Raw genomic sequence first — 57,671 nt, 5'->3', positions numbered from 1 at the left:
ATCAGACCGGCCACCCGACCATTGAACTGCTCTTTGTAGGAGTTGAAGGCAATCAGCATACCGGCGCTGAACTGCCCTTCCAGAACCAGCGTGGCGCCCATCCAGATAACAATGATCGTGACCAGCCCGAACAGCACGCCGTTGAACGCACGATAGGCCAGTTGCAGTTTCTGCGGGTGCAGCCCGGCATTGATTTCTTCGACCAGCAAAGCGCTCCAGGCGCTGCAACGCTGCTCATGCCGGTTGAACAGCTTGATCGTGCGCACGCCCCGCGCGCTTTCCAGAAAGTGCGACTGCTGGCGTGCCGCGTGGACCAGCTGATTCTCGCTGGCACGACGCAGCGGCCCGAACCATATCCAGCGCGCCAGGCCGTAGATAATCATCGCCACCACTGCAACAAGCGCCAGCCTGGGGCTATAGGCAATCATCAGTCCCAGCGTGACAACCGTCATCAACCCATCCAGCAGGGCCTCGATGAACGATGTGGTAACGGTCTGCTGGATCGCCTTCAGAGAACCGAAACGCGAAACGATATCGCCCAGATGACGACGTTCGAAAAACGCCACCGGCAAGCGCAGCAGGTGGGTAAAGACATTGATCTGCCACTGCGAGCCGAGCATCGTCCCCAGGTACATCAACGCCCAGGCACGGGCCAGCGCAACGGTGTGTTGAATGATCAGCAATATGCCAAATCCGATCGCCAGCACCGTCAACAGGTCGGTATCCGCGCTGACCAGGACCTTGTCGATGACGGTCTGCATGAAAAACGGACTGAGAATGGTGCACAGCTCCAGCGCCAGAGCCAGAAGCAGCACGTGCGTCAATACCCGGCCAAAGCCCTGCACTCGCCCCAGCAGCTTGCGCAGCGGGATCGGCGGCTGTGCAGCGGCGGGCTGGAAATCACTTTCCGGCCACACCTCCAGTGCCACGCCGGTAAAGGCTGCGGACACCTCGTCGAAGGTCAGCTTGCACACCCCCCGCCCCGGATCATGCACCACTGCGCCGCGTGCATTGACCTCTTTGAGCACCACAAAATGGTTGAAATTCCAGTGCAGCACACAAGGCAACTGCAACTGCCCGAGCGCATCCAGTTCGACGCGCAACGCACGGCTGCCTAACCCGAGCCGCGCCGCCATGTGGGTCAGTTGCTTGAGGTTGACCCCTTTCATCGAGGGCGAGAGGCGTTGACGCAATGACAAAAGATCGCTGTGCTGGCCGTGATAGCTGGCGATCATGGCCATGCACGCCAGACCGCACTCGGTGGCCTCAGCCTGAAGCACAACCGGCAGCTTTCTCCCGATACCAAACGTGAAGGCATTTTTCAGGTTCAAAGCCGCTTTCCTATTCCGCGCAAGGGCTCCAGCATCCATTCATAGAGCGGCAGCCTTTCCTGCATGATGTCGGCGTCCAGTTGCATGCCGGAACGCAAGCGCTCGTGCATGCCCTGACCGTCGATGGTTTGAGCCGCCAGGGCAACCGTGACCCGATAGAAAGGCCCTTGCTCGCGCATCGGGTCAGAGACGTTGCCCAGGGTCATGACTTCATCGGCCGGCAACGCGGTACGCGAGATCGATGAAACCGTGCCCGGTTGCAATCCAAAGCGCTGATAGGGGTAGGCCTGGTAACGCAGCATGACCGTGTCACCCGTGCGTACGAACCCCACTGAGCGACTGGGCAGATAGAGTTCGGCGTGCAGTTGCGCGTCGGCAGGCACAATGCTCAGCAACGGTCGCGCACTGTCGACTCGCGAACCGTTGGAGACTGCAATCGCCGTGGCCTCGCCCAGCGTCGGAGCGGTGATGAGAATCTCTCGCTTGGTTTCACTTTCGATCAGACGATCCTGATTCTCGGCCAGTCGGCGTTGCAGATCGGCGAGCTGCTTGCTCTGGTTGAACGGCAACTCGACCAGTTCCGCCCGCAGCTTTGTGCTTTCGGCGCGAACCGTCAGCAGCGACCGATTCAGTTCCTCGCCACGCAGGCGCATGTCCAGAACGGCGTCTTCTTTTTCCTGAAGCTGATCGCGGGACACGTAGTCCTGGCGTTGCAGGTTGGCGTAGCGCTCGGCAAGGCCCTTGGTCAAGGCCAGCCGCTGACGCGTCAGATCGATTTGCGCGAGTATCTTCTGTTGCTCGGTTTCCAGCGCAGCGACCTGACGTTTCTTGCCGTCCAGCTCTTGACGATGCAGGGCAAGCGTCTCGTCGATTTCCTGGGTGAGGCTTTCCTGACGCCGTCTGATCGAGAGACTGATCGCCTGTTGCGCGCCACCCGCCTCACCGCTCTGTGTGTCGCTGGACAAGGTCATCAGCACGGCACCGGCATCCACGCGTTGCCCCTCGGCGATGTCCAGACGGGTGATCACTCCGGCCTGCGGCGAGTAGATCCTGATCAGGCCGGTTTCAGGCAACAGCACGCCGCTCGCGGCTGTGCGCTTGGTGTAGGTGGCGAAAGTCAGGAACAGGCCCATGCACATGCAGAACAGCAACGCCACTGCGGCGGCCAGTCTCATCGACAATGGGCTGACCAGCAAAACCGTCCCCAGCGTACTGCGCTTTTGCGCGTCAAGCGCCTCAGGCCGGAAGAGCATGAATGAACATCGCTTCGATCATCAGGAATGCACCCTAAAAACAGACAGGGGGTTCACCCGTGTTTTGAAAAGATCAAAACAGACGTGTCACCAGCCCATGTAACAGCTACCTGACTGCATCACTGAATCTGCAAGGGCACGCTGGCAATACTATCGAGACAACAGGACGACGCATTACAGCCCCTGATGCCGTGTAACCTCAATAGCACAGATGAACTAATGGCCAAGAGACACATGAATAACTAGTTCATCTGTACTATTGATGTGCCTGTCGGCGCTGACTTTAATGCTGTGGTCTGCTGTCACCTCTCGTGACCGCAAGACCCATTCAATGATCAGCTCAGAGGAAATAAAGCCATGACTCACACAGTGAACCCACACCAGGCGCATGATGCACTTTCTGCCGTGCCAGCCCTTCGTGTACTGGACGAGAGCGAGTTGGCTCAGGTCGGCGGTGGTATTGAATTCAGCGCGTTTGGTTATACCTTCGCAGGCGGAGAATCGTTTGCGCCGGGTTTCAACTATGCCTCCATCACCAACTCGCGCGGCGTTCCGGTTTATTACACCACCTGGCAAAACTGACCGCGCAGCAGACAGGCCGCTTGAAGAACCCGGACACTGTCCGGGTTTTGTGCTGCCGTGCTTTATTTCTGAAGTGTAAATTCGGCTTTATCAAACGATAGCCAGCAGGAATCATTATCGGTCCATTTCGACTCACTGGTGCCTAAAACCCCTTTCACAAGGATTCTGTCGCCCTTCTTGAAGTTGCTTATTTTTTTCTTGTTCACCAACAGATCATCGCGAGTCAAGCCCTGGCCCGTGCACTTCGGGTTGGACGGATCGCTGAAGATGACGGCAATCTGATTCTGACCGACGACTGTGTCTGTTTTGGTAATACGTTGCACCACGCCAGGAATAATCAGTGTACGGGCGTCCCATTTTTCTTTGGCGGTAACCTCATTGGTCTGCCAATCGGCCCATATTTCCGTCAACGTCGTTTGCTTGGCATCCGTCAGCCCTCTGAAATCTCCGCTCAGCACATCACCCGCCTGATCAATAACACCATTGGTCACTGACATGGCCTGATCAAGACCCGCGCATCCCGACAAAGCCAGGATCAATGGAAACAAGGCTACACTTTTCATTTACACACTCCAGTGACTGGCTAACCAAGTGCCTAACCCTGTCATTCATTATTTAAATAATTTGCGCCCGATAACGTCGCACGAGACGGTAGCTACTGCGTGACCTAACATCAATAGTACAGATGCACTAAGGCAGCGCCTTAGTCACCGAGCAGTCTTTATTAATTCAGCGGCGTTATTCAGCGGCCACCCGGCTCTGTAAGAACAGTCGGCGAGCGTAGCCACTTTATAGACAGGCCTAGTACATGCGTACTATTTCCATTACCCCCTCGCCTCCCAATACTCCCGTCGTTGGCAACCTGCCGAACGGAACCGCCCAAGCCCTCAGGGCTGGCAGCCACCCTTGTGGCCTTTATGGAGTATCTGGAGTCGCTATGAACCCCTTATTTAGAATATCCCCCCTTGCTTTTGCGATTACTCTTGCACTGCTCCCGGAGGCCCATGCAGTTGACTATGTGCTCACTAACGGTCAGGAGACCTTTAGCAGCGACCGCGTGATTGATGGCGCGATCGACGTCAATTCAACTGACGGCAACACCTCCACCCTCACGATCAACAGCGGCGCAACGGTGACCAGCGAAGGCGGCCGTATCGTGGGTCAAGCCAGCAGTACCGGCGTCAACATGGCTCAGGCCAACGTTGTGGTTGAAGGGGCGGGTTCGCGCTGGGTGGTGCCTCGTACCTCATTCGTGCTCGGTAATAGCATCGTTGTCGGTGGTGTCGGCCAGGGCGACCTGACGGTCCGTAACGGCGGGCAAGTGTCGGTGCGGGATCTGGATATGGGTGACGTTTTCGGGGCCCGTTCCAACGCATTTTCGAACGCGACGCTGTCGGTGAGTGGTCAGAACTCCCTGGTTGATGCGGTCAACATCCAGGCCGGCGGAGTGTTTGTCTATCGCTCGAGCATCACGGCCAATGACGGCGGCAAGATCAACAGCCAGCAGGTCGACATCGACTCGGTCGTCAGGCTTTCCGGTGCAGGAACGCGCTGGGACAACAGCGGCTCTTTCCTTAATAAAAACGATCTGACCCTCGAGAACGGCGCAGTACTGACGAGTAACACTCTGCGACTGGGTTCAGCCGTCAGCAGTCGAAGCAATCAGGTGAATATTACCGGCCAAGGCACACGTCTGGCAGCGCAAAACATAACGCTCGGTACCAACGAAACCCGCACCTACCTGACAGTGGCCGACGGCGCTGAGCTGAGCGCCACCAACGGTATCCTTATTAGTACTGTGAACGACATCAACAATGCGACACGAGGCACGCTTATTGTTGGCGGCCCGCTCGTGGTCGATCCCAACCGTACTGATATCGATTTCGTGAGTGCCGGAACACCTCAGGCGGCAGGCCGGCTAGACCCGCAAACCGCCATTACTTTCGGCACCGGAAACGGGCACCTTGCATTCAACCATACCGACACCGATCTGCAGTTCGCCAACACGCTGAACGGAACGGGTCGAGTGTATGCGTTCAACGGAAATACCACGTTGAGCGGCGACACTTCGGGGTTGGCCGGTAGCGTCGTGGTGCGCGGCGGTCGACTCGTGCTGTCGGGCAACGTCGACCAGGTCAATCAGCGCGGCAACACGGCCACCACCCAAAGCGTTTCGCGGTTTAACGTAGGCAACGGCACCCTGGTGGTCAACGGCATTGCGGGCCGCACCGAGTTCGGAACCTACACCAACAGCGCTCAGGTACTGGACGGAGGTATTCTGGCTGGCGTCGGTCAAGTGGGCACCACACAGGTCGCTGCCGGCGGTACGCTGTCGCCCGGCGAAAACGCCATCGGCGCACTGGCCATACAAGGCGACCTCGACATGGCCGCAGGCTCGCGTTATGCCGCGGACATCGCCGGCGACGGTAGAGCCGACAAGATCAACGTAAGCGGCACAGCGACCCTGCGCGGTACGCAGGTCAACGTGACCGCGCTGGATCCGGCGCAGAGCTATCAGAGCGGCAGAACCTACACCCTGCTCTCCGCCCAGGGCGGCGTGGTTGATGGTGCCGCCGCAGGCACAGCCTATGCCCAGGCGCTGACCAACTCGGCGTTCCTGAATGTCGGGCTGCAGCGTACTACCAACGACCTGAACCTGACCATCGAGCAAAAAAGCGTCGAGCCAACGCCAACGCCAGAACCGACTCCAACACCGACGCCAACCCCGGAACCCACTCCAACACCGACGCCAACGCCAACGCCAACCCCAGAACCTACACCTACGCCCACTCCGGAACCTGTACCGACACCCACACCAGAACCTGCGCCGACACCCACACCAGAACCTGCGCCGACACCCGCCCCTGAGCCTGCGCCTACTCCGGGTATCTTTCAGACAGTCATGCTGACCCAAAACCAGTTCAATACCGCTGGTGCGCTGAGCGTGCTGGAGCAAAGCGGCGAACCGCTGCGGCTCTACAACAACCTGCTGATTCTGGATGCACAAAGCGCTCGCGATGCGGCCGATCAACTGTCCGGCGACTATCACGGCAGCACCTCGACGGCCCTGATCGCCAATAGCCAAGTGGTGTCCGGCGTGCTGGGCACTCGCCTGCGCAATATTCTGGATACGGGAACGCTGCGCATGCCAGCCATGGCGCTCAATCTGATGCCAAGCGCGCCAACCACTCAAAACGGTGCCTGGGTGCAGCCCTTCGGTAACTGGACCAAGGTAGACGGCAACAACGGTGCGGGCGGTCTGCACCAAAGCACCGGCGGCCTGTTGTTCGGGGCGGATGGCAGTTTCACCCCTGACTGGCGCGGTGGCGTTTACGCCGGCTACAGCCGCTCGAAATTCGATGCCGATGACCGCGATGCCGACGGCCACAGCGACAACTACCATCTGGGTCTCTACACCGGTGGCCAAATCGACGCCCTGCGCCTCAGTGCTGACGTCGGTTACACCTGGCACAAGCTGGAAAGCGAGCGGAACGTGGCCTTTGCCGGATTCAGCGACCACCTGACCGGCAAACGCAACGCCAAGTCCCTGCAGGCCAGTGGTGAAGCGGCCTACCGCATCCCGGTTGGCCGTGTCGCTCTGGAGCCTTTCGCCGGCCTGTCTTATGTACGCTACGACGCCCAGGACCTGCACGAAAAAGGCGGACCAGCCGCCCTGGACGTGTCCAGCGACAAACAGGACACCGTCTTTTCGACACTGGGTCTGCGCGCGTCGTCGAACATCGATGTGGCGAACGTCAATACTCAGGTGTACGGCTCGCTGGGATGGAGACGCGCCTATGGCGACCTGGACCCGCGAAACATTCAGTCCTTTGCCGGCGGTCCAGACTTTGAGGTACAGGGTGTAGCTCAAACCCGCAACACCGCCTTGACTGAAGTGGGCGCGAAACTGCGCTTGAATCGGCAGACCGATCTGGACTTGTCCTACCAGGGGCAGTTCGGTACCGACACGCGCTTCCATTCGGTTAACGCAGGCGTGACGGTTCGCTTCTGACTGTAGTTGCAACGTCGGGCTGGATGGCCATTGGGGCAGTTTTGCTTCGAATGGTCACCAGCCCGAACTCATTGGAAAGCCTCTTGTCATCAACCATTGGTCATGGGAATCGGAACTGCATCACGCCCCCATCTACTGCTCTGAAAAAACGGGCACGCGTCTGCGCATCCGGCCCAAGCCTTGACAACAAGGCATCCCCCGTACCGGACAGAGTTATCTGAATTAAAAGACATCCCACCAACGTTGTGTATCAAGACGGTCTTTACGGCCCCGCGATTTCCTGTAGACATACAGCCCGATACGCCCGCTGATCAGCACAACGACGAAAAGCAGTCCCAGAACCCGCTCGACGCCTATGCGAGTCACCAACCATTGGTGGAAAACCGCAAGCAGCACGAAAATCGCCGCCACCAGAAAGAAAAAACGTGTACTAGACATATCAGCCTTTGATAGATGCAAAATCTGCGCTCTAGTATGGCAACCGTATGGACCCTGCGGGTTGGTTCAGCGAAAATTTATACGTTCAGGTATGAGGTAAACGCTATATCAACCGGCGACGGCGGATAACCGCGCTGATTACGTCGCTCCCCGAATCCTTACTTCTTCTTGAGGGCAATCATAAAGCGCAAGTTTTTTCAGGACGCGCGAAGTACAGGTAACGCCAGTAAAAATGGCGCTGCCGACCTTAGCCAGCAGCGCCAAACGAAAACCTTCAGGTCAGGCGGATGCCCGGCTCAAGCTTGCTCGTCTTCCTTGTCATCGTTTTCGTGTTTGAGTGCTGGCTTCAAACCTGGCTGAGGCGCGTGTTCGGCATTGGGGGCGATTTCTTCGCCATGGTTCTTCTTCTCTTGCTGAACTTTTTTGTCATGCGCAACGTTACGTGGATCGGTCATGGGAATTCCTTGATAGGCAGATGATTCGAATACCCATCGACGTGATGCATTGGTTTTTGAGCGCCGGGGCAAGATTTGGAGTCAGATAGAGATTGGGCGTTCAGTGTATTTCGAGCCCGCGAGCACAAGCCAATAGCCCTTTCAGACCACTGTGCAGCCGATGTGAATGTCGCGCGACACAAGGTTAGCCCACACTGCTGTGGCAGCTGCCTGCACAGGAGCCAATATCCGAAACTTCCGGGTATCCGTTGTGGATGATCGAACTCATACGTCGATGTTTGCAGCAACGCGCCATGATTCATTGCTTGACTGACCGCCCCTGCAAAAAAGCCATACGATTCGAAGAACAGAGGGTAAATCATACCCCTCCGAATCCAGGTCCTGGCCCACGACGAAATCGCCTTGGACCAAGTAGTTGCTAGATTATGAATCTGTTGGTCATTTCTTGTAGCCTGGCGCTGACCCTGGCCAATTCGACGCTCGATGTTGCTGTCTCTTCACTGGCAGCAGCCGTTTGGTCTGAAATGTCCCTGACATTTGTGACGCCTCTGCCTATTTCGTCACCGACGTTACTTTGCTGCTCGGTGGCAACAGCGATCTGTTCGTTCATGACCTCAATCTCATGAACAGATGCCGTGATACTTTGCAGCATCTCACTGGCCTGGGTAGACAGTTCAACACTGCTGTCTGTCAGTGCCAGATTCTGCTCCAACACTTGCCCCATATGGTGGGTACTGGTTTGCAGTTCGTTTATGAGCAACGCGATCTCATCTGTCGACGTGCGGGTGCGCACGGCCAAGCCCCTGACCTCATCCGCGACTACAGCAAACCCACGTCCAGCCTCCCCGGCACGCGCCGCTTCAATGGCCGCGTTCAACGCCAGCAGGTTAGTCTGATCAGCCACCGTTTTTATCACGTCCAGAACGCCACCAATGCTTTGAGTATTCCCTCTAAGCGCCGCCATTGCCGTTCTTGTCATGTTCATCTCTCGCGCCAGGGTCTCTATCTGGGAGCGAGTCCTGTCAACGACTTGCCCACCTTTCAGGGCCAACTGACTGGCGATTTGTGCTGTATTGACGGCTTGAGCTGCATTACGGGATACCTCATGAGTGGTGGCCGTCATCTGCTGCATCGCAGTGGCAATTTGCTCAGTCTCCAGCTTCTGCGCGTTCACGCCCGCACTGGTCTGCTCCGTTACCGCTGAAAGCTCCTCTGCTGCGCTTGCGACCTGCACAACCCCGTCTTTCATTTCGCTGATCAGGCTTCTAAGTCCGGCCGTCATACGCAGCATGCTGCCCTGCAATGTGCCAAGCTCATCGCTACGGGTAACGACTGTCTTGTACGTAAAGTCTCCTCCTGCAACGACCTCAACGATTTCAACAGTCTCTTTGAGCGGATGAACAATCGACCGTGTGATCAACCAGGCAGCAAGCACACTCAAGAGGGCAGACAGGGTCAGCCAGAGCAAAATCTTCTGCTGTGCTTTCTCTGCATCGGATGTACGAAGCTCATTTTGAATGGCGGTCATCTTGTCCGTGATACCCAGAATGGTAGCGATCGATGTCGTGATACCGCCTTGAGCCTCATCAACTTTAGTCTGAGCGACAACCAACGCTTCCAGCTGCCCACTGTAGACGGCCACGCTGGCGGCTAATCCTTGAACCTCGGCAGTGGGTAAGTTTGTATTTCTGAGAGCCTCTACACGTGCCCCCACCTGCCCTATAGCCTGACGAACTGTATCTTCCCCATTTTTACTTGGGGATGCCGTATACGAACGAAAGGCGGTACGCATCTTCTGGACAGAGATAAAAAGCTCGGGAAGTTTCTGACGTTCCGTTGCACTCCCATTCTCGCCATTGGCGGCTTCTGCGACCTTCGTCAAAAACCCGTTAATCGTTTCGCCCGATGCGCCAGCCTGTGTACGTAACTGCTCACGCTCTCGGGTAGCCTCGACTGATCGACCGTAGAACCCACGATAACGCTGCATCGTTGTCTGGGCCTCTTTCAGCAGTTCAATATTGTTGGGCGTTTTGAAACGCGGTGACATCGTTGCCAACTGACGCTCGGTCCGCTCTAATGCTTCCAACCACTTTGCAGCCTGTGCATCGTCTGCCTTTAAAAAATAAACCAAACGCTCGATGCGCATATCTCGAGCGGTGGAACTGAACTGAGCAATGTCTCCAGACCGTTCGGCACGGCGCTTCAACGAGTCAGTCGCTTCCTTTCCTGTATAGGCCATCAATAGCAGCATTAAAATCAACACCCCGAAGCCGAACATAAGCTTCGCCCGGACCGTCATATTACTTAACAAACCTGATGTTGCGCTGGACATATATAACCCATTAATTTTTTTGAAAAAAAAGTCCGCCGGAAAAACACCTAAGCATCAGGCTTGATAAAAATCCGGATAACCCACTCAATTCATTCTGCTCACCCCCTCACTGGGGGCAGGGCCGGATGATTGACTGGACGCACTGCTGCGTCATCCGCCCCCCCCGTCGAGCAGGCTGAGTAAATACTCGAAAAACATTCATTTTCGGGGCAACGGGGGGCCTAGGCAGGGAAAGCCTATTCATAGATCGAACATCTCTCAGTTAAGATAAAAAGCCGATCCATGACTAAGCGCTATTATGTCGTCACACTTTTTCTTTTCTGAAATTTTTTTGGGTGTGTATCGACGAACGGACGAAATAGAACTTTGACTCTAATAGGCACATACCTGTCCAAATCTCGAATTCGTAATAATGCGTTACCTGTAGGTGCGCCGAATACTCCATCCCCACACACAAACTGCCGGTATTGATTGCTATCTCCCGTTGCAATCAGTTTAAAAAATCGATATGAAATCCATTCTGGTGCCTGAGGAAATCTGTGTGTGTTGAGGATATGCGCTTCGACATGCGAAAGAAGATCAAGAAAAGGCGTGGAATCTGACCATTCCAATGTCTCGAACCCGCTGCCTCACCGATGCTTTGCTTCCCCCCGCTTACGTAGATACCGTAACAGTGCCGCAAAGGTCACTAGTGCTACCACCGTGAGAAAGATCGGCAGGCGATAGGGCTTAAGGTCGCCAAGAAAATGCTCCAGCGCCTCGCCGGCCCAATAGCCCGCACAGACGAACAGGGTTGCCCAGACTGCCGCGCCCAGCACATTGATCAAGGCGAAGCGCCAAGGCGATAAGCCACTTGCACCTATCACCATAGGCCCCACAAGACGCATTCCGTACAGAAAGCGAACAGCGAACACAGAAGTCGTGGGGTAGCGCTTGATAAGAACCTCGACCCGTTCGATGGCAGATTGGTGACGTTTGAGTCTGGGCAGCAGACGCTCACCGGAATAACGTCCGGTCCAGAATAACAACTGGTCGCCCAATATGCCGCCCAACGTAGCCCAGCCGATCACTTGCAGCATTTGCAGAGTGCCTTGGTGCGCAGCCATACCGCCGAGGATCAACACTGTTTCACCTTCCAGCAGACAGCCCACCAAGATTACCCAATAGCCGTAGGCGGCAATCATCGCGTTGAGGTCAAGATGTTCTAACATGGTCTACCCTACTGGCACAGCTGCAATGCGATGGCGTCGAAATCGCGGTCAACGCTCGCTTTTTCTGCAGCACTCAAAAAACCCTGCTGCTCGACAAGGTCGTCATTCTGTTGCCGGATCGCCTCACGCGTTTGAGCATGAACTCAGCGTGAGCCTGAGTGACCCTGCGAGCTCTGCGTGATGTATTGATATCTGCACTCAGAAAATCTGCTCCCCTGACAGGTGGGCTTGCCTGGTGTCACTGATCTCTCCACCGGTTTTTCCAGCCAAAGTACGCTGCCCCTCTACATCACAACTCGGCAAGTCAAATGTCTGTTCAGCGGCTGCAACGTTCTGATTCAAAGGCGCCGATATGGCCAAAAATGTGCGTTTCATTAGGTTGCCCCAAGCTTCGGTCTGGTTTGGAAAGCAAAGCGGATAAGGTGTTCAAACTATCTACGCCGCAGTGAAGCAGCACCTGAGGGATTGTTTTGGTGCATAGCCGCACCGCCAGCCATATTCGCAAGCCATAAAGCACTGGCGTGTTCATCAGGCTGTCACGGCGGTAGAGTGGATCGATGATGCTTATATGCGAGGCGACAACCGACATGTCGCATGACCTGTGCACGAAAATAAACCGGAGCCGAAAACAGCTCCGACTTACGTTGCGAGGTTGAATGACGGGCTACTTAACGAACCTTGAAGCGATCGATCATCGCCACCAGCCGTTCGTTGGAGGCAACCAGGGCATCAACGCTGGTATCAGTCTGCTGACCACAGCCGACCAGTTCACCAACCATGTGCCGAATAGCAATCATGTTTTGATTGATCTCCTCAGTCACCGCGCTCTGCTCCTCCGCCGCCGTGGCAATGTGAGCGCTCAAGTCATGGATGCGCAGCACCGACCCAGCCATGCCATCCAAGCCTTCATTGACGCGAGAAGTGCGGTCAGCGGTGGACTGGCAACTGACCTTGGTTTTTTCCATGGCATCGACGGCGGTGCTGACACCCTCCTCAAGACGCGCGAGCATCTCATTGATCTCCGAGGTGCTCTGCTGGGTACGACCTGCCAACGCTCTTACCTCATCAGCCACTACCGCAAAGCCGCGGCCCTGCTCACCCGCCCGCGCAGCCTCGATGGCTGCGTTCAGAGCCAACAGATTGGTCTGCTGGGCAATGCCGCCGATGACCCCGAGCACGTCCGTGATGCGCTTGGCGTCGACCTGCATTTCCTGCACGTATTGGGTCGCATGCTCAACCTCGGCCACCAGCGCCCGCACGCTGATAGACGCTTCGTCAACGACATCACGGGACCGCTGCGCAGCATCATTTGCCGACTGGGTAAAGCTTGCTGTTTGCGTAGCGCTCTCGGCGACGCTGTCGGCGGTGGTGCTCATCTCGTTGATCGCGGTCACCGCCTGATCGGTTTCCAACGCATGACGGTTGAGGATCTGGTTGATGTTACGCGACTGTTCCTGCAGCTGGACCAGCCCAGCGGATATCTGTTCGGTGCCACTGCGCACTTCAACGATCATGACCTGTTGGAAGGCGATGAACCTGTTTACCGACTGACCCACGTCGTCCAGTTCATCTTTGCCCTTTATCGGGATACGACGAGTCAGATCCGCCTCACCCGAAGACAGCGCATCAATATTGGTACGCAGCACCTTCAGGCGCGCAAACAACCGATGGAAAGCGAAACACAGCACGAGCAGCAAAAAAATGACCAGTGGGATCTGCAGCCAACCCAGGGCTTTTAATACTTCGGTGCTACTGGCGGTGAGCATGGCGGTCGGCAGCGATGTGGCGATGACCCACGGCGTGCCTGCCACAGGGCTTAGAAAGAAAGTCAGATCACCTAGCTGCGGATCGATGTATTCCTGGGAATACACAGCATCGCCGGAGATTTTGCCCAGGCCGACTTGAATGGCCTTCGCAAACATGGACTGACCACTGAAGTTTGAGATGTTCTTGAGGATGATTTCGCCGGGAATCCGGCTCTGGTTGGTGAGGATCTTGCCGTCCCGCTCGACGATCATAACCTGACCCTGAATGTCTTTCTCCTTCTCCTGAATCAGGCCGTTGAAGAAACCCAGGGTGACGTCAATAGTCGAGACGCCATAGAGCGCGCCATCTTTGTAAATGCCCATCGCGCAGTTGGTCCGCGGTTGCGGACTGGCTTCGTCCTGATAGGCCGCTGCCCAGGCACATTTGCCCTTGGGTGCGTTCTGTCCGGCACGGTGCCAAGGTTGTTCCCAATAGTTGGGCGCAAGGGCGGAGTTCCAGAAGTTGCTGACCACCAGTTGGCCACTGTCGTTGCGGTGGAAAAATGAACCGTACTTGTTGCGCCCTTGGGCACGCTTGTCCGGCATCGGCCAGACGCCACCACCGAAGACCTTCTGATCGCCATATTGATCGACCAGCCCCGGTAGCGCTTTGTCTATACCATCGCTGTCCAGCAGCGGCACCACTTGAGTGATCGCACGTGACTGGGCCTCGACGCGGGCCAGGTCCGACAGAATGCGCGTGCCGATCTGATCCACCTGACTCAACACCACTTTTTCCTGAGTCTCTCGAACCTTGGGCGTGACGAAATACACAATCCCCTGTTGAGTAATGACCGCAATCACTAGAATCAAGGCCACAAATATGGCCGTGTAGCGCGCCTGCACTGTATTGAACATCGTCGACCTCAAACCCTTAATTTTTAGTTTTTTGCACAATGCCGAATTAACTGTCGACCGAAAGCCGATAAGAACGGGGAGCTGCAACAGCCTTTCAGCAATGCCGGGAACAGGAGTTTCGGATTTTGGTCAGGCGGGCTCAACAGCTTCGCACCTCAAGCCCATCACCGCCGTGTCATGCTATCAACGCGCCAACGTTTTTTTTAAAGAAAAACGCAACTTTAAAAAAAAACGCAGATTAATCAAAAAGCGTTTGCGAAAATCTTGAGGACTGATGCACACCTCACTGTCAATAGGAGGTACGTTACTGCAAACGCAAAACGTAAGCAGGTACTGGCTGATGGGAACGCTGGAAAACGTCTACACATACTTAACGATCACGTGTAAAAAAAACACACAAAAGATAGCGTCCGACGTTGAGAACATCATGACGTCGATCCACTCAATAAAGGAGACTGTTACTCAACTAGAAACAGTTGTTGCAGCGGCAAAATATCGAACGGCAGGTGCACCATTGCTACCACAGCCTGTCTTTCTCCCGGCCCGACTACTAGAGCGCGATATAAAAGCACTGAACGTCGCAGTGGACGGCATGGCAACCGTCATCAAAAACAAGTTAACCTTCGCACTTGAGGAGTTAAGGACCACGTTGGCCAATGAATTAAATTCTGCCTTCGAAGCCACCCCCCTTAACGTGGAAAACTCCCAGAAGTATCAAGTGGTATTAATCGAGTCCATCGTTAACCTGGAGATGCTGCACGCAATGATTACAGAGGCAATCAGCCCGTAATTTAACAGACGGGAGCCCCCTTTCGAATCGAAAGAAGACGCTTGGTTTGACATCTTTTTCTGTGGGCTTCATGCTGATAAAGCAGCATCTCTTGTTGAGGTTATTCATATGGAACACCCCCCGTATGCTCAGTACTCTTTCAACCGCATAGAAAGTGCTGCACGCCATTATCAAGCCTATGGTGCCGACCTGGACATAATGGACTTTCCGGCTGGAAAGTTTCAGTATTGTAAAAGGGTATGCGTTTTCGGTAAGTCTTTCGTTTGTTCGTCGGCCAGCGTCACGGGTTGGGGGTATGAACTGAACACTGAAATTGACGGATTTCTATTCACCTTCCCGCACACCGGGAGTATGTCCTGGAAAACTCGCGGAGGTACGTTCAAGGCTAATGCTGGCGCGCTTGCAGTGGTCGACCAGCGAGAAGTTTTGATTTCAACGTACACACCCGGCATTCGATCAACAAGTATTTACATAGAAAACACCGAAATAGTAAAACACCTGACACTGCTACTGGGGTTCCAACCAAAATCAAGGACTTATTTTCACAGGTCCACTATTGAAAGCTGGGAGATCCGCTTCATTACAACTATCGCAAACACAATACTTGATTATGCCGAACACTCACAGGTGCCTTTCAAGGGCGTGTTGGACAGCCTGAAAGAGACCATGATTGGCTTCCTTGTCAATAATATCAGCAACACCCACAAGGACAGTTTGATTGACGTCGGAAACGTACCTGTTCCCACACCCTACGCTATAAAGTCTGCTGTTGAATTTATGACATTCAATACAGACCCCGAGCTGACAGTGGGTGACGTCGCGACGTTCACGGGCATCAGTGTACGGTCTCTTCAAGTAGGATTCAAACGTTACAAAGGAATGAGCCCCCTCCAGTTCTTAAGAAAAGAAAGGCTAATGAGAGCCAGGACTCTTCTGTTACAGCCCGGGTCGGCATGCAGCCCACAACGTGCGGCGCTTCAAGTGGGGTTCTTGAACTATCATGTTTTCTGCAAATATTATATTCAGCTCTTTGGAGAGCATCCTAAAGCCACGCATATTGCAACCAATAGATAAAACACGCACGAAATCATCCACCTCCCTGACGCTTGCTTGTTACTGCCGCTCGGTTTTGCAACACTAACAGGGAGCTAACGCTGCTCATTGCCAACAACGATTGCTGTTGGCAATGGTGACACTGAATGTGCTTACCCCCTCACTCCTTCCCGACCGTAGTCCCCGTCCACACAGGCACCGAATGTTATTTCCTTTGGGGGCGGATCCCGGGCCACGTTCGGCGTCGGAACGCAGTCTCGTACAGTACAGCTCAGATTCCGAATCTCATACAGTGCCTGTACGAATATATGAACCTGCCCCTGCCCTTCGGCGACACTTAAGCTGAAGGGGACATGACTGGCTCGAGCTAAAGATTCAGGTGCCCCAGGGAGTGGTGACAGGCCATCGCGATTACACAACGCTCTTTGCGAGATCCGATCCAGTTCATAGAGGCCGTGGCGACCGCTGGAAGAACATTTACTGGCGCGAGCGCGAACTGTCACAGGCATCGAGATGACAACGGTAGAACGGACAGAGGCACCGACCGCTTTTCCCGATGAAAAATCAGCCCGACTGTGATGGCCATTCGCCGGCGTCTGAGCTTGATCGCCATCGCGCATCAGGTAAAAGCAGATCCGCTTACCAGAGCCTAAACCGTTCGCATTAATAGGCGCTGCCAGGGTCAGATTCAACGGACCTGTGCAAGCCTTTTCCCAATCCGTCGGGTCCCATGCCAAAAGGACAATGTCATGGCGTCAATCAATAGCAAGGCCACCATCAATTACACCGTGCGAACCGGCCCGGGAACTGTACAGGTCGACCCGTCCACGGGACGCGATTCAAACTGGAGCATAATCCTCCAGCCTGACGGCAAGATCATCGTCGGCGGCGAAAGCTTCCAGTCCGCCATTGGTTACCCGGGCTCGCCGGGCGATGAAAGCTATGGTACGCGCGGCAGCTACACGGCGGTGCGCCTCAACAGTGATGGGAGCCTGGACAACAGCTTCAGCCAGGACGGGATTACCCTCGTGCCTGCCAATCTGGATCCGGAAGATTATGCTTACTACGTCATGGCAGTGCAGGCCGACGGCAAAGTACTGTCGGCACAGCCAGGGCTTGGGGGTTTGAAGGTAGAACGCTTCAACGTGGATGGCACCCTGGATACCACTTTCGGCAATGGCGGCGTTGCAGGCCTTGATGTACCGATCGGGGCTGATGGAATGGCTATTTATACAACAGCAGATGGCTCGGTGTACGTCAGCCTTCGCGGCACCTCTCAAGCAATGGTGTTCAAGCTGGACGACAGCGGTGCTCCGGCCGAGGATTTCGGTACCGGTGGTGCACTTGTCCTCAATCCTACCGGGTATTACGGCACCGGTAATATCGCCACCGTCGTGCAACCCGACGGCAGCGTATTGCTCGGCAGTTGGCTGTATGCAGACGGCGAGGGACCTGGCAGCCCGGGCGATCCAGTCTATGCCGTTCAGCGACTTACGGCGGATGGCAACGTGGATGCCAGGTTTGGTGCGGACGGCGTGGTGTACTTCGATGCCACGCTGGGACTGGACTACCGTTCTGCGATGACCGTGCAGGCCGATGGCAAGATCATCATTGCCGGCGAGAGTAACGACGATAGAGCCTTCAACGTACTGCGGCTGAATGCGGATGGTTCGTTCGACACCTCCTTCAGCGGCGATGGCAAGCTCACGATCCAGGTGCCCCAAGGTGCCTCCAGCTATGCCCATTCGGTCGTCGTCCAGCCCGATGGCAAAATTCTGATTGCCGGCGACGTAATCACCCGCTTGAATGCGGATGGCAGCCTGGACACCAGCTTTGGCAGTCAGGACGGAAACTACCACGTGGATGGTTCCAGCGATGCCAATCAATTGATTGGCAACGACACGGCCGAGATCATCCGCGGCCTGGGCGGAGACGATGTGCTGCAAGGCGCCGGTGGCCGTGACGTCCTGACAGGCGGGACGGGATCGGACATCTTCCGCTACACCCAGATCAGCGACAGCTTCCGTACCGCTACCGAAACCGGCAGCGACCGGATCCTGGACTTCGATGCCTCCCAGGACCGTGTAGACCTGATTGCGTTGGGCTTCACCGGCATTGGCGACGGCCACAATGGCACGCTGGCCATCCAGGCCAACGCCGAGGGCACGCGCACGTATCTGAAAAGCTTCGATGCCGACGGGCAGCGCTTCGAACTGGCGTTCGAAGGCAACCTCACGGAGCAACTGAACAGCACCAATCTGGTGTTCACCGCCCCAACCGTCGAAGGCACCGCAGGCAGGGACGTGATCACGGGAACTGCCATGTCGGAGGTCATCTATGGACTGGCCGGTAACGACCGCATCGACGGCGGCAGGGGCTCGGATGTGATCATTGGAGGCGCGGGTGCCGACCAATTGAGCGGCGGCGACGATCCGAACCTCTCGGTCTATGGCCGTAACGGCATAAATGACGCCGACGTGTTCCGCTACACGGCGGCAACTGACAGCTACCGCACGGACAGCCAGAGCTTCGTGGACCTGATTGTCCGGTTCGCCGACAACAACGACAAAATCGACGTGTCGGCATTGGGTTACACGGGGTTCGGAGACGGTACCGGGACGACACTGAAGATGGTCTATAACCAAGACCTGGACCGCACCTACCTCAAGGATGTGGAATCGGACACTCAGGGCCATCGCTTCGAAATCGGCCTCACCGGCGACTGGACCCAGGATCTGAGCAATGCCGACATGATCTTCGCGCCGCAGGGGCAAGTGTCATTGGTGGGCGTAGTCAGCGCCTCCATCGACTCAACCGAAATGCTGTAACCAGACATAACTCCCGCGGGATTGTGGGAGGCTGGGAGTAATGGCCAGCGTGCCTTGGCGCTTTCTGGCCGCTGTAATCCAAGGCGACAAGTCTCCTTGGATTACAGCAAATCCATACCTGACTGATCCAGAGCGAATCATATCGAGGACAAGCATCCCGAACCCACATACTCAGGACTACACACACGCACAACACCACCCTTTCGGCTCGGACGAACCAAAGCGGTTATATCTCGGTTGAATTGTTATTCGCTCTCATCGTTATCCTGATCGGGATGGGCAGTTCGGACGTCAACAACGAGCACGGTAACGTCGGTCAACTGATCGCCAACACACGCAAGCTCAAAGGCAGTGCCGGTTACGGAGCGTCAGGGACCGATCTGATCGCCCAGCTCAGTTCGATAAGAGAACGGGGCGACTTACACCGTCACCGAGGCAGGCTTGCCTCAAGATGCCTGTGTGACGCTGGCCACGAAGATCGGACGCGTTCAGAAGGGTTACCGCCTCTACCAACGGCGGCACAGCTGTGAGCGGCGAGGTGAGTTCTGCTGCTACCAGTGGCTGCACTACAGACAGCAACACCGTCGCTTGGACGGCCTGCTGAGCATGAACCCAATTATCGACACGCCCTTTGTTGACCTCTACCTGGGGCTTGATTTCACGGACGTAAAAGCTAAGCCAGTCCTAAAGGGGTGATCTGCAAATCTCTTTGCTTTACGCTGCAAACGAAAAGACGCCGCAGTACCCTGACGCCCATCTAAATTGCCTTTAATCGCTAGCAGCACCGCCAGTGATGAACAGATCAGCTTGCGTTCCGGTCTCCGGTCGTTTCGGCGTTTCGGCTCGCCTCACCCCCAGCGCTTGACGACTCGCCGATGACAATTGGCCGGGGTCAGCACCTTGCCCGTCCTGGAACGTACTGCGATGGTTTCTACCGGCTCCGACAATTCATTGTCGAGCAACACCGAGTAGCTCTCCCCTGCTTTAAACAAGTAATGCTCCCCCCACTGACGCATGCTGACGACGATGGGAAACACCGCGCGCCCCATATCAGTCAGCACATATTCCTTGTAGGCACTGCCGTCGGAGGCAGGCTGGACGTTGAATACGCCCAACTCGACGAGCATTTTGAGCTTGACCGTGAGGATGTTCTTGGCGAGACCAAGACGTTTCTGAAATTCACTGAAGCGGCGAACGTCGTCGAACGCATCGCGTATGATCATTAAGACCCAGCGATCTCCGATTGCTTCAAGCGTGCGGGCGACAGGGCATTCGCTCTGCGCCAGTAATTGCTGTTTGGCCATGGGTCTCCTGGAGGCGAGTCAGTAGGAAATTTAAAACGTTCTAACGTCATACGAAAATGTTTTACACGTGTGGTTGCATTTAACAACCTTGTTTGTTAAAAGCTCACACAAGGTTTTCTTTTGAAACCACATATTCCAAGGATGGAGCGATGCCGTTCAAGTCTCGTACCCCGGTAAAGATGGACATCGAAGCCGAAAAATCCAGCGGTGGGTACACGCAAGCCCCCCACCCCCAGGACACCTCCAAGCTTAGTCGCTATCAGACTTTTCTTTTTGCAATTACCTGCGCCATGGCGGTCGCAAACGTCTACTTCGCCCAGCCTTTACTGGAATCGATGGCTGCCAGCCTGTCGGTATCGCCGGGCACGATTGGTATCGTAGTGACCGCGACGCAAGCGGGTTATGCCGTGGGATTGTTGTTCATCGTTCCGCTGGGTGATTTGCTCAATCGCAAGAAACTTATCCTTACACAAATGTTGCTGTCGGCTCTAGCCCTGTGCGCAGTTGGCCTGTCGCAGGATTGGGGCATGTTGCTCGGCGCGATGGTGCTCGTGGGTCTGATGGCAGTCGTGGTGCAAGTGGTGGTTGGCCGACGACATGGGACTGGGCAAAACTCGCCAGGCGGTCATTGCCGCTGGCATACGCGCCCAAGGTAAACCGGTTCTGGTGATTGTGCTCAACAGCCTGATCATCAACTGGCAGCGTGAGATCCTGATGGTGTTTCCTCAGGCTCAAATCGCAATGCAAACTTTTGATGAGAGCGCTGGCTGGATCATCGTGAACTACGAGCGACTGGGTGACTTTGTCATGCACGCGAATCGTTTCGCGGTGATGGTCATTGACGAGGCTCACCGACTCAAGGAACCCACTGCTGCATGGACACGCCACGGCTTTGACATCGCGGCTCAGGTACAAAACCGCTATCTGTTGACGGGCACGCCTGTGCTCAATCGTGAAGCCGAGCTGCACACACTCCTCAGGCTTTCAGGCCACCCAATCGGACAACTGCCCCTCAATGAGTTCTGCGAGCGATTCGCCGGCAGTCCTGAGTTTCGCAAGACGCTTAGGGATGAGATATCCGACTGGATGCTTCGTCGCCGTAAGGATGTGCTGCCCAACCTGAAGGGGAAGCAGCGGCAGACTGTACCGGTGATACTCAGCCAGGTAGAACGTGACGAGTACAACCAGATCATGCGGAGCGACCAGCACCGATTCGCAAGGCTGGGCGCACTGCGCCAACTGCTCGAGCGCGTGAAGGTACGGATCCTGGCGGATCTGATGGCCGAGCTGGACGTCGACGACAAGGTGATCCTCTTCTGCGAATATCAGGAATCCGTGGCCACTTTGCGTGAGCACTGCCTCAAGATGGGCGTCGGGTGCGTGACGTTGGTAGGCAGTGACTCGCCCAAGAAACGACAGAAGGCGATTGATGCTTTCCAGCAGGATCCGGACTGCAGGGTGTTTATCGGGACCAGGTCGGCCGCCGGTACAGGTTACAACCTGACTGCTGCGAACTATGTGTTTTTTCTGGGGCTTCCATGGACTCCGGGGCTCCAGGACCAAGCAGAGGACCGAGCGTACCGCAATGGGCAACTCCGCATGGTGGTAGTCAAAATTCCCTTGGCTGAAGACACCATCGACCAGCAGCTGTGGCAAATGCTCATGGACAAGCGCGCTCTGGCCAGCGATCTCATCGATCCGGAGGCGGAGGCGTCGAGCAAAAAAGCTCTTGCCGAAACTATCTAGGTGGTAACGAAATTGAACGAAGCGCAAAAAATAGGTGGCTGTATACGGAACCTCAAAAAAAAAGGGCTGTCCGTTACGTAGGGTTGAACCTTACACACTACAGCTTGCCAAGGAGCGGTACACATGGCTTTTGACGGTTATATTCAAATCGCAGAGATTCCTGGCGAAGCTCTTGACGAGAAGTTTAGTAAGTGGATCGAAATTACTGGCTACAATTTCGGCGTTAGTCAAAGCACGTCAGCCACAGCCAGTTCATCAGGAGGCGCGTCCTCTGGTCGAACTACAATGACTAATTTCACCTTCACCAAATATCTGGACAGCGCCAGTTGCAAGCTGATGGAGGTCAGCTGCGCGGGCCAGCACCTTAAAGAAGTCAAGTTAGTGCTCTGCCGAGCAAGCACAGACAGACTCAAATATTATGAGGTGGTACTGGAGGAGGTCATAATCGCTGACTACTCTCAAAGCGCAAGTTCAGGCGTACCAATCGAAATTGTACAACTCAACTATGGACGTATAAAAGCCACTTATACCTTGCAAAAGCGCAGCGATGGCGCGGCCGGCGGTAATGTAACCGGGGGATGGGATCGGATCGGCAACAAGATATATTCGTGAGGCAAGGAAATGGCCGAAGTTAAGTCTTTCATCAACGCTAGAACCCAAACCTTCGAAACCCTGAAGGCGAATGCCGGGCTTTCTGGGAATTCCAAAGCTAAATTCAACATTCTCAATTCTCATATAGCAGGAAGTGTTGTAAGTGCTGGAGAGCTTGTCATTGTAGGTGATCCATCTACGCCCTCCTGCACAAGCCAAGAAGCCTACCTGATGGCCAAGGCTAGTCAAATCCATACGGACTTGCTCAGTAATGGCGCTGGAGGGGATGATTTTTTTCTTGATAACTTTGAGCTTTTGCAAAGTCTTCTTTCTCATGCTTCCACAGGTGTAGGTACTGCAACTGATGGTTGGAATAAACATCTTAACGCTATCAAGACCACGCTCGACGATATAGAAACTTTGCATCGGGAGCACCTCGGTTCAGGCTCCATGGTACAACGCGACACGTTTTATGCAAAAAGAACAGCCCTTTTTTTAAAACTTGATAAGCAGTTATCAAACATGGCCTCTTACGGTTCGGGGTTACGTAATGAAGGCTCAATTAAAAAGCTTTTGGGAATCTCTACATCTAGCTATATGCATACCGGCGAAATCTCCGGGTACGCCGATAAAGTGTCTGGGGTTGCAAGAGCCGCCAATTTAGTTAAGAAAGGTGCCTACATAGGCACAGCTTTGGATGTGGCATCAACAGGTTTGTCGATCCATAAAGCCTGTACATTGGGCAGAGAAGAAGAGTGCAAAAAAGCCAAATATGTCGAGGGTAGCTCGCTATTGGGGAGTTTGAGCTTCGGAGCGATAGGTGGCACGGTCGGTAGTGGCATTGCTGGAATAATATGTGTTGGATTAAGCATACCAACAGGCGGAGGTGCTGCATTAGCATGCGCAGTAATCGGAGGCGCTGCCGGAGGTATGGCGGGAGGTGCGCTTGGAACTAAAGGTGGCGAGATGATGGGTGACTATCTATACAGGCAGACAAGCCCATGACAGACGTTGATCCAGGACTGATAGCTACGATCATTATTTTATCCGGGGTAGTCATGGTGGGTATTTCTTTTTATGTGGCTCACGCCTATACCGAGAAATTTGAACACTGCCTTCCTAACTGTAAATTTGTTGAACATAATAAAAGGGTTTTTTTGAGCGCAGGGCTTCTGGGAAAAATTATGCGTTGTAACATGATTTATTTTTACCTATGGGTTCCAAGCCTAGGAAAAAAAAGGGGTTTGTTGGATATAAAAGAAATTGAACGTTTCCCTGTGAAGCTCAAGTACTTGCTTACAATACCCTGGACATCACAAATTATTCTTCTCATAGCATTGGCTATATTTATTCAATTGGTAGCAACCTAAGCTTTAACTCGTACTCTGCAACAATCAAGGAAGCTGACTCTGCCAGCTGTGATCGTTACCCAAGTAGCGATCACCTATTGGCCGCCGTGTCGCAGTGATCAAGAGAGGTTACGCGACTGAGCTCATCTCACGCCCGGCTTCCCAATGCCTCCCTCCTCATTAACCTGAATCGATCCGGTAAGGGTTTAGCAGTGCTTTGCATTCAGAGCGCTGGCACCTTGGCCACCATCAAGAAATGGGGTCAAGGCACACATGATCAGGCAGCTTTCCACACTATCCATACTCGCGCTGTTCGCCGGATGTGCGTCTGTGGCGGACAAACCGGTTGGAGCAGCTTTCGACAGCAGCCAGAATCCTGAGCTGCTCTCGCCAGACCTATATTCAAATGGCGCCAAGTCCGGTCAGGAGCCCATGGTCCGCTATGGTCGATACGCGCTGGTGAATACCGCTCCGGAAGCGGAGCAACGCGATCTGATGGCCCAAATCATCGACGTCAGCATTCCCGCCAACATGCATCCGTCCGTCCAGGATGCAATGCAGTATGTGGTCAGCCGCTCAGGCTACACCTTGTGCCCACCGAGCACCGGTCACGTAAACATCTTGTTCACACACCCTCTTCCTGCTGCCCAGTACAAGCTTGGGCCAATGAGCATGCGCAACACGCTGCAGGTCCTGGCCGGTCCGGCATGGCAGGTCAAAGTCAACGAAGTCACACGCGGTGTGTGTTTTGTACTGCGGCCAGGTTACCAACTGCCGGAGACGCCAAAGCCTGTGGCACTGGCTCAACCTACCCAACCGGCCAGCGCTGGATCAACCTCGGTAGCCAACACCTCCCCAGCCGTGACCGTTGTAACTGCCCCGGCAACCGGAACCTCCTTCAGCAAGAGCACATCGCCTGCAGGGCAACCGCAAACCACGGTCGTCACGCAGGCAAAAGCGCAACCAGCTGCATCCATCAGCACCCCAGCCAAGGAAGGCACCCCTACACAGCAAAAGCCGACTCCTGACAGCGCGGCTCCGGCGAAGGCCACATCTCAGACCGCCGTCACCAAGAGCATCGCTTCGACCAGCCAGGCTCCGACGAAACCTGAACCAGCAGCGAAACCCGTAGCAACCGTTGCGCCACAGCAAACGTGGAATGCGCCTGTGGGCAGTACCTTGCGTCAATCGGTCGAGGATTGGGCCAAACGGGCCGGCTGGCAGGTGATCTGGGTGCCGGAAGACTTGGACTACCCCATCGAGGCACCGTTGAGTTTTACAGGCTCCTTCAGCTCGGCGGTCAGGCAGATATTCCCACTGTACGACAACGCCAAACGGTCCTTTGTGGTGGACGGGAATGAGGGAAATGGTCAGCAGGTTCTGCACGTATCGGAGAGGAAAAAATGAGCATGCCCTTCATGCGTCAGACCGCTCTGTGTCTCGCAGTTCTATCGGCATCAGCCTGCTCAGTCCAACGGGTGGATGAAGCTGCTGCACGTGCAGAGGCTACCGCCGATTCTGCCGGCCGTTACGCGGCTATCCAGCGTAACAAGCAGCAACAGGAACGCCGGGACACAGTGATATTCAGCGACAAACCCTGGGTTTCAACGCAGCCAGTTGTTGCGAGACGAGGCATCCCCTCCAAGTATGACTGTGAGGTCGCATATCGGCCTGCCGGCAGTGTCGGAATTGCTGAAATTGCCCAGTACATTTCCGGCCAATGCGGGATCCCTGTCCTGGTCTCGCCGGATGCGCTCAATCCTGGCCTGCTGAACGCTAATGCACCTGCTCAGGGCAACAATGCTCCTCCGATCAGCACGGCCCCCAACCCTGACAGTCTGGCCGGGTTGCTGCCTGCAGGCATTACGGGCGGCTCCAACCTGGCACAGGCCTCTCAGGGCAGAAGCTCCGACTTCGCATCGATGCTGACACCGAATCTCGTCAGCGGTTTGCGCTACTCCGGGAAAGCTTCGGGTCTGCTGGATGATGTCACCTCGCGGCTGGGACTGACCTATCGATTCAATCCCACCTCACGGTCAGTGCAGGTCAGCTATTTCGACACCAAGGTGTTTGACGTCTACGCATTTGGAGACGTGCAGGAAATCAAAAGCACCGTCAGATCCGGTATGACGACTTCTTCGGGCTCGGGGAGTGGTTCGTCGAGCGGATCATCGTCAGGCAGCAGTTCCTCAGGCGTTTCGGGTGACTCGGGCAGCAACCAGAGCACGACAGTCACGCTCAACACATCGATCCTGACTGACATCCAGAGCAACGTGAGGGCAATGCTGAGTACCTCGCCGCCTGGTCGCATGTATCTGTCACCGTCGACCGGGACGTTGACCGTGACTGACCGGCCCGACGTGCTATCGAACGTTGAGACCTATCTGGCCAAGACCAACCACGCGATCACCCAACAAGTGCTGTTCAATGTGAAGGTGTTTGAGGCGACGCTGACCGACACCGATCAGCTGGCTTTGAACTGGGCGGCCGTCTACAACTCGCTGAGCACTAAGTGGGGTCTGTCTCTCTCGAATACTGTGCCAGGCATCAGCTCCAGCGCAATCTCGGGCTCTGTCGGCATTGTCGACACGGCCAACTCTGCCTGGGCAGGTTCCAACGCGATCATCCAGGCAATCGCAGAGCAGGCCCGGATCTCGAATGTTCGATCGCCGTCTGTGACCACATTGAATCTGCAGCCTGCTCCGCTGCAGATCGGCAACGTCCAAGGCTACATCCCATCGGTTCAGACCAACACCACGGCTTCAGTGGGCTCCAGCACGGCAATTACTCCGGGCACCATCACCTCTGGCTTCAACATGACACTGCAGCCTCGCTTGATGGACGATGACGAGATGTTGCTCATGGTATCGATCAATATGAGCTCCAAACCTACCTTTGAGCCATTCACGAGCAACGGCTCCAGCGTCCAGATCCCCAACTACGATGCGAAAAGTCTGTCACCGAAGGTGAAGCTGCGCAGCGGTCAGACATTGATCCTGTCGGGCTTTGAGGAGCTCAGCGACAACACGGACAAGATCGGCACAGGTTCTCCCGGATTCTTCGGGCTTGGAGGTGGGCGTAAGCGCACCTCGTCAAAAAGCGTTCTGGTAGTGCTGATCACCCCGATTGTGACCAACTGACATGGCGAACCTGTCCTCTCTGATGCGAAAGCGCGCTACGCGCCCAGCAATGCCCAGCGATGGCAAAGTTCAGATTCTCACTTATCACGGACGATCCTTCGTGACAGGCCTGCTGTGGCAGGTCACTGTGGTTGCCAACGGGATGACATTCACCGTGACCGAGGCCGGTTTGCCCCAAGATGCCTGTGTGACGCTGGCCACGAAGATTGGTCGCGGGCAGAAGGTCACCACCTCGATCAATGGCGGCACGGCTGCCTGTGCTGCAAACGGCATGGTTGGTCGAACCAGTACGGGTCGATCACTTTCTTGTGATAACCAGGTCTGGGTGGTGAACGGTTCCAGTGCCCCGACCTGCACGGCGAAGACTATCAACGGTTACGACGCAAACGACGCGACTACCTATTCCTGCCCAGTCGGCTACACGAAAGTCGGGTGGGACACCACCGGCTCCGGCCAGCGGAACAGTAGTACCCCGGGAATCGTGATAGGCCAGAATGATTACGCCACCATTTTCTGTTGCCAGTTCTGACCAGGCGCATAGCAGTCATCGAGGAAGTAGAGTGAACATTTACTGGCTTGCAATGGTGGTGATTACAGCAGTGCTCGGAATGGTTTATGACAAGACCCACCAAGCAGAAGTCAGCTCCCAGACCGTGGAAGTATCACTCATCGCTCATAACGTCCTCGTCTACAGAAATGCCTTGGCCGAGTATGCATACGCTCACAAAGCTGCATCAGGAACGGTGGCCGATAACCAGTTGGCACTGCCCAGCTGGTACGCGCGTTACCCTGGGGTGGAGGGAGTGATCGATGCTGGACGAAGTTACGCGTTCTTCGGATCCCCTCCTCCCGGTCTTGTTTCAGAGATGATCAATTTGACTGGAGGATCGCTGGCCATCGGCACGGCCTCATCCGGTACACTTATCACACCATCCTCTGGCTACGTGGGTGTCGCTGTGCCAGTCAGCGTACCGAACGGAGCAGCAGTGGCGTATCAATAGTGACATTGGCATAGTGCATGGGCGCTCTGATTCGCGTCCGTGGATAACCAGGTGGAGAATATGGCTGAACAAGATTACCCGCTTAATAGTTTCCTTCCGCAAGCTCTTAAAGCGCTTGAGTCTATCCAGCATTCCTTGTCGGTTTTGGCGGACATTCAGCTAGCCGCTGAATTCCATCCGGATCATGAAGGCCGAACACAAATCTATCGCCAGTTTGATGAAGCGCAGAAAAAAGATAGTCAAGCTGCGGACGAAATCCAAGCACTGCATCTGAAAGCGAAGGAGCTGAGGAACAACGGGGACACAGATGCAGAAAGACAAACGCGTTTACCGATACGGGAGGCCATGGATCATCGCATTGAGACGAGTCAGGTTTTGAGGAAATTGACCGAAACCTTCCCTGCCTTTAGCCGACTGCACCAGTTGAGCACAGGTAAAGAAAAAAGATAGGCAACGAGATCTGTCCGCAGGTAGCCTTATGACATCCTCGCGCACCGATTGGTGTCTCTCCAAGAGGTCACCGAGCCGAGCCAGGGCACATGGCTCTAGGGGCCGTTGATCAAATATGAGTTGCCATCGGTGTCAACTTTTGTAAATATGATCCCAGTCAGATGATCCCTGTAAGACCCTGCAAAGCGGCTACTAACCGTAATGCAGCCAAAAACCGCCCTACTAAGGCGGTTTTTTTTTGCCTGAGCGATAGCCTTTACCGCGAGGTTTCCTTGTTATTGGGGCTGGGTCGGTATGGCACTCTGCCTACTCAGAGGGTAATATCGCTCACAGTCAGATGTGAAATGTAATACCAGGCAGGGGTGCCACCAAAGCAAGTTACACGTGTTGCCGCTGATGCAGAATTGACCCAGCTGCCGAAATTTCGCTGACCCAAGCTTCTACTCCGTAAAGTGTTAGCAGGTCTGACTTTGGGCTGAATACTTATGGGCGACGCCAAGTCGGCACATGGGTCAATTCTGCATCAGCGGTAACATCGAGCAAGATGTGGTTCGCATATCCGACGGATAAAATCCGCATATGTTGTAACCCGGAGCGCGCTGCACTTGACCCTAGTGATGAAACCGAAACGGCGTTGCTTGCCACACAGCAGGTTCATCTATCCAGGAGGTCGACTCAATGCATCGTCCTATCACCGCAGCCTATACCACCTCACGTCTCATCCTAGATCAGTCAAAACAGATATCACGCACCCCATCGGAAAGTAGCGTGCAATCAGCACTTCCTCAGCAAACAAGTATGAGCAGCCCAGTTCTGGAGCGGTCGAAAAGTGCGCCAACTTTATTGACTGCGGCACAGCGCACGATGCTTGCACAAGTGGGCGCATGCAACGCTCATCTGACCTCAGACGAAAACATGGCCATCAATGAACTGAGATTACACAAGCCCCGGTTACCTAAGGATACGTGGTTTTTCACTGATCCTAACAAGGACCCGGATGATGTCGTGACCTACACCTTGGGCAAGCAATTGCAGGCTGAGGGCTTTGTGCACATCACAGACGTAGTGGCAACACTGGGTGATGCTGAAGTTCGCTCTCAACGTGCCGAGATGGCCAAAGGCGTGTTCAACAAGCTTGAGTTGCATGACGTGCATGTGTCGCGTGGTCGGGATTACGCAATGAATTCGCTTCAGTCGAAGGAACATGCCAAATTTTTACTGGAAGGTCATGCTTTAAGGGCTGGACCTGGTGAAATACACCGCGACAGCTTGCAGGACATGAGCAGGCGCCTGGCCCGTGCGCCACATGGAGTCGGTATTGTCGTAATTGCAGGCATGAGTGATATCAATGCGCTCATCACTACCTGCCCGGATATTGTGCGCGAACGGGTTGATGACATCACCATCATGGGCGGCGTCGAGCCTTTAAAGGACGCAGATGGTTTTGTACAGCCTGATGCACGCGCTTACAACAATACGACCGACATGGACGCTGCGCGCAGTCTTTATCGAAAAGCACAGGAGCTTGGCATTCCACTTCGTATAGTGACAAAGGAGGCGGCCTATAAAACGGCGGTTTCACCTTCATTTTACGAAGGAATAGCAGGGAGCGGACATCCAGTAGGCCACTACCTGAGAGACGTTCAGAAGAGTGCGTTGAAAGGCCTCTGGGAAGGTATTCAAGATGGATTGCTTCCCGGGTTGGATGACTCATGGTTCTTTCGGACGTTCATGCCGAATGCACAGATTGAAGCAGTACAACTGGATAAAAATAAAGAGAATTCGTTTGAAGATATCTGGCCTAAGGTGACGAAGCTAAACCTGTATGATCCTCTGACATTACTGGCCTCAGTGCCAGGGGCGGCAAAACTGCTATTTAAACCCAAAGCTATACACACAGAAGGATTTGGTGTTGTAGAGCAAGTAGGTCCAGATGATGTGACGCATCCAGAGAAAGCAAAGTTATTGATGTCCGCTTTAGCCAAATCTGCGCTTGTCCAGTCGACGGTAGCCCCAGATTGACCCGTAGTGCCGACAAATGTGGGACCATCCGCGATGGCGAGGGTAGCACGGTGAAAAACCATGCTACCCGCCTGACTGTAGATCGCGTCGACTATGATTCAGGGTGCGGGCTGCCGCGGCGTGTCGGGCACAGCCAGGTCTTGATACGGAATACGTTCGGCCAATGGAGCCTCACCATATCCAAGCTTCCGAACCAGGGCGGGAATTGCCTCAAAGCTGGCATTCATGCCGTTGACGATCGCAGATCCCACATGGCGCAGGAACTCGCTCCGGGGAGCCAGCATTTGATGTAGCTCCTCTGCGGAAATGTAACGGTCTCCAGCTTCCATGTGCTGGCTGGCCCGCGCAAGGATGGTTTGTACCACGCGTGCATGCTTGGCATTGTCTGAATCAAATAGCCCGGGAACGTTGACACGCCCGCCAAGCGCCAACGCGTTCAGAGCGATGGCTTCGATTGGATTGAAGACGGCGCTCCGGAAAATACGCAGTACCTGTTCCGACAGCAGCCCGGTTGCCTTGTTGCTGGCAATCAGTGGAATCATCCCGACAATCGATGCCAGCCCCATGGACTTGACAGCGGTGCTTTCGCCCGGAGCGATATCCAGCGCATGGCGCGTCAGTAGCAGAGTTTTATCCTTGGCAAGGGCCCCATCCTTCAGGTGGGTAAAGTGACGTGTAAATCCCGTCCACTCGTCCACGTCCATCAGCAGCTCGGTGATTTTGATGCGTGGCAGTAGCTGACTGGTCTTGTCGATCAGCGCTTGGGCGGTGTCCGGTACCGCCGCATCCAGCGGCGTGATCTTCAGTCCGGTCTCGGTGAGGATCGCGTCGGGTAGTTCATTGTCCTTGGCTAGCTTGGCGACGGTGGCCAACTGCTTATCCAGCAGCTGCAAGCGCTCTTCCAGGTACTGGTCGCTGTTGGGGTTGATCGCTAATGGCAGCGCCTGTTCCTTTTTGAGCGCGGCAAACTTTGCGGGTGGCAGCAGGTAATCTTCAAAGTCACGGAACTGCCGGGAACCCTTGACCCAGATGTCACCGGAGCGCAGCGCATTTTTCAGCTCGGACAGGGCGCAGATTTCGTAAAAACGACGATCGATCCCTTCCTGCGTGATTACCAGCGGTTTCCAGCGGGGCTTGATGAACGCGGTCGGGGCGTCCGACGGCACCTTGCGCAAATTGTTTACGTTCATCTCGCGCAGCTGCTGGATGGCATCCAGCACACGTTGCGCAGCTGGGGCGGCCCGCAGCTGAAGAACCTCCATAAAGGCCGGAGTGTAGCGGCGCAGCGTATTGAAGTTCTCGCCGACCAGGTGCAGATGGTCGAAGGCCTCTGGGCGGGCAAGCAGCTCGGCATCAGTGACGCTTTGAGCGAATTCATCCCAAGGCATGACCGCCTCGATGGCGGCGAAGGGATCTTCACCCGAGGCTTTGGCGTCCAGCAGGGCCTGTCCGATCTTCGAGTACAAGCGTACTTTGTCGTTGATCGCTTTACCCTGCTTCTGAAATTGCTGCTGATGCTTGTTTCTGGCACTGCTGAACAGCTTGACTAGAATACGGTCGTGCAGATCCACCAGTTCATCCGTCACCGTAGCGGTGCTTTCCAGCACGACGGCCACCAGGGTGGCGTAGCGCCGCTCATTCTCGAACTTGCCCAGATCCCGAGGTGTCATCTGCCCACCTTCCCGGGCCAGCTTCAACAGGCGGTTCTGATGGATGCTCCCATCAAGCCCTTCAGGCAGCGCAACCAGTTGGAAAATCTTCAGCCGCTCAATGTGTTCCATCATGTGCCGTGAATTCGGTTTCAATGGTGACTGGCGTAGCCAGGTCAACCAAGTGCTGTTGCTGCCTGCCTTAACGGTCAATAGTTCGTCGAGCTTATTACGATGCTGCTGGTTCAGCGGCTCGATCAAAGCACGATAAATCCTCCGGTTGGATCGGGCCACTGCCTCGGAGCAGGCTCGATCAATCACCATAAGGGGCGGCAAGATCCGCCGTTGCTGACGCAGACTCTCCAACGCCTGCCCAGCCAGCAACAGGCCTCTGTCGGTCTGCTGGGCCAGGCCGGTCAACTCGCGTACAAGGGCACGGAAATCCGATAATCCGAACGGCAGCAAACCCAGGTAGGCACGCAGTTCCTGGGCGTGCTCTCGACGGGTGACATCGCGCTGACCGTACTTCGCCCAACTTTCTGGTGCTGCCTGAACCTGTCGGGCTATCCACTCAATGACCGGATCGGGCAGCACGCTGTCGCTGGCCAGCGCGTAACCGGGATAGCGCAACAGACAAAGTTGCACGGCAAAGCCGAGGCGATTGGCATCACCCCGTCGCTGACGGATCAGCGACAGGTCGGATTCGTTAAAGGTGTAATAGCGGATCAGGTCGTCTTGGCTGTCCGGCAGCGCAAGCAACGTGTCGCGCTCACTGGCCGAGAGGATCGAGCGACGGGGCATGTGTCAGTCATCCGTGCGAAGGTACCCCACCAACGATGTGCGGCTGATGACCCAATACGCGACCGAGGCGGTTTCGCGGATTTTTCGACCAGGCTTCAGGTACAGCAAAGCCGAAGTGCTGCTGATGGATATCTGCCAACCAGGCGAATTTACCGATGACCTGTTCGCGGTCAATCAACCGGTGAGTTCAGATCGGCTGATGGCCGCTTTGGACTCAATCAACGGCAAGTGGGGACGTGGGACGCTGTGTACAGGCTCAGTACCAGTCACCCCAGATTGGGGCATGGGGCATGCGCCGTGAGCAGATGAGCCAGAGCTACACGACACGGCTTGATCAGTTGTGGGTCGTAAAAGCTAAGTGACCAAGTTAATAGGGTTGCTCCCTAGATACGGTATGCCATACGCTCGTTGACTTAGAAACGAAAAGGAACTGACATGACGTATACGCAAATTACGCCTACTCAAGATTGGTTTTTTCGACACGACGGCGTTAAACCGACCGATCCTCCGATTCTCTACCAAGTGGCAGCTTGGGCCCTAAAATCGCCTGATGCGAAAGGCCAAACAGCCGTAGTAGGGCTGATCGCTCCGATATTTCCTGGGGAAGGTGGTCGAAAGCTACATGAGCCTCCACCGGTTGAAGGCTATTACATACACCGTGAACAACTGACTGAGCTTGAACTCCAGAGTTTGAAAAAGCGCTAGGCTACGCCAGGTGATCGTTCACGGTTATTCTGTTCTATTGATCCCCTGCCCCTAAAATTAGGGTCAGGGGATCAGTGCATTCGAGCTGTCATGTCCACGCCCAGGGCTCTCATTACCGTCAACATGGTTTTTAAGGTTGGATTGCCCTTGCTACTGAACGATCTGTAAAGCTGCTCTCGAGAAAGACCTGTCTCACGCGCAAGCTCGGTCATCCCTTTGGCCCTTGCGACAACCCCCATAGCCTTCGCGATGTACTCCGCATCCCCCGTCTCAAATGCGTCAGAGATAAAAATCGCAATTGCCTCAGGCCCGTCAAGGGCTGCTGCTGGGTCGTAATCGAAAATTTGTTCTTTCATTCTTGCCTCCATTGATCAGCCAGTTTCTTGGCTGTTTCGATATCTCGGGATTGGCTGCTCTTGTCACCACCGCACAGCAGCAAGATCAGTTCATCGCCTCGCTGCTGGAAATAAACACGGTAACCAGGGCCAACGTGTATCCGTAGCTCACTCACGCCCTGCCCTACTGGCGAGACATCACCCATCAGGCCATTTGCAACTCTAAAAATACGAGCGGCAATTGCAGCTTTGGCCTTTTGGTCTTTGAGCCTGCGTTCCCAAGCCATATAGGTTGAGGTCTGTTTTATCGTGGTCATGGAGGATATTGTAGTTTATTGACGACACAAAAGCGAGTGGTTAATTAGGCGCATTGAGCCTAAATAAATATTGCATATTAGGCGCAAAGCGCCTAATATGGTTCCTGTTGGTGGCATGCAGAAAGCCACTCGACTCTGAGGGGGCTAGTCATGCCGCCAGCGGAGAACGAGATGAAACTAACTGCGGTGGCGACCATCCGGACGAATTTTCCAGAGGCTCACTTCTGGATTGTTCGAAGGGGCTCAGCAGAGCATTGCGGCGAAGCGGTACGAGAGTTCAATCCAGAACATATCGGCATCCGAATTGACCGAACTGATCTGTTGTTACCGGACTACCTGTTCTACGCCCTTACCCACGTTCACCAGTCGGGGCATTGGAAGCAGTTAGCCACAGGGACACTGAGTCTGGTCAATATCCGTGTTTCAGACGTTCGAAGCATCGAGCTGTCACCACGGTGAAGACGGGGGCCGAAAGGCCTCCACTTCTTTGATGAAATTGAGGAATGAGGAATGAGGAATGAGAATAGACATACCGTTGCCGTCCGTTAGCAAGCAGCAAGAGGTTATTTTTCAAGCTGCCACCGAGGAAGGTATTAAGCAACTGAAAGCTAATCTGAATGCGCCCAGGCTTCCAGGACAGTCGGAACTGGACGAAAGCTTGTACAGCCGCACGCACCTGCTACGCGAGCATGAAGGGTGGGAACCGCCCTCCCCTGAAATTGTTGGAGCGTATTTCCGACATTTTCAGGGATGCTTCCCGGAGCATGGGACAGATGGAAAATTAGCCAAGCTATTGGGGCTTTCGTCTGATCGGCGCGTGCGTGATTACAAGCAGGGAGTAAGGAAGGTGCCTTATGGCGTTTGGCGACACTTCCTAGTGCTCACGGGGCGAGCCCCGCAGGACATCATCCCGGTATTGGCATTTATGGCGTAGAACCAGCGTTAGAAAGGGTGCCGGGGCATGGCTGTAACCATCCCCAGCTTGGAACACATCAAACCTGTCATGGCTAAAATATGCTCCTTAATGAATATACCACCTACACCACCCTCCGAAGCCTGCCGATTGCTGAATTGGCCAATCCCGAACACCGGCCACTGCTGTTGTGGTTCGCCAGGGAGATTGCGGTCCCCTGTGTAGCTGAAGCTTTCATGAACATTCTCCAGCATGGCTCCCCAAAATTGGTGCCTATTGCCGTTATTTCTCCCCTAACCCCTGAATAGCTTCACGCTCTTAAACGTTTAAAGATATCTATTAAATATCTTAATGGTTGACAATAGGTATCAAAAGGATATCCTTTTCATCATCCTTTGGGATTAAGGGAAAAACCATGTCAGTCATTGTTATAGGCAATACTAAAGGTGGTGTTGGTAAATCTACTAACACTGTGCAGGTAGCTGTAGGGCGAGCCTTGCAGGGTAAGGACGTGCTGCTGGTCAACAGTGATCGCCAGTCATCCTCATCCAAGGCAATTGATCGTCGCGATGCTGCAGGTCTCACACCCAGCGTTACCTTGGTGGCTTACCCTGACGGTGAGCAACTGCGTACTCAAGTGCTGAGGCAGCTGGATAAGTACGACGACATCATCATCGATGCGGGCGGTCGCGATAGCAGCGCCTTTCGGCACGCGATGATGATAGCGGATGTGATGCTTGTCCCCATTGCTCCTGGAAATTTCGAGCTTGACGCGCTTGAAGATGAGTTGGTGCCTCTGATCATCGAGATCCAGGCATTACGTGGTGACAACCCTCTTCCCATCTATGTCTATCTCAATATGGCTGAGCCAAAAAAATACTCAAGCGACAACATAGGCACGCGCAAATCCATTGAGAATTACCCTCAACTGACATTGATGGATTTGAGTATCGCCAAGCGTAAGTCAATCGCCGCGGCATCGACCTTGGGCCTTGCAGTCAGTGAAATGAAACCCAAAGACCCCAAAGCGATTAAGGAAATTGATGCGCTTTTAGCTGCACTATTTTGAGAAACGACCATAAGGATATTTTTTTCATATCCTTATGGCATCCATTAAGTATCATTAGGGTATTTTTAAGGTATCAGGAAAATATATCATGGCGATCATTCAAAGAGCACCTAAACCGGCGAGCGCCGACCGAGAGTCAAGTCAGGTCGCGGCTAAAGCAGCGGCCACCGCTCCCGATAGCAAGGCGAAGAAGAACATCAGAGGCAAGCGAGAAATGTTCCAGGTAGGTTTTGAGCCTGAGCTATTGGCTGAATTTGATGCTGCCCGTAAGCAACTGGGCCTGTCGCGACCAGCATTGATCAAAATTGCGGTGAGGCGGCTACTGGACGCTGGAGTGTAATAGGGTGCTAAAAGGATATCTTTTTAGTATTATTAAGAGATTTTTATGATACCCTCTTGATGCCTTTTGGATGATCTGAGCTTGGCATCCACTTAACAAAAACTCCGAATGCAATTGTTACTGCTATCCCTGCTTTCATGGCTGCTCTTTAGCTGAATGTGCTGCCCGGCAATACTACCTGCAATGGCCTGCGACAAGCGTGGCTTCGGGCAGATCAACTGCAAATGGCCAGAGCCTCAGATCGGCAACCCCGCCGCCAGCATCCTGTCGCGCAGCTCTGTGGTGCGAGCCGGATCGAGTGCGTTACTGAACAGTGCTTTGATCTCTGTAGGCTTGGCGTCGAACTGCTCGACCAGATCCTTGATGCGGTAGCCATGGCGCGTCAGGGTAGGCTCCAGATCATCCAGTTGCCGCGACAGCACGGATTCCACCAACTCCGCTGAGACAGGTTTTTCTCCGGTCAGGTAGTCAACGAGGTGGAAGACCGTTTGTTCCCTGCACCTCAAGCAGCAACGGGCCAGACATCCCCGGAAGAAGACGATGGCATGAGCATGGACTGAGCCGTTTGCATCAGCCACCTCCAGGTCCGGAGGTGGTTTCCAAGAAATCAACCGCTTAACCCTGCGCAGCGCCGAGTCCGGCGCGCCGGCGCAGGGGTCTGTTCGCATGCGTAGAAAGGAGCTGTAAATCAGTAACCGCAGAACGCAAAAGCTGCACGCGCAGCACGTGCTTGAAACCATTGCCCTCGGCATTGCACAGCCCATACGCGATCGCAAGAACGGGCGATTTGCAGCCGCAGGCTGCCCTGTTCAGTGATCCCCGGCCTCCGTTTTCAGTTCCATTGCACCCCAAACCCCCGCTCCCCACTTAAGACATTTTGGTCTTGTCGTACTCCTCATCTAAGGAGATACCGTAGTCTGTGAGATATTTCATATAATAATCACCAGTCGATAGTTCAGTCGCCTCGTTACTTGGATTATTTAGTATTACTTTTTCAAGTTTTCCTAGTCGATCAGTTTTTTTATAGTCGCTCAACATCTGCTCGGCAGTATGCAAAATAATCTTTCGACCAAAATATCCATAATTTTGAGCAGCACAACCAAGACTAGGCAAAATTCGATTAAAGTTTGAAGACTCGTTATTTACATTGGGGTGCGTTATAGAAAAGTCATCAAAAGTAAAGCAATACACAGCATCCTTTACAGCTTTAACCGCATGATTCTTTAAAACAAGGTTAAGGGATCCTTTTGATGCCGTCGAGATATCAGACAATATCTGCTTAATTAAATCAATATCATTTTCCACATATTTCTTGTCAGGACAACAAACGTTAGATAACTTATCCTTCAGCTCCTGAGCAATAATTTTTTTAGTATCAATCTCTATATTGTTTAAGGCCGCTAGTTGCGATAGAATATTGCTATCTTTTTTTAGTGCGGCAGGATTCAGTTTTGGAAATAAATTATCGGCACTTACACTTTCCAGTCTATCAGGTTCATGATGCAATGATGGGCCGCTAATGCCAATAGAACCAGGCGAATTCAACATAACTCACTCCAATAATATTTATCTTGATTTTAACTAAGTCTTGAGTAACGCGTACCTTGCTTCCTATCCGGAATAACTTTTTTCCAGTGTATCAGCAGGTCCTCACGCAGCATGCCAAGTGCCAATCTCTGGGTCTTCAGGTCAGGTGAAAAGAACGCGGCATCGAACACAATTCCCATCCGCTTCTGACTTTTTTTCGCTTGCGCCTGTATTTTTTTTGCGTGATCAGGGCTTATATCTGAATAGCTGAATACAGGTAGCAGATAATTCGTAAAACTGTCAGGCAGTTTCTGACCGTTTTTTAGCAACGCACCTACGTAACACTCGGCAAGCTGTTGTCCTCCACGCATGCTGCCCGCTTGGTACAACTCTCTCTCGGTAATACTTGAGGCAATCTTGGGGTAGATCTGAGCAGCGGCTTTAGCTACTTCACCAATAGCGTGGTCATCGCCGCCAAAGAACGCTTTCAACAACACATCTTCGCCAACCTCGTCTTCGATTCGCTTGGCCGCATCCGGCCAGGAGTCCCCGGTGGACAGCTTGAAACCATGATAGGGATCCTTGGCCAAGGGAATGGGCAAGAGACGCTTGGGGTCTGGCAGTTTCTCTGTCAAACGAGTCGTCAACCCTTCGTTCAGGGCTTTCCAGTGCGGATGTTTTATATGGCGTTCGACAAACTCAGGGTGTGTGTAACAGTGTATGAACTCATGTCCGGCAACTGCTGCCGGATGGCTCTCGAAATGAATGTTAGGGTTCAATTTTACCCGCTGGGTTTTACGATTCCACTGCCCTGCCACGCCTGAGGGAATATCGTGTGAGACCTCAGCGCGAGCTTTAAAACACGCGCTGTCTTTTGGAATGTGTGCACAGAAACGCTCAAGAACCGTCTGATTGCCTTGTTCAAGATGTGTGACACTTGAGCGATGCTGCAGATTGATTGCTGCCCATACACTGCCTCCCGGATCCTTCGCAAAATCACCTGGGTATCTTGCAAAACGGACTCCTGTTGACAGCGCCAGAGTTCCTACCATCAGTTTGACGAAGAGTCTCACAGGATCTACACCCGTTTCTGGGCGAACATCAGTAGGAGTAGGTGGCGGCTGATTTACATCTGCAGGTGCAATTTTTCCTATTTCTTCACTGGGCATGCCACCCGCTATCGCTCGCAAACGCAATGATGACGGTGCATCCATAGGGGCTTTGGGCTTCTGGCCTTGGGCAGCATCAAGCCTCATAGGCTCCGGCCCTGCAGTAGCTTCGACATGCTGTGCATTATCTACACGGGCACTGCTCCCCACTTTATCCAACATACTCTTTCCTCAGTTAAAACGTAAATGCGTCGCAGTGTCTCGAAGCCCCTGCGCCGTTTCAGCAAAGTTGGCCAGTAGGCTCTCGAAACGGGCTTTGTCCAAAAGGTGAAAATCGTGTTCATAAGAGAACACCAAGGTACTTTCATCAGGGGTGATGGTAAGTGCACCACGGCGCAGACGTAGGCCCGGAAACGCATGGGTAAGCAGCTTGCGCAATAAAATGTCGTCTTTAGGGTCTGCACGCAGATCTATGATGGTAGCTAGTAAGGTAAGGCTGTGGCCGCTGGCATGCAGCGTTATATCCATGCCTTCCTGCCACTGGATAGCATCTGTGGCAGGCTTGGCAGTGCTTGTCTGGCCCAATATATTGGTCAGCTTTTGCAGTGTCGGCGATAAGCTCATGATTACATCCGTAGATAGCAATATTTGCACTAAGTGGCCGTAACAGCGGATACGGTTCCTTGGTAAACGGTTCAGCCTGCGGCTGAAAGTCGTTAGCACAAATCTCGATCCAGCGTGCCTCGGCTGTTTACCGGGCCTCAGTAAACAAACATCAGCGGTAACACGTCACGCTACTTGCCCTGCACGGCAACTACTTTGCAGCCAATTTCGACTCAGTACTTTACTTTAAAAGTAGGCGAATCCTCCGGCCGCTGACTGCGCCGGTCGTAAAGGCGGGTGGTGCTGATGTTCGCGTGCCCCAGCCACATCTGCACCTTGGCGATATCGGCGTCGTGCTCCAGGGCGTTGGTTGCCGCGGTTGCGCGCAGGCCATGCACGCCCAGGTGCTCGACGACGATGCCGGCCTTCTCGGCATAGGTCTCGACCACGGTGTAGATGCCGTTGGCCGTAATGCCGGCGCCGGTGGTGGTACCGCGCAGCGAGCGAAACAGCGGACCGGGCGCTGCGGCACGCTCTGCATCCTGTTCCAGGTACGCGTAGATACGCTCGGCAGCCACGGGGTGTAGGGGCAAAAAGCGGATCTTGCTGCCTTTGCCGTGCACCCGCAGGTGTTTGATGCCACGTCGCTCCTGCAGATCGCCGGTCTTCAGTTGCGCCGCTTCCTCTCGACGCAAGCCGTGGTACAGCAGCACGGCCAAGATGGCCCTATCGCGCAGCCCCTTGAGTGTTTCAGTGTCTGGAGCATCGAGCAGCTGCTTGGCCTGGTGGTCACCGAGGGCCGGTGTCTTGCCTTCATTGCTCTCAATCCGAGGCCGTTTGACGCCGTGTACGGGATTACCTCCCGCGACCGCGTTGTTCTCCAGGAGGTGATCGAAGAGGCTGGCCAGCGCGGCCAGTTTGCGCCGGATGGTGGCCCCGGCCAGGCCGCGTTGTTCCAGGTCGGCGCGCCAGGCCAAGACGTGCGAGCGGGTGACCTGGCGAAAATCATCGGCGCTGGCCAGCCCTATAAAGGAAGAGAAATCCGTCAGGTCATTTTGGTAGGCACGACGTGTCCGAGGGTTGTCCAGGTTGGCAAACCACTCGACTGCCGCCGGAACGCGAGCCAGCGTCTGAAATTCGACCGCGGTGAGGCGACGCTGATCGAGTTGAGCTGCTTTCGTCAATTCCTGCATTTCTCTCTCCCAGCTGGCCACGCTGCAATCATATGCTTTCTGCTCAGTCACAAAAGCCACGTCGAATGCAGGGTTGTGGCTAAAACAGATGAACGGCAATAAAGTGGTGATAACGTATTTTATCACCACTATCGCCTCCCGCGTCCCATAGGGTCTGACGTGTCGATCCGCACGGCCTCGCTGAGCAATGCACACTCCGCCCGTACCCTAGGGTGAGAGACGTATTGCATAAACTGTGATAGAGTCTCAAGGGAGTGGGGTTCGACGCACCAGAAGCCGTCCGACGATGCCTGCGAGGGAAATTGAAATGTTTAGCCTACTTTTTAAAACTAGTAAGCAGGAAAAAGAAATACTTGAATCGTTGCGAGGCCTCAAAACTTTGCGCGTCAGTGATCGCGGCGGTATGTCTATAGATCCGCAGGAAATATTGGAGAGTAAAGGTTTCCGCGAGGCAAGTGAGAAAGCCAAAAAAACTGTGGCCAATGGTTAATGGGTGTTCTACTAATCTTGCCGATCCTGGTGAGTGGATACTTATTCTGTAACGGAAGCGTCTATCGTCAGGCCACAATGAGCCGCTATGATGGCCAACTTTTGTACATGCTAATAGCGAAGACTGGGCTAGTTTTTTTTGCCATTGCTTGTCTGGCTAGTTTCTGGTTAATGTACGTCAGCAAGGACGGATCCTTTGCGAGCACCTTTGGCGAACAAAGCGATTACGTTAGAGCCATTAAAAATTTCCTTATCAACAATGAGATCGCGGACATCAAAGAAGCGCCTGTTTGGGCTTTTCTTGGACAGGCCTCAGTATTATCGCTGATATTAGCTTGGGTTGCGCCCCGGCTGTTTATGCTATCACTTATGGTTAGGCACTGGACTGGTCCCAATACCATCAAGGCTTTAATCCTCGCAACAAAAGTGCCTGCTCGGCCTTTGACTCGAGCACTTAGAGCATCTATGCGGGACCAGAACAATCTTTATATGTTCTCAATGAGTGACCGCAAAGTATACGTTGGCAGGGTTGCGAATATAGGAATTCTTCACGAAGCTGGAGGAATGGACGACGACTTTGTAATTGTCCCTACCATAAGCGGCTATCGAGATAAAGACACACTTAAAGTGACTTACACCACAGATTACTCTGCCGCAATCAACGAACTTGTTTTGAAAGAACGTAAAGTCGATTTCTCTATTGTCCTTTCGCAAAAAAATATAGTCTCTATGAGCAGATACGAAGACGAAGTCTGGAACCACTTTAAAGCTCGGCAAGAACTTACGGACAAGACGATGGATGGTGTTCTGGTACGATTGGCAAAGTACCTGGAATCACTTTGACCATGTCGCGGGCCTAGAATTGGCGTAGTCGAGGACAGTTTTTTACGTACTGCAAATGCCGAGTACTGGATTGACAAAAGCGATCTACTCCGTAAAAAGGATTCACCATCCTGCCAGGGTACGGCAAGCTCGTTAGCTCCAGAACGCTGGCAGCTGACGTATCGTGGTCGGCTAAACCCAAAACGATCCATATCGGGTTTTCTAAGGCATGTCTTGATCGTAGCTGGCAATGTTCTCCTTTGAGTTAAATTCTCATCGGAGTCCTTATGCGTTTGTATCTGTGCGAGAAGCCCAGCCAGGGTAAAGACATCGCCGCCGTACTCGGAGCCAAAACACGAGGTGACGGCTGCATCAAAGGCAACGGTGTGGCCGTGACCTGGGGAATTGGACACTTGCTGGAAACAGCTCCGCCCGATGCCTACGGCGAGCACCTGAAAAACTGGAGCTTGGACACACTCCCAATCCTGCCTGCGGAATGGAAAGTGCTCGTCAAGCCGAAAACTGCCAGTCAGTTCAAGATCGTCAAGCAGCTACTCAAGCAGGCCACCGAGCTCGTCATTGCGACAGACGCTGACCGCGAGGGGGAGATGATCGCGCGCGAACTGATCGAGTATTGTGGGTACCGGGGACCGATTCAAAGGCTATGGCTGTCTGCGCTCAATGAAGCATCCATCCGCCAGGCACTCAACACCGTCAAACAAGGCTCTGAAACCTATCCGTTGTATCTCTCCGCGCTCGCTCGCTCCAGAGCGGACTGGCTCATCGGCATGAACTTTTCGCGGCTTTTCACCTTGCTGGGCCGGCAGGCCGGGTATACCGGTGTGCTCTCCGTCGGCCGTGTTCAAACACCGACCCTTCGCCTGGTGGTGGACCGCGACCGGGAGATCTCAAACTTCATACCCAAACCGTTCTGGAGTGTCGAGGTGCAGCTCTGGACTGCAGGACAATCATTCTTGGCGAAATGGGTCGCCGATGAGTACGTGGTAGATGAGGAAGGCCGTTGCCTTGATCAAGCCGCTGCAGCTGCCGCACTGGCCGCGCTGAAAAATAGCCAGGCTGCCACAACTGTTTCTGTTGATACAAAGCGTGGCAAGGATCCAGCTCCGCTCCCGTTCGATCTGAGCACCCTGCAGGAGGTGTGCTCTGCAAAGTTTGGGATGGGTGTGCAAGAGACGCTGGACGTAGCACAGTCACTTTACGAAACTCACAAGGCGACGACTTACCCAAGGACCGATTGCGGTTATGCGCCGCAGCTTGGCCAGCAACTCACCGACAGCCATCCTACAGAGGGCTCAAAGCCGGAAGGACAGCTCCAAAGGCATTTTCCAAGGCGATCCAACGCCCGACCGCCTTGATCAGCTGCAGAACCCTGCAAAAGGTAACTGACTATGAGCTCATTGCCGGTTGCCAAGGGATGGCTACGTAGGGGCGCGAAAGCGCTCGTGTCATTCACCTGGCCGGTCTTGCTGACTATTGTTCTGGCTGTGATTTTCATGACAGCCATCGCGCATTTCTTTGGAGATATTGAGCACTTCAGGGAATGGCAAAAAGCGCATTACAACTACATGCTGGCCTGGCGGCTGTCGCTTTATGCGGCGATAGGGCTCGGCTGGTACAGGCTCAGGCGCATCATCAAACAGCGAGCATCAGACACAAATCCATTTCCCTCGGGTCTTCGACGCTGCGAGGTCATGGCCATCTTCATCGTTCTCCTTTTCGAGCTTCGACGCGCCGCCACTGTAGCGGGAGTCGAACTGCCATGATCTTGCACACGAATGACTACCTTGAGTATTACCTGACGTTGGTCGGATGGCTCATAAACGGCGGCATCTGGAACATGATCGAGGACAGCGGACTATTCGCGGCCCCCTTTGCCGCCATTGTCATCAGCGAATGGCTCAAAGCCCGCGGTGAGGGAGCTGATGAAGGCAACAAGGGCGTCCTCTCGTTGGCCCGAGTAGAAAACCGGTTCTACACGGCAATCCTAGTCATCATCCTGGCTTGTATGCCTCTGGTAAACGTCAGCATTGATACCATCCAGTTCGACCGAAGCCGCTCGGAACAATGCCAATACTCAATACCCAATCCGACTGATACAGGCTGGGAAACATCCTTCAGTACGCTGAACGGTAAAAGCGCCACAGTGCCCGTCTGGTGGCTGTTTGTGCATGCGATGTCAAAGGCAGCAACTGCAGCCTCAGTCGCGGCCATTCCCTGTGGAGTGGACTTGCAACAGGTCCGGATGGACGTCAACAAGGCCCGCATCAACGATCCGCTGCTTGCCCAGGAGGTCGCTGACTTCACGAACGATTGCTACGCACGTGCGCGCGCAAAGCTGTTCATGACCCAGCCAACCCTAAGCAATGATCAACTCAACGATGTCAACTGGATCGGTTCGCACTTCTTCCTACAAACATCCGGTTATTACAGCGATGGTTTCTCAGGATTCAGGTCACACACTCCTCGTACCAAGTGGCCATATGACGCAACCCGAGATGCTGGCCTGCCACAAACCACTGGTGGGGGGGGCTTTCCAACGTGCACTCAATGGTGGTCGGATGGAAGCGTCGGTCTTAGAGCCAGGCTGCTGGAACAGGTCAGTCCAGATCTGCTGAGCAAGCTTGCTCAGTGGGCAAAATTCATGACCCAGACCGAAGTGAGCGACTCGGTCATCCGGGATCTGGTCTCTCCGAGGAAGCAGCAACTGACCCAGGGTCAGGTTTATTCAGACTATGGCGGTCAAGTCGGTGGCTCTGTGCTAAATGACTTCACACGCCTTGCAGCTACAGCTGGTCAGGCAGCAGGATCTCTTGTGATGTATCCAGCCATGGACAGTGTAAGGCAAGCAGCGCCCATGGTGATGGCCTTCCTAAAGATGGCTCTCATCATTTGCATTCCGTTTGTACTGGTCATCGGGGCGTTCGACTTGAAAGTCGTGATGACGGTGACTTTCGCAGCATTTTCCTTGATTTTCGTGGACTTCTGGTTCCAGCTCGCACGATGGGTAGACAGTACGATTCTCGATGCCCTCTACGGTAACGGGATCGGCAGCAACGTTCCCCACACCAATTTTGACCCGGTATTTGGAGCGAGCAATGCGCAAGGAGATCTGCTGCTGGACTTCGTGATGGGAGCGATGTTCATCGTGCTCCCCAGCTTTTGGATAGTCGCGTTGGGCTGGAGTGGTGCGAAACTAGGAAGCTTGATGAGCGGATTGGCTACTGGCACTAGCGCGGCTCAGGACGCTGGAGGGAAAGGTGGACAGTTGGCTGTGTCAGCAGCCAAAGGGAAGATCTGACCAACTACGTAAATGTGCCAGGTACTGGTTTGAACCAGCTACCTGGCGCACTTATTCGACCCGATGGCTACCAACATAAGTCCCATAACCATCCAAGCCTTCACGGACTTCGATCTTCGTCGCCTTGTTGGCATCCAAGTCGAAGTTGACGCTCTGCGACCCCTGCTGAATCGAAGGGCTGCTAAAGATACCGATTCCGATAGCGATGATGGCGAGCAATCCAAGAAGCTGTAGCAAACCCCAAGTTGCGAGCAGCGCTCCAGCACCGAGGAAAGCCACCCGAGCACTCCACTTCACAGCGGTCACAACCAATGCAGGTATACCGGCACGGCCCAGCGATGACCACAAAGCTTTTTCCAGGCGCAAAACTGCAGCCACACCACGGCCCAGGCCCTGCCCGATCCGAATTGCAGCGCTGCCTTGTACTTTAACTGTGCTCATAGCCACCTCGTGACTCAATCAACATGTCGTTGTGACATCATTTATAGACCTATAAACTCACATATTCAACCTACTTTCCCTTAGAAATCAACCTTCCGACGAACAGCCGGCCGACTGTTTCAAACCGTATTGTAGTGGTCAACTGATCCCGGACACGACGTTAAGGTTTTTCTCGTACTGAGCGGGTGCCAGTCCATCATTGAACTGGTGTGGCCGAACCCAGTTGTAGCGATGCATCAGATAATGACTGATATCCCGCTGTGCCTCTTGGGCCGTCATGTAGCCCACGGCGGGTATCCACTCGGTTTTCAAGCTGCGGAATACACGCTCCATCGGCGAGTTGTCGTAGCAATTACCTCGGCGACTCATGCTCTGGCGCATGCGGTATCGCCAAAGCCGCTGGCGAAACTGTCGGCTCCCATATTGGGAGCCCTGATCTGAGTGAAACAGCAGGCCCTGAGGCTTGCCGCGTTGCTCATAAGCCATGTCCAGCGCCTTGATGACCAAGTCCGTGTCCGGTTTGTTTGAAAACGCCCAGCCCACCACCCGACGCGCATAAAGATCCATAACCACCGCCAGGTAATGCCATTTTCCTTGCGCCCAGATGTAGGTGATGTCGCCACACCAGACCTGATTGGGCGCGGGTACATCGAACTCCCGATTCAAAATGTTCGGAATGTCAGGCCTCTCCACTGTTGCTTTTTTATAAGCATGAGAGCCAGGTTGCTTGCTGATTAATCCCAGTTCCCGCATCAGGCCACGTACCTTGAACCGACCAATTTGCTCGCCATCTTCCTGCAATATCGAAACGATACTGCGGCTGCCTGCAGCGCTTCGACTTTGCCCGAACAGCTCATTGACTCGACTGAGTAAACGAACCCGCTCAGCGTCTGGAGCCCGACGCCGCTGGCAATGGTCGTAGTAGCACGAGCGAGGTGTCTCGAACACCTCGCACAGCAATTCGATCGGCTCATGGGCACCTAGCTGATCGATCAGCGCAAGCGCTCGTGTTCTTCCGACATCAAGAGCGCGGTAGCCTTTTTTAAAATGGATTTCTCCCGCTCAAGACGAGCGATCCGCGCTTCCAGCTCCTGAATTTTCTGCTGCTCGGGCGTCAGGGCTTTGCTCTGAGGCGTTACGCCATTGCGCTCCTGCTGGAGCTGGCTCACCCAGCGACGCAGCGCAGACTCGACCACCCCTAGTGAGCGGGAGGCCTCAATGTGGCTATAGCCCTGATCGAGCACGAGGCCTGCGGCCTCACGTTTGAATTCAGCAGAGAAGGTACGGCGTTGTTTGGTCATCAGACACCTCTATCTGGCGATATTCTCGCCTAAATGAGTGTCCGGAATCATTAGACCACTGCACTTTTGCCCTTGCACCACCACTGTATAAAAGTGGTGCCAGATCCCAGGGCGTCTCATTTTTCGCGTACTCAAGCATTGGGAACGTTAGGTCTGAAGACGTCAGATTATTCATTGCTCGCTCCCTGCATCGAAGCAATTCCTGTAAATGCAGCCATGAAGCTGTTCGCAATGGCCTGCTTAGCGGGTGCGGCTTGGACAAATTTGATGTATTTGAAGGTGGTAGCCTCCGAATTTCGACCGTGGAGCAAAGCATTGCTGACAGTCGCAATCACTATCGCCACATCATCGCAATTTGCTAAAGCCAGCTTGGCTAGCTCAGTCCCAAAAGTGCACCTGGACTGATGGAAGCGAAACTTCCTGAGCGCTTTGATGCCCGACGCGATGCCTAATTTTCTAAGCGATGACATCTCAACGTTTATGGCCGAAGACTGATCACTGTTGCGACGTCCGAAAGGGTTTCCGAAACGTGTCAAGAACACTAAGTCTTGATGCTCGCCAGCAGCAGATGCCTCGCGAGTCAACCTGCGAAGCCCCTTGGCGTACTCCAAGACTTCTGAACACAAAGCTTCGGGAATCCATACCTGGCCAGTTACTCCAAATTTGGTATGCACGGGCGGGGACGCACCTGGCCCTACGGATATCAGAAACAGACCTTTAGCAGACGGATCATGTAGGGCACGCTCCAACGTATCGATACGAAGGTCACAGATCGTTCCCAGTCGCATACCCGTGAAGAAACCTAAAGCCAACATCAGGTAGAGCTCGGGTGAGGCGCTCTGTTTTGCGAAATCAAGAATGGTGTCTCGATCAACCGCAGAGACTGGAAATAGACCACCTTCCAAAGTGGCCCCAATGCGTTTTCGGTTTGGAATACCAAGATCGGTGCTGGTGCCAGCTAGCGTCCGCTCGAAGCCGACCTGGTCAAAGTATTTGATGAAATAGCGCTTGTCTTTCCACAGCGGCAATAACGGGCTTAGAAGGCCATGCCTCCTAACCCACCTGTAGAAACTGATGCAATTACGCATGTATTCGGAGGCCGTGGCGGGGCTGATATGACCAGCATCGCGAGCCTTGATAAGCGCCCCACGGTACTGAACAAGACATCGATCAGTCTTTCGAGACGGAAACTCAAACCACTGAAGCCCGCGACTCTCCAAAAACTTCGCGTAGTTCAACAGCCCATTCAGGTTGCTAGAAACGGTCTTAAGGAGTGCCTCACCATTGGTGACTCTCTCCATAGCCCAGAGATTGGCTTCTCTCCAAGGCAAGCCGTCTTCCCAGAATATTTGTGGTAGACCTTCGATCACTACACGGGAGCTATTCAGCGAGTAGGTAATCAGGCGGTCTTTGACAGAAAGGTCATGCGGACTGAAGTGAATGTGTTCGACGGTAGGCAAGTGGAATCTCTGTAAGAGCAAGCGTCAATGTCCATGGGACAAGATCTACGTTTGGGTGTCCACAGTATGCAACTTATTCTTATCGATGCTGTAAACCTCCGTGGCGGGCACCATGGACTCGATGATCGACATCACACGCTCGCTCATATCGCCATAAAGCGCATAGTTGCTGCTGAACACCTTGATGCCATTGCGGCGCAGTACCTCTTTGATCTGGAAATACGGAGCTCCCATTTTCACAAATGGCTTGGCGTCATAGCTACGGGCGATGACGCATCCGTCGTTATTGCTGAGGACCACGATGGGAGTCTTTTCCAAGTCAGGACGGAAGACGCGCTCGCAGCTCGCATAAAAGCAGTTGCAGTCAATCAGCGCGAAAACCGGCTCATGCCTTTCCATGACGGCGCATGCTGTAGTTCACCACACCCCAAATGACCAGGTTGTCACCTTCCAAGATATGCCGAGCCGGATACGCGGCGTTTTCAGACTGAAGCTTGACGACTCCATCCATCATGAAGAGCCGCTTGCAGATAGGCTCAGAGTTGTTAAGCGCTGCAACGACGATCTCCCCATGCTCCGCGTTACGGCTGCGGTCGACTACGATCAGGTCCCTATCGAAAATGCCCGCGCCTATCATGCTGTCACCGAGGATCTTCGCAAGATACACATGAGGCGCACGTACCTCGGCCATTTCATCCAGTGAGACGTGCTTCTCAATGTAATCGACAGCTGGCGAAGCAAATCCTGCAGGCACCTGGAACGAGTAAAGCGGGAGCTTGATGCCCCCTTCAGACAGAGGGCCGAGAATGACTACGCTCATATGGGAAACCTTTCGATTGGGATTGCTGTATGCATATACAGTTAACTCTTCAGCCCGCGTGCGGTCAATCGTATAGGCAGGCATTTTCGACGAGTGACATTAGGGGTGACATCATGTGCGGACGCTACTCGATCTACGAATCCATGGACCACTACCTCAAGGAGCTTGCCCCAGAACAGCTCGTGATCAATGGGTACGACCTAAGGCCCATAGAGCGCTACAACGTGGCCCCTAGTACCCGGGTTGAGATCATCCGTCCCACCGAGGAGGGCCTGAGTGTCGACAAGGTTCGGTGGGGGTGGGAGCCTTTCTGGGCAAAAGGCAAACGACCAGCACCAATCAACGCGCGAGTCGAAACCGTGATGACGGGAAAATTCTTCAAGGAGCTATGGCCTAACGGACGGGCACTTGCACCAGCGAACGGTTGGTTTGAATGGGTGAAGGACCCGGATGACCCCAAGAAAAAGCAGGCCTACTTCATCCGCCTTAAGAGTAAAAAGCCCATGTTCTTCGCGGTGTTGGCCCAGGTGCACACAGGGCTTGAACCGCATGATGGTGACGGGTTCGTCATCATCACGTCGGCAAGCGACTCGGGAATGGTGGATATTCATGATCGCCGCCCGGTGGTACTGACAGCAGAAGATGCGCGGGCATGGCTTGATTCCGAAACAGCACCGCAGAAAGCTGAAGCATTGGTAAAAGAGCACTGCAGGATTGTTGACGATTTTGAATGGTTCCCGGTTGATCGCGCAGTAGGGAACGTGCGAAATCAAGGACCGGAGCTCATCCAGCCTGTCGGGCTTTGACGGCCCCATGCCTTTGACTTCGACTCGACCACGGGCTGTCCCTCTTAGTCTGCCCCACGTCGTCCGCACCGAAAGGGGCGAAATGGGCTGAAGCAAATGGCAAAGCGAAGGGTTTGAATGGAATGGGGGAATAAGGGTAAGTGCCTTACCCGAAAAGGCCGGCGAGTCCGCCGGAAATGGATGCCGAAAGGGTACGAGAGGCGGCCTCCATAAAAACGAACTTTATAAAAAATGTTACTTAACAGATACTTGGAGGCTACATTTTTCCACGCAAGCGTGGCAACATCCGATTACTGACACTGCTTGGATCCCGCCCAATCAGGTGGCGTCTTATGCATATAACCTTTCCAGGACGGATATAGGTTTCGACTTGTCACGCTGAGCCATATAGAGCAAAAGGCCCACCAATGACTTCATCATGGGTGCCTATATGCTCAGTTTCTTCACGCGAAGAAAAGCGTCTCCGATATCGTCCAATGCTGCTGCAGGCTTTTTCAAACCAGAATCTCCCGACGCGTTGCTGTCGACTTCCCGACGGCGCCAGTTGATTGAAAACATCTGGCAGCGGACCTCTCTGCCGCGTGAGCAGTTCGAGACCCTTTACATGCAGGCATTCAAGAGCTATGCAGCCTTGGTGCAGCATCTCCCTGCCTCTGAGAATCACCACCATGCATATCATGGTGGCATGCTGGATCACGGTCTCGAAATCGTCGCCTACGCATTGAAGATACGGCAAATGTATCTGCTCCCCATCGGAGCACCGCCCGAGTCGCAGGCGGCCCAGTCGGAAGCATGGTCTGCAGCATCGGCCTACGGTGCGCTCGTCCACGACCTGGGCAAGATTGCAGTAGACGTCAAGGTTGAGCTCGCAGATGGCACTATCTGGCATCCATGGCATGGGCCTCTGGATCAGCCATACCGATTCAAGTACGTGAAAGATCGAGACTATCGGTTACATGGAGCCGCTTCGTCGCTGATCTACTCCAATGTAATTCCGGCAAAGGCACTGGACTGGCTCAGCGGGTTTCCCGAGCTCTGGTCTCAACTCGTGTTCGCGTTCGCAGGTCAGTATGAGCATGCCGATATCCTTGGTGAAATTGTCTCCCAAGCAGACCAGGCTTCCGTGGCACAGGAACTCGGAGGCAATCCTGGAAGGGCTATGTCAGCGCCCAAACAGTCTATCCAACGGCAGTTGGCTGAAGGCTTGAGGATGCTCGTGGCGGATAAATTCAAGTTGAACCAGCCCGACGGCCCCTCGGACGGATGGCTGACTCAGGAAGGCTTGTGGCTTGTCAGCAAGCCAGCCGTAGATCAGCTCAGAGCTCTTCTACTGTCTCAGGGTATCGAACACATCCCCACCTCCAACGCCCCAATGTTTAATCTGCTCCAGGATCAAGCAATCATTCAGCCCAACGGAGAGGGAAAAGCCATTTGGAAGGCCAGCATCGATAATGGTCGCGGCTGGAAGAACACGTTCACAGTGCTGAAAATAGCGCCGGCACTGATCTGGCAAAACACCACTGATAGGCCCGACACCGTCAAGATCTATTGGGCTGCCACAAAATCCTACGTCAGATTCTTCGGCGACTGCCTTGCCTGTGAGACGACCCACCGCGACATGCTTGACTGGCGCAGGTCTGAGCTCGAGCGGATCTCCAAGCGCAGCTGGAACACATACTCCAGCCATTTGCGCACCATATACGGCTATGCAATCGAGCACGGTCTGCTGGATCTGGTTGTTAACCCACTTAAAAACACGCGTGTGATGCCGCCCAAGCGCCCCAAAAAAACAGTTGCGAACGACGCAAGCGTCCGCGCTCGTAACTGGTTGAGGATGCTGAGCTCAGAGGAGCGTGCCACCGCAAAACGGACAGAAATTACACCTGCCTGGTTCTGGCTGAGCGTGTTCGAAACGTTCTACTACACAGGGATCCGCCTCAACGCGTTGCTATGCCTGAGATATGCGGATGTATACCTGCGCGATCGCCTGATCAGAGTCCGAGGTGAAACAGAAAAGACTCACCGTGAGTTCCTGGTTCCGATCCCAGACGGCCTGATGGCCCAGCTAGAAACGCTTATGCACGCAGCGAAGGCCTTAAGGTTCCAGCCTGGTGACCAGTTGTTCAACGTAAACAGATTTTCAGGCCACTACCGCCGCCATGAGATGAATTCCAACCAAGTCGAGGCGATGTATAAAAAACTCACTGCGATGACCGGTATACGGATGACGCCTCACCGCTTCCGACACACGATCGCCAGTGAGCTGATGACGCTACCGGAGCGCAACATCTATCTGACCAAGAAATTGCTGAACCACTCGAATATAGCTACCACGATGGATTACATCGAACCCGACTACGACATGATGCGGGAGGTGATGAATGAACGAGGAAAGCGGCCGGCCAAAATCAGCTACATGGCAAAACCGGATGCGACGCTGCGTGCTGATAGACACCGATCAATTTCTGCTCCAGTTAAGGACTTGACTCCGTCGACTGCGACTCGCGAAACAACTGCAGGAGCCGAAAGATCAGCTGGCCGGGCCTTGGCCAGGCCCCGCGCATTGCCTACACCGGTCTCGACCATGAGCCCGTCAACTGCTCCAGATACCCGGACAGTGAACCGCGACGAAACGCCCTCACCCGCTAGTGACCGCGACACCGCAGTCAGCCAGCTACCGTTAGGCTGCTCCAGTCCAGAAGATCTATTGCGAAGCTTGGGGGAACTCACCAGGTGGGTACAGAACAACATTGCCGGCGGAGGAGCTGGTGCTGAACCAGTGATCGAGGAAAGACCTGTCCCAAGCCAGGATGCTCGGCATCTACGCCCGGAAATGCTGGAATTGGCCGGATGGATCGGCAGGTCAGGCTGATCCCTTGCGTTGGATATTTGTAAAAATACTCAATCTGCCATTATCAGCAGATGCATCGCGATGCCGATTATTTAGTTATCAGGCCTAATGACTGCTTCATATGGGCCGATACACGCGCAGCACAGCATTTTTTGCCAAAAAAAACGCCCCGTACACAAGCTTTCGCTCGGTACGGGGCGCTCCAATTTGACATCACAGCTTGCTGGCGCTATGTTTCGCGACAGACGGCTGCTTGTTTGGGTATAAGACCCCTCATACGGTAAAGCCTGCCTCAACTGAGACATGAACACCCATCAAGGTCCTAAAGATACAGCCACAACAGTGTTTGGTCGGGGTAAGGGGATTCGAACTCCTGACATCCTGCTCCCAAAGCAGGCGCGCTACCGGACTGCGCTATACCCCGGTAAATCAAGGCACCTCAACCAGCTGCCTGCGACCTGATACAAGTGGCATCAGATCTTTAAGATTCGGCTCCAAGGTCAACCTTGGAACCAAAAATGGTGGGTCGTGTGGGATTCGAACCTACGACCAATTGGTTAAAAGCCAACTGCTCTACCAACTGAGCTAACGACCCAAATATGGTCGGGGTAAGGGGATTCGAACTCCTGACATCCTGCTCCCAAAGCAGGCGCGCTACCGGACTGCGCTATACCCCGACTGAAACTGCGTTGCATCTTGCGAAATCTGGCTCCACGACCTGGACTCGAACCAGGGACCCAGTGATTAACAGTCACTTGCTCTACCAACTGAGCTATCGCGGAACTATTGATTTCAGATTCAACGTTACAACCTGTTGCCTTGAAACCAGCGTGCTGTTAACTCGTTGATTTCAATCTCATCGACCTTTGCGCTTCGTTTGTATCGTTGCGTTCACGTCTCTGAGGCGCGCTATTCTACAATTTTAAAAACACCTGTCAACCCTATAAATTGCTTTTTAAGACAATGATTTGCGATTTTTTTTCAGATCGCCTTTCGGGCCTGATTTACAGCTGGCAGCGTCCTCAAGAAAAAGGCCCTCGACGTGAGGGCCCTCTATAGAGAGCAGAAGAACGCTGTCAGGCAAACACAATCTCGTCGTCGACCACCTTGCCGGTGATGGTCGTGCCTGGCATGAAGCCTCCCGAGAGGATCATCTGTGCCAGCGGGTTCTCGATCCAGCGCTGGATCGCCCGTTTCAGCGGCCGTGCACCATAGACCGGGTCGTAACCAACAGCAATCAGCTTGTCCAGAGCCTCTGGGCTCAAGGTCAGCGCCAGCTCGCGCTCGGCCAGACGCTTGCGCAGACGACCCAGCTGGATATCGGTGATACCGGCGATCTGATCACGCGCCAGCGGCTCGAAAATCACCACTTCGTCGATCCGGTTAACGAACTCAGGACGGAAATGCGTACCGACCGCGTCCATCACCGCAGCACGCTGCGCCTCACGATCACCGACCAGCTCCTGAATCTGCGCCGAGCCCAGGTTGGAGGTCATGACGATCACGGTATTGCGGAAATCCACCGTCCGCCCGTGGCTGTCAGTGAGGCGTCCATCTTCAAGCACCTGCAACAGGATGTTGAATACGTCGGAATGCGCCTTCTCGACCTCATCGAGCAGAATCAGCGAATACGGCTTGCGACGCACGGCTTCTGTCAGGTAACCGCCCTCCTCGTAACCGACATAGCCTGGTGGTGCACCGATCAGGCGAGCCACGGAATGTTTCTCCATGAACTCGGACATGTCGATACGCACCATGGCCTCTTCGGTGTCAAACAGGAACTCGGCCAGCGCCTTGCACAGCTCGGTCTTGCCCACCCCGGTAGGGCCGAGAAACATGAACGAACCACTTGGCCGATTAGGGTCTGACAGACCGGCACGCGAACGACGCACAGCGTTGGAAACCGCGACCACTGCCTCTTCCTGACCGATCACCCGATTGTGCAACAGGGTTTCCATGCGCAACAGCTTCTCGCGCTCGCCTTCCAGCATCTTCGACACAGGAATACCGGTCCACTTCGACACGACTTCGGCAATTTCTTCCTCGGTCACTTTGCTGCGCAGCAACTGATTCTCGGGCTTGCCATGCTGATCGACCATTTGCAGGCTGCGTTCCAGGTCCGGAATGATCCCGTACTGCAACTCGGCCATACGGTTCAGATCGCCGCGACGGCGTGCCGCTTCCAGTTCCTGACGAGACTGTTCGATTTTCTGCTGGATCTGCGCCGAACCGGTGACTTCGGCTTTTTCCGAGGTCCAGATTTCTTCAAGATCCGCGTACTCAAGCTCAAGGCGTTCGATTTCGCCCTGGAGTTTTTCCAGACGCTTGATCGCAGCTTCGTCCTTTTCCTTCTTGAGAGCCTGGGCTTCTACCTTCAGCTGGATCAGGCGTCGCTCAAGGCGGTCGAGCACTTCAGGCTTGGAATCGATCTCCATACGAATGCGGCTGGCTGCTTCGTCGATCAGGTCAATCGCCTTGTCCGGCAACTGGCGATCGGTGATATAGCGATGGCTCAGTTTGGCCGCTGCGATGATCGCACCATCGGTGATTGCAACCTTGTGATGCACTTCATAGCGCTCCTTGAGGCCACGCAGGATCGCAATGGTGTCTTCTTCGCTTGGCTCGTCGACCAGTACTTTCTGGAAACGACGCTCAAGTGCAGCATCCTTCTCTATATATTGGCGGTACTCGTTGAGCGTAGTGGCGCCGACACAGTGCAACTCGCCGCGCGCCAGCGCAGGCTTGAGCATGTTGCCAGCGTCCATCGAGCCTTCACCCTTGCCCGCGCCGACCATGGTGTGCAGCTCATCGATAAACAGGATGATCTGGCCTTCCTGCTTGGACAGCTCGTTGAGCAGCGACTTCAGGCGCTCTTCGAACTCGCCACGGTACTTGGCACCGGCAATCAGCGCGCCCATGTCCAGCGACAGCAGACGCTTGCCGCGCAAGCCATCCGGCACCTCGCCATTGATGATGCGTTGCGCCAGCCCTTCGGCGATGGCGGTCTTACCCACGCCAGGCTCACCGATCAGCACCGGGTTGTTCTTGGTACGGCGTTGCAGGACCTGAATAGTGCGACGAATCTCGTCATCACGGCCGATCACCGGATCGAGCTTGCCCTCTTCGGCACGCTTGGTCAGATCGACGGTGTACTTGTCCAGTGCCTGACGCGACTCTTCGACGTTCGGGTCGTTAACCGCACCTTCGCCGCGCAGGTTGTTGATGGCATTTTCCAGCGCCTTCTTGCTGACGCCCTGTCCCAGCAGCAACTTGCCGAGCTTGCTGTTCTCGTCCATTGCCGCGAGCAATACCAGCTCGCTGGAAATGAACTGATCACCTTTCTGCTGTGCCAGACGGTCGGCCTGGTTGAGCAGGCGCGCCAGATCCTGCGACATGTTGACGTCGCCGGTCGGGTTCTGGATTTTGGGCAGCCGGTCCAGCTCTGCACTCAGTTCCTTGCGCAGGCTGTTGATGTCGAAGCCGACTTGCAGCAGTAAAGGCTTGATGGAACCGCCCTGCTGTTCAAGCAGCGCCTGCATCAAATGTGCAGGCTCAATGGCGGGATGGTCGAGGCCAACGGCCAGCGACTGGGAGTCCGATAACGCTAACTGTAATTTGCTGGTCAATCTGTCGATACGCATTAGTCACCTTCCTTTTAATGCAGGCCGGAGCAATGAACACACCTATAACGAAAACCTGCTGAATAGCCAGTTAGATGCGGACGATTCTGCGCGTTTCAAGCTGGCCGGGATTGATACACATCAGAGGAGCGCTCAGGCAAGCCTAGCTGGCTGGCGTAAAACAGCCTGCATTCAGGCGTGATCGATCCAGATCAACGAAGCGAAACGGCCAGTGCGAGCGGCACGCCGGTAGGAAAAGAAACGAGGGTCGGTAAAAGTGTCCAGACCGCCGCCATACACGGCATGGATACCCTGCGCAGCAAGACGCAGTCGGGCAAGCCTGTAGATGTCGGCCATGAAACGATCAGGATTCGAACTGGCGACAAATGCATCGGCTGTCTGGGGATGGCTGCGAGTAAAGACCTCACGCACTTCGGAGCCGACTTCGAACGAAGGCTGGCCGATGGCCGGGCCCAGCCAGACCATGATGTCTTCGGCAGCGCACTGCAAACTGTCGGCAGTGGCTTCCAGCACACCAGCCGCGAGCCCGCGCCAGCCGGCATGCGCTGCAGCGACGCGAGTGCCATCACGACGACAGAACAACGCGGGCAGACAATCGGCGGTCATGAT

At 54.4% G+C, this 57,671-nt stretch carries 48 protein-coding genes, 4 tRNA genes and 12 pseudogenes (2 of these 64 only partly in view); 33 read left to right on the top strand and 31 right to left on the bottom strand.

The genetic code is table 11. The features are described from left to right. Positions 1-1,331, bottom strand: the 5' portion of a protein-coding gene (locus MME58_RS03615) for a peptidase domain-containing ABC transporter (RefSeq protein WP_055005962.1). The gene continues 808 nt to the left of window position 1, outside the view; 1,331 of the gene's 2,139 nt are visible here — the first part of the coding sequence; its start codon is at positions 1,329-1,331; its stop codon lies beyond the left edge, outside the window. Next, a complete protein-coding gene (locus MME58_RS03610) occupies positions 1,328-2,584 on the bottom strand; it encodes an HlyD family secretion protein (RefSeq protein ID WP_055005961.1) in 1,257 nt (418 codons plus the stop codon). Before MME58_RS03610 ends, MME58_RS03615 begins: the two co-directional genes overlap by 4 nt. Before the next feature lie 357 nt (positions 2,585-2,941). Between MME58_RS03610 and MME58_RS03605 the strand changes: the two genes are divergently transcribed. Continuing rightward, positions 2,942-3,166, top strand: coding sequence for a hypothetical protein (locus tag MME58_RS03605; protein WP_055005960.1), 225 nt, complete (start codon positions 2,942-2,944; stop codon positions 3,164-3,166). Between the two features lie 62 nt (positions 3,167-3,228). Here the strand turns inward: MME58_RS03605 and MME58_RS03600 are convergent, their stop codons facing one another. Further along, entirely contained in the window at positions 3,229-3,729 is a 501-nt protein-coding gene (locus MME58_RS03600) for a hypothetical protein (protein WP_054988333.1), read from the bottom strand. 455 nt (positions 3,730-4,184) lie between these two features. Here MME58_RS03600 and MME58_RS03595 point away from each other — a divergent pair, with 455 nt between their 5' ends. Continuing rightward, positions 4,185-7,178, top strand: coding sequence for an autotransporter domain-containing protein (locus tag MME58_RS03595; protein ID WP_055005959.1), 2,994 nt, complete (start codon positions 4,185-4,187; stop codon positions 7,176-7,178). Between the two features lie 222 nt (positions 7,179-7,400). Here the strand turns inward: MME58_RS03595 and MME58_RS03590 are convergent, their stop codons facing one another. The 8 genes and pseudogenes from MME58_RS03590 to MME58_RS27660 form a co-directional block, all read right to left on the bottom strand. After that, entirely contained in the window at positions 7,401-7,616 is a 216-nt protein-coding gene (locus MME58_RS03590; RefSeq protein WP_055005958.1) for a hypothetical protein, read from the bottom strand. 296 nt (positions 7,617-7,912) lie between these two features. Next, positions 7,913-8,071 carry a hypothetical protein gene (locus tag MME58_RS03585; RefSeq protein WP_082427378.1) on the bottom strand — a complete coding sequence of 53 codons (159 nt, stop codon included), beginning with the start codon at positions 8,069-8,071 and terminating at the stop codon, positions 7,913-7,915. A 418-nt stretch (positions 8,072-8,489) separates the two neighbouring features. Then, positions 8,490-9,320 carry a methyl-accepting chemotaxis protein gene (locus MME58_RS27675; RefSeq protein WP_375233658.1) on the bottom strand — a complete coding sequence of 277 codons (831 nt, stop codon included), beginning with the start codon at positions 9,318-9,320 and terminating at the stop codon, positions 8,490-8,492. Positions 9,321-9,347: 27 nt separating this feature from the next. Then, a pseudogene (locus MME58_RS27670) lies at positions 9,348-10,310 on the bottom strand (methyl-accepting chemotaxis protein); the annotation flags it as partial. Between the two features lie 722 nt (positions 10,311-11,032). Further along, complete coding sequence (locus tag MME58_RS03575; RefSeq protein ID WP_054988330.1) at positions 11,033-11,614, bottom strand: DedA family protein; 582 nt, start codon at positions 11,612-11,614, stop codon at positions 11,033-11,035. Between the two features lie 316 nt (positions 11,615-11,930). Beyond that, positions 11,931-12,203 carry a hypothetical protein gene (locus MME58_RS03570; protein ID WP_147470837.1) on the bottom strand — a complete coding sequence of 91 codons (273 nt, stop codon included), beginning with the start codon at positions 12,201-12,203 and terminating at the stop codon, positions 11,931-11,933. A 79-nt stretch (positions 12,204-12,282) separates the two neighbouring features. After that, a complete protein-coding gene (locus MME58_RS27665; RefSeq protein ID WP_371904952.1) occupies positions 12,283-13,128 on the bottom strand; it encodes a methyl-accepting chemotaxis protein in 846 nt (281 codons plus the stop codon). Positions 13,129-13,155: 27 nt separating this feature from the next. Next, positions 13,156-14,277 (bottom strand): annotated as a pseudogene (locus tag MME58_RS27660) (HAMP domain-containing protein); the annotation flags it as partial. Between MME58_RS27660 and MME58_RS03560 the strand changes: the two are divergent. The 5 genes and pseudogenes from MME58_RS03560 (at position 14,270) to MME58_RS03540 (ending at position 19,552) form a co-directional block, all read left to right on the top strand. Continuing rightward, complete coding sequence (locus MME58_RS03560; protein ID WP_147479901.1) at positions 14,270-14,545, top strand: hypothetical protein; 276 nt, start codon at positions 14,270-14,272, stop codon at positions 14,543-14,545. The pseudogene MME58_RS27660 and the gene MME58_RS03560 sit on opposite strands and share 8 nt — an antisense overlap. 72 nt (positions 14,546-14,617) lie before the next feature. Further along, complete coding sequence (locus tag MME58_RS03555) at positions 14,618-15,067, top strand: hypothetical protein (RefSeq protein ID WP_147470835.1); 450 nt, start codon at positions 14,618-14,620, stop codon at positions 15,065-15,067. A gap of 108 nt (positions 15,068-15,175) precedes the next feature. Continuing rightward, positions 15,176-16,141 (top strand): helix-turn-helix domain-containing protein, encoded by a 966-nt coding sequence (locus MME58_RS03550; RefSeq protein WP_055005957.1) that lies wholly within the window; start codon positions 15,176-15,178, stop codon positions 16,139-16,141. A 728-nt stretch (positions 16,142-16,869) separates the two neighbouring features. Next, the gene (locus tag MME58_RS03545) at positions 16,870-18,948 is read left to right on the top strand and encodes a calcium-binding protein (RefSeq protein WP_055005956.1); all 2,079 of its coding nucleotides are present in this window, start codon (positions 16,870-16,872) and stop codon (positions 18,946-18,948) included. 167 nt (positions 18,949-19,115) lie between these two features. Beyond that, positions 19,116-19,552 (top strand): annotated as a pseudogene (locus MME58_RS03540) (type 4 pilus major pilin). Positions 19,553-19,796: 244 nt separating this feature from the next. Here the strand turns inward: MME58_RS03540 and MME58_RS03535 are convergent. Further along, a complete protein-coding gene (locus MME58_RS03535; protein WP_055005955.1) occupies positions 19,797-20,252 on the bottom strand; it encodes a winged helix-turn-helix transcriptional regulator in 456 nt (151 codons plus the stop codon). Between the two features lie 149 nt (positions 20,253-20,401). Here MME58_RS03535 and MME58_RS03530 point away from each other — a divergent pair. The 11 genes and pseudogenes from MME58_RS03530 to hopQ1-1 all read left to right on the top strand — a co-directional run. Then, positions 20,402-20,839: pseudogene (locus tag MME58_RS03530) on the top strand (MFS transporter); the annotation flags it as partial. Then, positions 20,838-21,998 (top strand): annotated as a pseudogene (locus MME58_RS03525) (DEAD/DEAH box helicase); the annotation flags it as partial. The pseudogenes MME58_RS03530 and MME58_RS03525, both read left to right, overlap by 2 nt. A gap of 123 nt (positions 21,999-22,121) precedes the next feature. Further along, positions 22,122-22,610, top strand: coding sequence for an Hcp family type VI secretion system effector (locus MME58_RS03520; protein ID WP_054988322.1), 489 nt, complete (start codon positions 22,122-22,124; stop codon positions 22,608-22,610). 9 nt (positions 22,611-22,619) lie between these two features. Further along, the gene (locus MME58_RS03515) at positions 22,620-23,594 is read left to right on the top strand and encodes a hypothetical protein (RefSeq protein ID WP_054988321.1); all 975 of its coding nucleotides are present in this window, start codon (positions 22,620-22,622) and stop codon (positions 23,592-23,594) included. After that, positions 23,591-23,959, top strand: a complete 369-nt coding sequence (locus MME58_RS03510) for a hypothetical protein (protein ID WP_003435844.1) — start codon at positions 23,591-23,593, stop codon at positions 23,957-23,959. Before MME58_RS03515 ends, MME58_RS03510 begins: the two co-directional genes overlap by 4 nt. A 252-nt stretch (positions 23,960-24,211) precedes the next feature. After that, a complete protein-coding gene (gene pilL2 / locus MME58_RS03505; RefSeq protein ID WP_082427375.1) occupies positions 24,212-25,345 on the top strand; it encodes a PFGI-1 class ICE element type IV pilus protein PilL2 in 1,134 nt (377 codons plus the stop codon). Further along, complete coding sequence (gene pilN, locus MME58_RS03500) at positions 25,342-27,078, top strand: PilN family type IVB pilus formation outer membrane protein (protein ID WP_055005952.1); 1,737 nt, start codon at positions 25,342-25,344, stop codon at positions 27,076-27,078. The genes pilL2 and pilN overlap by 4 nt, the downstream gene beginning before the upstream one ends. A gap of 253 nt (positions 27,079-27,331) precedes the next feature. After that, positions 27,332-27,607: pseudogene (locus MME58_RS27530) on the top strand (shufflon system plasmid conjugative transfer pilus tip adhesin PilV); the annotation flags it as partial. 31 nt (positions 27,608-27,638) lie between these two features. Further along, positions 27,639-28,079: a type IV pilus biogenesis protein PilM gene (pilM, locus tag MME58_RS03490; protein WP_054988315.1), complete on the top strand. Its 441-nt coding sequence runs from the start codon at positions 27,639-27,641 to the stop codon at positions 28,077-28,079. A gap of 60 nt (positions 28,080-28,139) precedes the next feature. Continuing rightward, positions 28,140-28,529, top strand: coding sequence for a hypothetical protein (locus tag MME58_RS03485; protein WP_054988314.1), 390 nt, complete (start codon positions 28,140-28,142; stop codon positions 28,527-28,529). Between the two features lie 798 nt (positions 28,530-29,327). Beyond that, positions 29,328-30,551 carry a type III secretion system effector HopQ1-1 gene (gene hopQ1-1, locus MME58_RS03480; protein WP_055005951.1) on the top strand — a complete coding sequence of 408 codons (1,224 nt, stop codon included), beginning with the start codon at positions 29,328-29,330 and terminating at the stop codon, positions 30,549-30,551. Positions 30,552-30,649: 98 nt separating this feature from the next. Here hopQ1-1 and MME58_RS03475 read toward each other — a convergent pair whose 3' ends face one another. Beyond that, positions 30,650-33,001, bottom strand: a complete 2,352-nt coding sequence (locus MME58_RS03475; protein WP_169790335.1) for a Tn3 family transposase — start codon at positions 32,999-33,001, stop codon at positions 30,650-30,652. A 22-nt stretch (positions 33,002-33,023) separates the two neighbouring features. On the opposite strand from MME58_RS03475, the pseudogene MME58_RS03470 reads away from it, so the two are divergent. Further along, positions 33,024-33,363: pseudogene (locus tag MME58_RS03470) on the top strand (DUF4113 domain-containing protein); the annotation flags it as partial. 414 nt (positions 33,364-33,777) lie between these two features. Here MME58_RS03470 and MME58_RS03460 read toward each other — a convergent pair. Together MME58_RS03460 and MME58_RS03455 are read right to left on the bottom strand one after the other, a co-directional pair. Further along, positions 33,778-34,062, bottom strand: coding sequence for an addiction module antidote protein (locus MME58_RS03460; RefSeq protein ID WP_003407168.1), 285 nt, complete (start codon positions 34,060-34,062; stop codon positions 33,778-33,780). After that, a complete protein-coding gene (locus tag MME58_RS03455) occupies positions 34,059-34,358 on the bottom strand; it encodes a type II toxin-antitoxin system RelE/ParE family toxin (protein ID WP_032620802.1) in 300 nt (99 codons plus the stop codon). Before MME58_RS03455 ends, MME58_RS03460 begins: the two co-directional genes overlap by 4 nt. Before the next feature lie 171 nt (positions 34,359-34,529). Here MME58_RS03455 and MME58_RS03450 point away from each other — a divergent pair, with 171 nt between their 5' ends. The 4 genes from MME58_RS03450 (at position 34,530) to MME58_RS03435 (ending at position 36,680) form a co-directional block, all read left to right on the top strand. Continuing rightward, positions 34,530-34,817 (top strand): hypothetical protein, encoded by a 288-nt coding sequence (locus MME58_RS03450; protein ID WP_041924941.1) that lies wholly within the window; start codon positions 34,530-34,532, stop codon positions 34,815-34,817. 58 nt (positions 34,818-34,875) lie between these two features. Then, complete coding sequence (locus tag MME58_RS03445) at positions 34,876-35,292, top strand: hypothetical protein (protein WP_055005949.1); 417 nt, start codon at positions 34,876-34,878, stop codon at positions 35,290-35,292. Between the two features lie 394 nt (positions 35,293-35,686). Then, positions 35,687-36,340 (top strand): AAA family ATPase, encoded by a 654-nt coding sequence (locus MME58_RS03440; protein ID WP_054986844.1) that lies wholly within the window; start codon positions 35,687-35,689, stop codon positions 36,338-36,340. Between the two features lie 88 nt (positions 36,341-36,428). Continuing rightward, a complete protein-coding gene (locus tag MME58_RS03435; RefSeq protein ID WP_003348789.1) occupies positions 36,429-36,680 on the top strand; it encodes a ribbon-helix-helix protein, CopG family in 252 nt (83 codons plus the stop codon). 236 nt (positions 36,681-36,916) lie between these two features. On the opposite strand, the gene MME58_RS03430 is transcribed toward MME58_RS03435, so the two are convergent. Beyond that, a complete protein-coding gene (locus MME58_RS03430; RefSeq protein ID WP_221041297.1) occupies positions 36,917-37,102 on the bottom strand; it encodes a phosphoribulokinase in 186 nt (61 codons plus the stop codon). Between the two features lie 265 nt (positions 37,103-37,367). Here MME58_RS03430 and MME58_RS27525 point away from each other — a divergent pair. After that, positions 37,368-37,445: pseudogene (locus MME58_RS27525) on the top strand (GntR family transcriptional regulator); the annotation flags it as partial. 102 nt (positions 37,446-37,547) lie between these two features. On the opposite strand, the gene MME58_RS03425 reads toward MME58_RS27525, so the two are convergent. The 4 genes from MME58_RS03425 to MME58_RS03410 all read right to left on the bottom strand — a co-directional run bounded on the left by MME58_RS03425 (position 37,548) and on the right by MME58_RS03410 (position 41,112). After that, the gene (locus MME58_RS03425; RefSeq protein WP_054986846.1) at positions 37,548-38,228 is read right to left on the bottom strand and encodes a hypothetical protein; all 681 of its coding nucleotides are present in this window, start codon (positions 38,226-38,228) and stop codon (positions 37,548-37,550) included. A 29-nt stretch (positions 38,229-38,257) separates the two neighbouring features. Further along, entirely contained in the window at positions 38,258-39,538 is a 1,281-nt protein-coding gene (locus tag MME58_RS03420) for a type III effector (protein ID WP_233591036.1), read from the bottom strand. A 9-nt stretch (positions 39,539-39,547) separates the two neighbouring features. Further along, a complete protein-coding gene (locus MME58_RS03415) occupies positions 39,548-39,940 on the bottom strand; it encodes a CesT family type III secretion system chaperone (RefSeq protein ID WP_082427354.1) in 393 nt (130 codons plus the stop codon). Between the two features lie 212 nt (positions 39,941-40,152). Further along, positions 40,153-41,112 (bottom strand): tyrosine-type recombinase/integrase, encoded by a 960-nt coding sequence (locus MME58_RS03410; RefSeq protein ID WP_054986852.1) that lies wholly within the window; start codon positions 41,110-41,112, stop codon positions 40,153-40,155. A gap of 307 nt (positions 41,113-41,419) precedes the next feature. On the opposite strand from MME58_RS03410, the gene MME58_RS03405 reads away from it, so the two are divergent. From MME58_RS03405 to MME58_RS03380, 6 genes and pseudogenes are all read left to right on the top strand, one after another. Then, positions 41,420-41,602, top strand: coding sequence for a hypothetical protein (locus MME58_RS03405; RefSeq protein ID WP_054986847.1), 183 nt, complete (start codon positions 41,420-41,422; stop codon positions 41,600-41,602). A gap of 77 nt (positions 41,603-41,679) precedes the next feature. Further along, a complete protein-coding gene (locus MME58_RS03400; RefSeq protein WP_233591037.1) occupies positions 41,680-42,444 on the top strand; it encodes a hypothetical protein in 765 nt (254 codons plus the stop codon). A gap of 266 nt (positions 42,445-42,710) precedes the next feature. Next, positions 42,711-43,697: pseudogene (locus MME58_RS03395) on the top strand (DNA topoisomerase); the annotation flags it as partial. Continuing rightward, positions 43,687-43,830 (top strand): annotated as a pseudogene (locus tag MME58_RS03390) (integrating conjugative element protein); the annotation flags it as partial. The pseudogenes MME58_RS03395 and MME58_RS03390, both read left to right, overlap by 11 nt. A gap of 2 nt (positions 43,831-43,832) precedes the next feature. Continuing rightward, complete coding sequence (locus MME58_RS03385; RefSeq protein WP_055005947.1) at positions 43,833-44,207, top strand: hypothetical protein; 375 nt, start codon at positions 43,833-43,835, stop codon at positions 44,205-44,207. Next, positions 44,204-45,742: a conjugal transfer protein TraG N-terminal domain-containing protein gene (locus MME58_RS03380; protein ID WP_055005946.1), complete on the top strand. Its 1,539-nt coding sequence runs from the start codon at positions 44,204-44,206 to the stop codon at positions 45,740-45,742. Before MME58_RS03385 ends, MME58_RS03380 begins: the two co-directional genes overlap by 4 nt. Before the next feature lie 51 nt (positions 45,743-45,793). On the opposite strand, the gene MME58_RS03375 is transcribed toward MME58_RS03380, so the two are convergent. The 5 genes and pseudogenes from MME58_RS03375 to MME58_RS03355 form a co-directional block, all read right to left on the bottom strand. Beyond that, the gene (locus MME58_RS03375) at positions 45,794-46,183 is read right to left on the bottom strand and encodes a DUF3742 family protein (RefSeq protein WP_082427352.1); all 390 of its coding nucleotides are present in this window, start codon (positions 46,181-46,183) and stop codon (positions 45,794-45,796) included. 138 nt (positions 46,184-46,321) lie between these two features. Next, positions 46,322-47,484, bottom strand: a protein-coding gene (locus tag MME58_RS03370) for an IS3 family transposase (protein ID WP_103715205.1) whose coding sequence is annotated in 2 segments (ribosomal slippage) — positions 46,322-47,229 and positions 47,229-47,484 — 1,164 coding nt in all. Because the reading frame shifts where the segments join, the coding sequence is not laid out codon by codon here. Between the two features lie 167 nt (positions 47,485-47,651). Next, entirely contained in the window at positions 47,652-48,965 is a 1,314-nt protein-coding gene (locus tag MME58_RS03365; RefSeq protein WP_055006177.1) for a site-specific integrase, read from the bottom strand. A 57-nt stretch (positions 48,966-49,022) separates the two neighbouring features. Then, a pseudogene (locus MME58_RS03360) lies at positions 49,023-49,343 on the bottom strand (Y-family DNA polymerase); the annotation flags it as partial. Continuing rightward, positions 49,330-49,764: a LexA family protein gene (locus MME58_RS03355; protein ID WP_020313294.1), complete on the bottom strand. Its 435-nt coding sequence runs from the start codon at positions 49,762-49,764 to the stop codon at positions 49,330-49,332. The gene MME58_RS03355 and the pseudogene MME58_RS03360, both read right to left, overlap by 14 nt. A gap of 113 nt (positions 49,765-49,877) precedes the next feature. Between MME58_RS03355 and MME58_RS03350 the strand changes: the two genes are divergently transcribed. From MME58_RS03350 to MME58_RS03340, 3 genes and pseudogenes are all read left to right on the top strand, one after another. Continuing rightward, positions 49,878-50,570 carry an SOS response-associated peptidase family protein gene (locus tag MME58_RS03350; RefSeq protein ID WP_055006179.1) on the top strand — a complete coding sequence of 231 codons (693 nt, stop codon included), beginning with the start codon at positions 49,878-49,880 and terminating at the stop codon, positions 50,568-50,570. 418 nt (positions 50,571-50,988) lie between these two features. Beyond that, positions 50,989-52,002, top strand: a pseudogene (mobH, locus tag MME58_RS03345) (MobH family relaxase); the annotation flags it as partial. A 48-nt stretch (positions 52,003-52,050) separates the two neighbouring features. Then, positions 52,051-53,442: a site-specific integrase gene (locus tag MME58_RS03340; protein WP_055006180.1), complete on the top strand. Its 1,392-nt coding sequence runs from the start codon at positions 52,051-52,053 to the stop codon at positions 53,440-53,442. A 326-nt stretch (positions 53,443-53,768) separates the two neighbouring features. On the opposite strand, the gene MME58_RS03335 is transcribed toward MME58_RS03340, so the two are convergent. From MME58_RS03335 to pgeF, 6 genes are all read right to left on the bottom strand, one after another. Continuing rightward, positions 53,769-53,845: transfer RNA gene (locus MME58_RS03335), tRNA-Pro, on the bottom strand. Between the two features lie 95 nt (positions 53,846-53,940). Continuing rightward, a tRNA-Lys gene (locus tag MME58_RS03330) sits at positions 53,941-54,016 on the bottom strand. A gap of 5 nt (positions 54,017-54,021) precedes the next feature. Beyond that, positions 54,022-54,098 (bottom strand) — tRNA-Pro (locus tag MME58_RS03325). Between the two features lie 29 nt (positions 54,099-54,127). Continuing rightward, positions 54,128-54,203: transfer RNA gene (locus tag MME58_RS03320), tRNA-Asn, on the bottom strand. A 294-nt stretch (positions 54,204-54,497) separates the two neighbouring features. Next, on the bottom strand, positions 54,498-57,062 hold the full coding sequence (clpB, locus tag MME58_RS03315; protein ID WP_055005190.1) for an ATP-dependent chaperone ClpB: 2,565 nt from the start codon (positions 57,060-57,062) through the stop codon (positions 54,498-54,500). A gap of 171 nt (positions 57,063-57,233) precedes the next feature. Beyond that, positions 57,234-57,671: the 3' portion of a peptidoglycan editing factor PgeF gene (gene pgeF, locus MME58_RS03310; RefSeq protein ID WP_055005189.1), read on the bottom strand. Its footprint extends 291 nt past the window's final position; 438 of the gene's 729 nt are visible here — the last part of the coding sequence; its start codon lies off the right edge, out of view; its stop codon occupies positions 57,234-57,236.

Origin of the sequence: Pseudomonas syringae pv. tagetis (genome assembly GCF_022557255.1) — a bacterium.
In the GTDB taxonomy this organism is placed as follows: Bacteria; Pseudomonadota; Gammaproteobacteria; order Pseudomonadales; family Pseudomonadaceae; genus Aquipseudomonas; species Aquipseudomonas caricapapayae.
This window is presented reverse-complemented; position numbering and strand designations above follow the sequence as displayed.

Coding starts and splice junctions, on each gene's coding strand:
- MME58_RS03380 (WP_055005946.1), top strand. CDS start 44,204: ATGATCTTGCACACGAATGACTACCTTGAGTATTACCTGACGTTGGTC.
- MME58_RS03545 (WP_055005956.1), top strand. CDS start 16,870: ATGGCGTCAATCAATAGCAAGGCCACCATCAATTACACCGTGCGAACC.
- MME58_RS03605 (WP_055005960.1), top strand. CDS start 2,942: ATGACTCACACAGTGAACCCACACCAGGCGCATGATGCACTTTCTGCC.
- MME58_RS27675 (WP_375233658.1), bottom strand. CDS start 9,320: ATGAAAGACGGGGTTGTGCAGGTCGCAAGCGCAGCAGAGGAGCTTTCA.
- MME58_RS03610 (WP_055005961.1), bottom strand. CDS start 2,584: ATGCTCTTCCGGCCTGAGGCGCTTGACGCGCAAAAGCGCAGTACGCTG.
- clpB (WP_055005190.1), bottom strand. CDS start 57,062: ATGCGTATCGACAGATTGACCAGCAAATTACAGTTAGCGTTATCGGAC.
- MME58_RS03555 (WP_147470835.1), top strand. CDS start 14,618: ATGGGAACGCTGGAAAACGTCTACACATACTTAACGATCACGTGTAAA.
- MME58_RS03410 (WP_054986852.1), bottom strand. CDS start 41,112: ATGCAGGAATTGACGAAAGCAGCTCAACTCGATCAGCGTCGCCTCACC.
- pilL2 (WP_082427375.1), top strand. CDS start 24,212: ATGATCAGGCAGCTTTCCACACTATCCATACTCGCGCTGTTCGCCGGA.
- MME58_RS03445 (WP_055005949.1), top strand. CDS start 34,876: ATGAGAATAGACATACCGTTGCCGTCCGTTAGCAAGCAGCAAGAGGTT.
- MME58_RS03520 (WP_054988322.1), top strand. CDS start 22,122: ATGGCTTTTGACGGTTATATTCAAATCGCAGAGATTCCTGGCGAAGCT.
- MME58_RS03375 (WP_082427352.1), bottom strand. CDS start 46,183: ATGAGCACAGTTAAAGTACAAGGCAGCGCTGCAATTCGGATCGGGCAG.
- MME58_RS03575 (WP_054988330.1), bottom strand. CDS start 11,614: ATGTTAGAACATCTTGACCTCAACGCGATGATTGCCGCCTACGGCTAT.
- MME58_RS03550 (WP_055005957.1), top strand. CDS start 15,176: ATGGAACACCCCCCGTATGCTCAGTACTCTTTCAACCGCATAGAAAGT.
- pilN (WP_055005952.1), top strand. CDS start 25,342: ATGAGCATGCCCTTCATGCGTCAGACCGCTCTGTGTCTCGCAGTTCTA.
- MME58_RS03415 (WP_082427354.1), bottom strand. CDS start 39,940: ATGAGCTTATCGCCGACACTGCAAAAGCTGACCAATATATTGGGCCAG.
- MME58_RS03510 (WP_003435844.1), top strand. CDS start 23,591: ATGACAGACGTTGATCCAGGACTGATAGCTACGATCATTATTTTATCC.
- MME58_RS03535 (WP_055005955.1), bottom strand. CDS start 20,252: ATGGCCAAACAGCAATTACTGGCGCAGAGCGAATGCCCTGTCGCCCGC.
- MME58_RS03435 (WP_003348789.1), top strand. CDS start 36,429: ATGGCGATCATTCAAAGAGCACCTAAACCGGCGAGCGCCGACCGAGAG.
- MME58_RS03455 (WP_032620802.1), bottom strand. CDS start 34,358: ATGACCACGATAAAACAGACCTCAACCTATATGGCTTGGGAACGCAGG.
- MME58_RS03355 (WP_020313294.1), bottom strand. CDS start 49,764: ATGAGCGTAGTCATTCTCGGCCCTCTGTCTGAAGGGGGCATCAAGCTC.
- hopQ1-1 (WP_055005951.1), top strand. CDS start 29,328: ATGAGCAGCCCAGTTCTGGAGCGGTCGAAAAGTGCGCCAACTTTATTG.
- MME58_RS03440 (WP_054986844.1), top strand. CDS start 35,687: ATGTCAGTCATTGTTATAGGCAATACTAAAGGTGGTGTTGGTAAATCT.
- MME58_RS03405 (WP_054986847.1), top strand. CDS start 41,420: ATGTTTAGCCTACTTTTTAAAACTAGTAAGCAGGAAAAAGAAATACTT.
- MME58_RS03515 (WP_054988321.1), top strand. CDS start 22,620: ATGGCCGAAGTTAAGTCTTTCATCAACGCTAGAACCCAAACCTTCGAA.
- MME58_RS03475 (WP_169790335.1), bottom strand. CDS start 33,001: ATGCCCCGTCGCTCGATCCTCTCGGCCAGTGAGCGCGACACGTTGCTT.
- MME58_RS03460 (WP_003407168.1), bottom strand. CDS start 34,062: ATGAAAGAACAAATTTTCGATTACGACCCAGCAGCAGCCCTTGACGGG.
- MME58_RS03450 (WP_041924941.1), top strand. CDS start 34,530: ATGAAACTAACTGCGGTGGCGACCATCCGGACGAATTTTCCAGAGGCT.
- MME58_RS03400 (WP_233591037.1), top strand. CDS start 41,680: ATGAGCCGCTATGATGGCCAACTTTTGTACATGCTAATAGCGAAGACT.
- MME58_RS03585 (WP_082427378.1), bottom strand. CDS start 8,071: ATGACCGATCCACGTAACGTTGCGCATGACAAAAAAGTTCAGCAAGAG.
- MME58_RS03600 (WP_054988333.1), bottom strand. CDS start 3,729: ATGAAAAGTGTAGCCTTGTTTCCATTGATCCTGGCTTTGTCGGGATGC.
- MME58_RS03570 (WP_147470837.1), bottom strand. CDS start 12,203: ATGTCGGTTGTCGCCTCGCATATAAGCATCATCGATCCACTCTACCGC.
- MME58_RS03590 (WP_055005958.1), bottom strand. CDS start 7,616: ATGTCTAGTACACGTTTTTTCTTTCTGGTGGCGGCGATTTTCGTGCTG.
- MME58_RS03485 (WP_054988314.1), top strand. CDS start 28,140: ATGGCTGAACAAGATTACCCGCTTAATAGTTTCCTTCCGCAAGCTCTT.
- MME58_RS03350 (WP_055006179.1), top strand. CDS start 49,878: ATGTGCGGACGCTACTCGATCTACGAATCCATGGACCACTACCTCAAG.
- MME58_RS27665 (WP_371904952.1), bottom strand. CDS start 13,128: ATGATCGTTGAAGTGCGCAGTGGCACCGAACAGATATCCGCTGGGCTG.
- MME58_RS03385 (WP_055005947.1), top strand. CDS start 43,833: ATGAGCTCATTGCCGGTTGCCAAGGGATGGCTACGTAGGGGCGCGAAA.
- MME58_RS03420 (WP_233591036.1), bottom strand. CDS start 39,538: ATGTTGGATAAAGTGGGGAGCAGTGCCCGTGTAGATAATGCACAGCAT.
- MME58_RS03425 (WP_054986846.1), bottom strand. CDS start 38,228: ATGTTGAATTCGCCTGGTTCTATTGGCATTAGCGGCCCATCATTGCAT.